The sequence below is a fragment of the Marinobacterium aestuarii genome (assembly GCF_001651805.1).
Classification (GTDB): Bacteria; Pseudomonadota; Gammaproteobacteria; order Pseudomonadales; family Balneatricaceae; genus Marinobacterium_A; species Marinobacterium_A aestuarii.
Genome location: NZ_CP015839.1, coordinates 1610335 through 1668005, shown reverse-complemented (window position 1 = coordinate 1668005; position 57671 = coordinate 1610335). Strand labels below are relative to the sequence as shown.

At 58.9% G+C, this 57671-nt stretch carries 52 protein-coding genes and 9 tRNA genes (2 of these 61 only partly in view); 22 read left to right on the top strand and 39 right to left on the bottom strand.

What is annotated here, in order from left to right:
* On the top strand, positions 1 to 989 hold the 3' portion of the coding sequence (locus A8C75_RS07455) for a BatD family protein (protein ID WP_067380170.1). The gene continues 772 nt to the left of window position 1, outside the view; 989 of the gene's 1761 nt are visible here — the last part of the coding sequence; its start codon lies off the left edge, out of view; its stop codon occupies positions 987 to 989.
* A gap of 73 nt (positions 990 to 1062) precedes the next feature.
* Here the strand turns inward: A8C75_RS07455 and A8C75_RS07450 are convergent, their stop codons facing one another.
* Positions 1063 to 1971, bottom strand: a complete 909-nt coding sequence (locus tag A8C75_RS07450; protein WP_067380167.1) for a TIGR01777 family oxidoreductase — start codon at positions 1969 to 1971, stop codon at positions 1063 to 1065.
* A gap of 80 nt (positions 1972 to 2051) precedes the next feature.
* Here A8C75_RS07450 and A8C75_RS07445 point away from each other — a divergent pair, with 80 nt between their 5' ends.
* Positions 2052 to 2666: a riboflavin synthase gene (locus A8C75_RS07445; RefSeq protein ID WP_067380164.1), complete on the top strand. Its 615-nt coding sequence runs from the start codon at positions 2052 to 2054 to the stop codon at positions 2664 to 2666.
* Positions 2667 to 2668: 2 nt separating this feature from the next.
* Here the strand turns inward: A8C75_RS07445 and A8C75_RS07440 are convergent, their stop codons facing one another.
* From A8C75_RS07440 to A8C75_RS07345, 20 genes are all read right to left on the bottom strand, one after another.
* A complete protein-coding gene (locus A8C75_RS07440) occupies positions 2669 to 3214 on the bottom strand; it encodes a hemerythrin domain-containing protein (RefSeq protein WP_067380162.1) in 546 nt (181 codons plus the stop codon).
* A 76-nt stretch (positions 3215 to 3290) separates the two neighbouring features.
* The gene (locus A8C75_RS07435; RefSeq protein WP_067380159.1) at positions 3291 to 3920 is read right to left on the bottom strand and encodes an HAD family hydrolase; all 630 of its coding nucleotides are present in this window, start codon (positions 3918 to 3920) and stop codon (positions 3291 to 3293) included.
* A gap of 1 nt (position 3921) precedes the next feature.
* Entirely contained in the window at positions 3922 to 4731 is an 810-nt protein-coding gene (locus A8C75_RS07430; protein WP_067380156.1) for an AlbA family DNA-binding domain-containing protein, read from the bottom strand.
* Positions 4732 to 4776: 45 nt separating this feature from the next.
* Positions 4777 to 5163, bottom strand: coding sequence for a hypothetical protein (locus tag A8C75_RS07425; protein ID WP_067380154.1), 387 nt, complete (start codon positions 5161 to 5163; stop codon positions 4777 to 4779).
* A gap of 84 nt (positions 5164 to 5247) precedes the next feature.
* A complete protein-coding gene (gene pepN, locus A8C75_RS07420) occupies positions 5248 to 7875 on the bottom strand; it encodes an aminopeptidase N (RefSeq protein WP_067380151.1) in 2628 nt (875 codons plus the stop codon).
* 12 nt (positions 7876 to 7887) lie between these two features.
* On the bottom strand, positions 7888 to 8718 hold the full coding sequence (locus A8C75_RS07415; protein WP_067380148.1) for a DUF2797 domain-containing protein: 831 nt from the start codon (positions 8716 to 8718) through the stop codon (positions 7888 to 7890).
* 13 nt (positions 8719 to 8731) lie between these two features.
* A complete protein-coding gene (locus A8C75_RS07410; RefSeq protein ID WP_067380145.1) occupies positions 8732 to 8992 on the bottom strand; it encodes a YeaC family protein in 261 nt (86 codons plus the stop codon).
* A 138-nt stretch (positions 8993 to 9130) separates the two neighbouring features.
* Positions 9131 to 9988 (bottom strand): rhomboid family intramembrane serine protease, encoded by an 858-nt coding sequence (locus A8C75_RS07405; RefSeq protein WP_067380142.1) that lies wholly within the window; start codon positions 9986 to 9988, stop codon positions 9131 to 9133.
* On the bottom strand, positions 9985 to 10971 hold the full coding sequence (locus A8C75_RS07400; RefSeq protein ID WP_067380139.1) for a metallophosphoesterase: 987 nt from the start codon (positions 10969 to 10971) through the stop codon (positions 9985 to 9987). Before A8C75_RS07400 ends, A8C75_RS07405 begins: the two co-directional genes overlap by 4 nt.
* A 1-nt stretch (position 10972) precedes the next feature.
* Positions 10973 to 11854, bottom strand: coding sequence for an NAD(+) kinase (locus A8C75_RS07395; RefSeq protein WP_067380137.1), 882 nt, complete (start codon positions 11852 to 11854; stop codon positions 10973 to 10975).
* 28 nt (positions 11855 to 11882) lie between these two features.
* On the bottom strand, positions 11883 to 12851 hold the full coding sequence (locus A8C75_RS07390) for a 1-aminocyclopropane-1-carboxylate deaminase/D-cysteine desulfhydrase (RefSeq protein ID WP_067380135.1): 969 nt from the start codon (positions 12849 to 12851) through the stop codon (positions 11883 to 11885).
* 163 nt (positions 12852 to 13014) lie between these two features.
* Positions 13015 to 13091, bottom strand: a tRNA-Asp gene (locus tag A8C75_RS07385).
* Positions 13092 to 13095: 4 nt separating this feature from the next.
* Positions 13096 to 13171, bottom strand: a tRNA-Val gene (locus A8C75_RS07380).
* A gap of 212 nt (positions 13172 to 13383) precedes the next feature.
* Positions 13384 to 13460, bottom strand: a tRNA-Asp gene (locus tag A8C75_RS07375).
* Positions 13461 to 13464: 4 nt separating this feature from the next.
* Positions 13465 to 13540 (bottom strand) — tRNA-Val (locus tag A8C75_RS07370).
* Positions 13541 to 13740: 200 nt separating this feature from the next.
* Positions 13741 to 13817, bottom strand: a tRNA-Asp gene (locus A8C75_RS07365).
* Between the two features lie 4 nt (positions 13818 to 13821).
* Positions 13822 to 13897: transfer RNA gene (locus A8C75_RS07360), tRNA-Val, on the bottom strand.
* An 86-nt stretch (positions 13898 to 13983) separates the two neighbouring features.
* Positions 13984 to 14060 (bottom strand) — tRNA-Asp (locus A8C75_RS07355).
* Positions 14061 to 14064: 4 nt separating this feature from the next.
* Positions 14065 to 14140: transfer RNA gene (locus A8C75_RS07350), tRNA-Val, on the bottom strand.
* Positions 14141 to 14226: 86 nt separating this feature from the next.
* A tRNA-Asp gene (locus A8C75_RS07345) sits at positions 14227 to 14303 on the bottom strand.
* A 416-nt stretch (positions 14304 to 14719) separates the two neighbouring features.
* Between A8C75_RS07345 and syd the strand changes: the two genes are divergently transcribed.
* Positions 14720 to 15295 carry a SecY-interacting protein gene (syd, locus tag A8C75_RS07340; protein ID WP_067380132.1) on the top strand — a complete coding sequence of 192 codons (576 nt, stop codon included), beginning with the start codon at positions 14720 to 14722 and terminating at the stop codon, positions 15293 to 15295.
* 3 nt (positions 15296 to 15298) lie between these two features.
* Positions 15299 to 15889, top strand: coding sequence for a YajG family lipoprotein (locus A8C75_RS07335; RefSeq protein ID WP_067380128.1), 591 nt, complete (start codon positions 15299 to 15301; stop codon positions 15887 to 15889).
* Positions 15890 to 15929: 40 nt separating this feature from the next.
* Here the strand turns inward: A8C75_RS07335 and A8C75_RS07330 are convergent, their stop codons facing one another.
* Positions 15930 to 16598, bottom strand: a complete 669-nt coding sequence (locus tag A8C75_RS07330; protein ID WP_067380125.1) for a DNA-3-methyladenine glycosylase I — start codon at positions 16596 to 16598, stop codon at positions 15930 to 15932.
* 264 nt (positions 16599 to 16862) lie between these two features.
* On the opposite strand from A8C75_RS07330, the gene A8C75_RS07325 reads away from it, so the two are divergent.
* From A8C75_RS07325 to A8C75_RS07285, 9 genes are all read left to right on the top strand, one after another.
* Positions 16863 to 18077, top strand: a complete 1215-nt coding sequence (locus tag A8C75_RS07325) for a pyridoxal phosphate-dependent aminotransferase (protein ID WP_067380122.1) — start codon at positions 16863 to 16865, stop codon at positions 18075 to 18077.
* A 115-nt stretch (positions 18078 to 18192) separates the two neighbouring features.
* Positions 18193 to 20463, top strand: a complete 2271-nt coding sequence (locus A8C75_RS07320) for a mechanosensitive ion channel family protein (RefSeq protein ID WP_067380119.1) — start codon at positions 18193 to 18195, stop codon at positions 20461 to 20463.
* A 96-nt stretch (positions 20464 to 20559) separates the two neighbouring features.
* Positions 20560 to 21738 (top strand): glycosyltransferase family protein, encoded by a 1179-nt coding sequence (locus tag A8C75_RS07315; protein ID WP_067380116.1) that lies wholly within the window; start codon positions 20560 to 20562, stop codon positions 21736 to 21738.
* Complete coding sequence (locus A8C75_RS07310; protein ID WP_067380112.1) at positions 21735 to 22901, top strand: glycosyltransferase family protein; 1167 nt, start codon at positions 21735 to 21737, stop codon at positions 22899 to 22901. The genes A8C75_RS07315 and A8C75_RS07310 overlap by 4 nt, the downstream gene beginning before the upstream one ends.
* Positions 22898 to 23641 (top strand): polysaccharide deacetylase family protein, encoded by a 744-nt coding sequence (locus tag A8C75_RS07305; protein ID WP_067380109.1) that lies wholly within the window; start codon positions 22898 to 22900, stop codon positions 23639 to 23641. The genes A8C75_RS07310 and A8C75_RS07305 overlap by 4 nt, the downstream gene beginning before the upstream one ends.
* A gap of 40 nt (positions 23642 to 23681) precedes the next feature.
* Positions 23682 to 24962, top strand: a complete 1281-nt coding sequence (locus tag A8C75_RS07300) for a glycosyltransferase (protein WP_227819856.1) — start codon at positions 23682 to 23684, stop codon at positions 24960 to 24962.
* A gap of 5 nt (positions 24963 to 24967) precedes the next feature.
* On the top strand, positions 24968 to 26110 hold the full coding sequence (locus A8C75_RS07295) for a glycosyltransferase family 4 protein (RefSeq protein ID WP_067380103.1): 1143 nt from the start codon (positions 24968 to 24970) through the stop codon (positions 26108 to 26110).
* Positions 26103 to 26717, top strand: a complete 615-nt coding sequence (locus A8C75_RS07290) for a histidine phosphatase family protein (protein WP_227819855.1) — start codon at positions 26103 to 26105, stop codon at positions 26715 to 26717. The genes A8C75_RS07295 and A8C75_RS07290 overlap by 8 nt, the downstream gene beginning before the upstream one ends.
* A 142-nt stretch (positions 26718 to 26859) precedes the next feature.
* On the top strand, positions 26860 to 27228 hold the full coding sequence (locus tag A8C75_RS07285; RefSeq protein ID WP_067380097.1) for a hypothetical protein: 369 nt from the start codon (positions 26860 to 26862) through the stop codon (positions 27226 to 27228).
* Positions 27229 to 27337: 109 nt separating this feature from the next.
* Here the strand turns inward: A8C75_RS07285 and A8C75_RS07280 are convergent, their stop codons facing one another.
* Together A8C75_RS07280 and A8C75_RS07275 are read right to left on the bottom strand one after the other, a co-directional pair.
* Positions 27338 to 27817 carry a 3'-5' exonuclease family protein gene (locus A8C75_RS07280; protein ID WP_067380094.1) on the bottom strand — a complete coding sequence of 160 codons (480 nt, stop codon included), beginning with the start codon at positions 27815 to 27817 and terminating at the stop codon, positions 27338 to 27340.
* The gene (locus tag A8C75_RS07275) at positions 27817 to 28722 is read right to left on the bottom strand and encodes a class I SAM-dependent methyltransferase (RefSeq protein ID WP_067380092.1); all 906 of its coding nucleotides are present in this window, start codon (positions 28720 to 28722) and stop codon (positions 27817 to 27819) included. Before A8C75_RS07275 ends, A8C75_RS07280 begins: the two co-directional genes overlap by 1 nt.
* A 153-nt stretch (positions 28723 to 28875) precedes the next feature.
* On the opposite strand from A8C75_RS07275, the gene htpX reads away from it, so the two are divergent.
* Positions 28876 to 29763, top strand: coding sequence for a protease HtpX (gene htpX / locus A8C75_RS07270; RefSeq protein ID WP_067380089.1), 888 nt, complete (start codon positions 28876 to 28878; stop codon positions 29761 to 29763).
* Between the two features lie 87 nt (positions 29764 to 29850).
* Here htpX and A8C75_RS07265 read toward each other — a convergent pair whose 3' ends face one another.
* From A8C75_RS07265 to pdxB, 4 genes are all read right to left on the bottom strand, one after another.
* A complete protein-coding gene (locus tag A8C75_RS07265; protein WP_157890236.1) occupies positions 29851 to 30078 on the bottom strand; it encodes a hypothetical protein in 228 nt (75 codons plus the stop codon).
* Positions 30079 to 30141: 63 nt separating this feature from the next.
* On the bottom strand, positions 30142 to 31254 hold the full coding sequence (locus tag A8C75_RS07260) for an ATP-NAD kinase family protein (RefSeq protein ID WP_067380084.1): 1113 nt from the start codon (positions 31252 to 31254) through the stop codon (positions 30142 to 30144).
* A 63-nt stretch (positions 31255 to 31317) separates the two neighbouring features.
* A complete protein-coding gene (locus A8C75_RS07255) occupies positions 31318 to 32019 on the bottom strand; it encodes a flagellar brake protein (protein ID WP_067380081.1) in 702 nt (233 codons plus the stop codon).
* A 42-nt stretch (positions 32020 to 32061) separates the two neighbouring features.
* Entirely contained in the window at positions 32062 to 33210 is a 1149-nt protein-coding gene (pdxB, locus tag A8C75_RS07250; protein WP_084783845.1) for a 4-phosphoerythronate dehydrogenase PdxB, read from the bottom strand.
* A gap of 165 nt (positions 33211 to 33375) precedes the next feature.
* Between pdxB and A8C75_RS07245 the strand changes: the two genes are divergently transcribed.
* Positions 33376 to 33624 carry a hypothetical protein gene (locus A8C75_RS07245; protein WP_067380078.1) on the top strand — a complete coding sequence of 83 codons (249 nt, stop codon included), beginning with the start codon at positions 33376 to 33378 and terminating at the stop codon, positions 33622 to 33624.
* Between the two features lie 769 nt (positions 33625 to 34393).
* Positions 34394 to 35224 carry an adenosylmethionine decarboxylase gene (gene speD, locus A8C75_RS07240; protein ID WP_067380075.1) on the top strand — a complete coding sequence of 277 codons (831 nt, stop codon included), beginning with the start codon at positions 34394 to 34396 and terminating at the stop codon, positions 35222 to 35224.
* A gap of 104 nt (positions 35225 to 35328) precedes the next feature.
* Here speD and A8C75_RS07235 read toward each other — a convergent pair whose 3' ends face one another.
* The gene (locus A8C75_RS07235; RefSeq protein WP_067380072.1) at positions 35329 to 35706 is read right to left on the bottom strand and encodes a diacylglycerol kinase; all 378 of its coding nucleotides are present in this window, start codon (positions 35704 to 35706) and stop codon (positions 35329 to 35331) included.
* On the bottom strand, positions 35706 to 37493 hold the full coding sequence (locus A8C75_RS07230; protein ID WP_067380069.1) for a phosphoethanolamine transferase: 1788 nt from the start codon (positions 37491 to 37493) through the stop codon (positions 35706 to 35708). The genes A8C75_RS07235 and A8C75_RS07230 overlap by 1 nt, the downstream gene beginning before the upstream one ends.
* A gap of 250 nt (positions 37494 to 37743) precedes the next feature.
* Here A8C75_RS07230 and dusA point away from each other — a divergent pair, with 250 nt between their 5' ends.
* Positions 37744 to 38760, top strand: a complete 1017-nt coding sequence (gene dusA / locus A8C75_RS07225; RefSeq protein WP_067380066.1) for a tRNA dihydrouridine(20/20a) synthase DusA — start codon at positions 37744 to 37746, stop codon at positions 38758 to 38760.
* Between the two features lie 26 nt (positions 38761 to 38786).
* On the top strand, positions 38787 to 39740 hold the full coding sequence (tal, locus tag A8C75_RS07220) for a transaldolase (RefSeq protein ID WP_067380062.1): 954 nt from the start codon (positions 38787 to 38789) through the stop codon (positions 39738 to 39740).
* A gap of 481 nt (positions 39741 to 40221) precedes the next feature.
* On the opposite strand, the gene A8C75_RS07215 is transcribed toward tal, so the two are convergent.
* From A8C75_RS07215 to ppnN, 9 genes are all read right to left on the bottom strand, one after another.
* Positions 40222 to 40707 (bottom strand): STAS domain-containing protein, encoded by a 486-nt coding sequence (locus tag A8C75_RS07215; protein ID WP_067380058.1) that lies wholly within the window; start codon positions 40705 to 40707, stop codon positions 40222 to 40224.
* Complete coding sequence (locus tag A8C75_RS07210; RefSeq protein WP_067380054.1) at positions 40700 to 41875, bottom strand: PP2C family protein-serine/threonine phosphatase; 1176 nt, start codon at positions 41873 to 41875, stop codon at positions 40700 to 40702. The genes A8C75_RS07215 and A8C75_RS07210 overlap by 8 nt, the downstream gene beginning before the upstream one ends.
* An 80-nt stretch (positions 41876 to 41955) precedes the next feature.
* A complete protein-coding gene (locus tag A8C75_RS07205) occupies positions 41956 to 42660 on the bottom strand; it encodes an MlaA family lipoprotein (RefSeq protein ID WP_067380051.1) in 705 nt (234 codons plus the stop codon).
* A gap of 184 nt (positions 42661 to 42844) precedes the next feature.
* The gene (locus tag A8C75_RS07200; RefSeq protein WP_067380048.1) at positions 42845 to 43831 is read right to left on the bottom strand and encodes a porin; all 987 of its coding nucleotides are present in this window, start codon (positions 43829 to 43831) and stop codon (positions 42845 to 42847) included.
* A 655-nt stretch (positions 43832 to 44486) separates the two neighbouring features.
* On the bottom strand, positions 44487 to 48404 hold the full coding sequence (hrpA, locus tag A8C75_RS07195) for an ATP-dependent RNA helicase HrpA (RefSeq protein WP_067380045.1): 3918 nt from the start codon (positions 48402 to 48404) through the stop codon (positions 44487 to 44489).
* A 134-nt stretch (positions 48405 to 48538) separates the two neighbouring features.
* Positions 48539 to 49354 carry a class II glutamine amidotransferase gene (locus A8C75_RS07190; protein ID WP_067380042.1) on the bottom strand — a complete coding sequence of 272 codons (816 nt, stop codon included), beginning with the start codon at positions 49352 to 49354 and terminating at the stop codon, positions 48539 to 48541.
* A gap of 88 nt (positions 49355 to 49442) precedes the next feature.
* Entirely contained in the window at positions 49443 to 49829 is a 387-nt protein-coding gene (locus A8C75_RS07185) for a bactofilin family protein (RefSeq protein ID WP_067380039.1), read from the bottom strand.
* The gene (locus tag A8C75_RS07180) at positions 49826 to 50785 is read right to left on the bottom strand and encodes a peptidoglycan DD-metalloendopeptidase family protein (protein WP_067387064.1); all 960 of its coding nucleotides are present in this window, start codon (positions 50783 to 50785) and stop codon (positions 49826 to 49828) included. Before A8C75_RS07180 ends, A8C75_RS07185 begins: the two co-directional genes overlap by 4 nt.
* Before the next feature lie 215 nt (positions 50786 to 51000).
* Positions 51001 to 52389: a nucleotide 5'-monophosphate nucleosidase PpnN gene (gene ppnN, locus A8C75_RS07175; RefSeq protein ID WP_067380036.1), complete on the bottom strand. Its 1389-nt coding sequence runs from the start codon at positions 52387 to 52389 to the stop codon at positions 51001 to 51003.
* 421 nt (positions 52390 to 52810) lie between these two features.
* Between ppnN and A8C75_RS07170 the strand changes: the two genes are divergently transcribed.
* From A8C75_RS07170 to A8C75_RS07155, 4 genes are all read left to right on the top strand, one after another.
* Positions 52811 to 54199, top strand: coding sequence for a PhoH family protein (locus A8C75_RS07170; protein WP_067380033.1), 1389 nt, complete (start codon positions 52811 to 52813; stop codon positions 54197 to 54199).
* Positions 54200 to 54743: 544 nt separating this feature from the next.
* Positions 54744 to 56294 (top strand): malate dehydrogenase (quinone), encoded by a 1551-nt coding sequence (mqo, locus tag A8C75_RS07165; protein ID WP_067380030.1) that lies wholly within the window; start codon positions 54744 to 54746, stop codon positions 56292 to 56294.
* A gap of 104 nt (positions 56295 to 56398) precedes the next feature.
* Entirely contained in the window at positions 56399 to 56677 is a 279-nt protein-coding gene (yidD, locus tag A8C75_RS07160) for a membrane protein insertion efficiency factor YidD (RefSeq protein WP_067380027.1), read from the top strand.
* A 150-nt stretch (positions 56678 to 56827) separates the two neighbouring features.
* On the top strand, positions 56828 to 57671 hold the 5' end (the start) of the coding sequence (locus A8C75_RS07155; RefSeq protein ID WP_067380017.1) for a sodium:solute symporter family protein. Its footprint extends 1364 nt past the window's final position; only the first 844 of its 2208 coding nucleotides appear in the window; its start codon is at positions 56828 to 56830; its stop codon lies beyond the right edge, outside the window.

Below are 57671 nucleotides of genomic sequence, written 5' to 3'. Positions count from 1 at the left end.
ATGACTGGCAAACCGGCGCGCTGCCGAACACCGCGGCTACCAGCCTTGGCGAAAACCTGAGTTACAGCATCAGTATGACGGCGACTGGATTGCCGGCGTCCCGCCTGCCTTCTCTGGCTCCGCCCGCGGGTGCCAACTTTGATATCAGTGTCGACAGCGTTGAACTGGCTGAAGATGTATCCGAACAGGGCCTGACCAGCCGACGTACCGAACATATCGTGCTGCGCCCCCACACAGCGGGCGCCCTGACACTTTCGCCCATCGATATTACCTGGTGGGATCTGAACACCGACAGCGCGCGCAATGTCGCCCTGCCCGAACATCTGCTGCAGGTGAAGCCGCGTTCGCCGGCCGCCGAGGCGGCTCTGGCCATGGCTGCTGCACTACCCCAGCCCAGAACCCAGGCCGACATCAACACCGCCGCTGATAAGTCATCACCTCATGCCGCGATCAACGCAGCGGCCGCGACTGCCGCCTCGGTTGCGCGGCTGCAACAGGCGCTGAACGAAAGTCGGCTGCTTATCGGCCTGCTCACCGTCATCAGTCTGATTTCATCCCTGGGCTGGCTGTACACCTTCAACCACCTGCGCCAGCTGCGCAGGGAAGAACAGCAACAGGCGCAGCAGGAAGAAATGCGCCGCCGCCGCAAACTGCTGATGGCCCACCAGATGGCCGAGAAGAACACCTTCCAGGCCTTGGCCATGGCCTGCCAGCAGAACAATCCGGAAGTGGCCAAGTTGCGGCTGGTCGAATGGGCGCAGAATTTCTGGCCCGATCAGCACATTTTCAACAGTGAAGATATCAGCGATGCCGCCCGCAGCCAGACGCTCGACTTCCTGATTCTGGATCTCGAACAGCACGTACATCAGGACGACAAGGCGCTCTGGCAGGGTGATCTGTTACTGGAAGCCATTGAGAAACTGCGAGACCGCCGCCCCGAAGGCTACGAAGCGGCACCGCTGCCGGAGCTGCACTTCGCATCCGGATAGCGGCAATTCCCATCGCCAGCCTAAATGTTCGTTTGCCTATTTAATTTAATCAGTTCGCATTCGCACCAACACTTCAGTGGGCTGTGGCCTTCTTGAGTGCTTCGGCAAGCGACGTGCAGCGAAATTCATAGCCCGCATCAAGCAAACGCCTTGGGTAAACCCGCTGGCCCGACAGCAGCAACTCACTGGCCTCCCCCAGCAGCAGCTCCAGTAACGGCGCCGGCATCCGCATGCGGGCCGGGCGGTGCAGCGCCGCACCCAGCGCTGTTGCGAAAGCGGCATTGGTCACCGCCTCAGGCGCGCAGGCATTGAAGGGTCCGCGCAGGGTACGCTGCTCCAGCAGAAAACGAATGATCGCCACTTCGTCCTCCAGCCCGATCCAGGACATCCACTGGCGCCCCGAACCAATGGGGCCACCCAGACCGCAGCGAAAAGCCGGCAACATCTTGCCGAGCGCCCCACCGCGCCCCAGTACTATACCGGTGCGCAGCAGACAGACACGTACGCCAAGCGCCTCAGCCTGCAGTGCACAGGCCTCCCAGTCGGCACACAGCTGATGCGAAAAGCCGGGCTTGTAGTCATCCGCAGCTTCAGTGAGGGTCATATCGGTGCTGTGGCTGCCGTAATAGCCCACCGCCGAGCCGCTCACCAGCACCTCCGGACGCGTCTCCAGCCGCCGGATCAGGTCCAGCAAGGCCTCGGTGGTATCAAGCCTGCTGGAGCGCAGCAAACGCTTGCGCGCATCACTCCAGCGCCGCCCGACAATGGGAGCCCCGGCCAGGTTGACGATAGCATCAAGGGTGTCGCTGCTGGCGATCTGATCCAGACTGCCCAGTACCTGCACCTGCGCCGATACACCGAGCCTCTGCGCACTGCGCCGCACCGAGCGCGACAGCACCAGCACTTCATCCCCCGCGGCCACCAGATCACGCACCAGCGCCGTGCCGATAAAACCACTGCCTCCGCTGATCAAAACCTTCATTCAAGCTTCCTCGGAATTTCCTAAGCGCGCCGTTTTTCAGTTAAGCTTCGGTCTCTTTAATTCAGCCACACGAGACAGCCATGTTTACCGGTATCGTTCAGGGCAAAGCCCGCGTCGTTGCACTGCAACGCCACCCTCAGTTTATGCAACTCAGTCTGGATTTGCCGCCCGCGCGCGCCAATCAGCTCGAACAGGGTGCCAGTATTGCAGTGAATGGCACCTGCCTAACGGTGACCGGCTTCGAAGGCACCCGGGTCGATTTTGATCTGATTGTCGAAACCCTGCGCGCCACTAACCTCGGCGAGTTGAACCTGGGTGACGAAGTTAATTTCGAGCGCGCGGCGCGCTTTGGCGATGAAATCGGCGGCCACCTGCTGTCGGGGCACGTCCATGCCACCGCAGAGATCGTCAGCATTGAGAGCACAGAGCACAACTGCATCATCAGCTTTGCCGTGCCGACAGCGCTGCAAAAATACATTCTTCCCAAGGGATTTGTGGCACTCAATGGCTGCAGCCTCACCATTGGCGAAGTGCAAAACGGCCAGTTCAATGTCTATCTGATTCCCGAAACCCTGGCGGTGACCCGCTTTGGCAGCGCCCGGGTGGGTGAACGCATCAATCTGGAAGTCGACCCGCACACCCAAGCCGTAGTCGATACGGTGGAGCGTTATCTTGAGGCACAATCAAAGGCCTGAGCCTACGCCATATCCTGTAGCAGATCACGGTACAGCTCGACATACTCCTCGGACTGGTGCTCGCCAAACAGTGGATCAACATTGCGCGGCAGCTGTTCTCTCAGCGCCGCCCAGTCCAGGGGCTGCGCCAGCTTTTCCAGCCGCACGAAAACCTGCTCATCTTCAAACGCCATATGGGATTTCTGCTCGCGCACATAGGTCTCCAGCTTATCGATCAGCTGCTCCATCGGCATCAGGGTATCGTTGAGGATACTGTCAATGGCGTCACTCAGATCACGGGACAAAGCCTGCACATGCTGATGCTGGGTTTCACACTGCTGTATAAGGTCATCAAGCTGCGCATCCCGGCCATGGAACCAGGCCAGCATCCGGTCTTCCCGTGAGTGATGGTACTCATCGGCGTAATCACCGATATAGCTGATCGCATCGGCCATAAGCCGGTAATTCGGCCTGGTACCGGCACGCAGCTTGGCGACCTTGGCGCTGAGAATATCCAGCAGCCGGTCTAGATTAAGATGATCGCTGTGCAGTTCCGCCACGATTGTCATATCGAACCTCCGTGCTACATTCATAGCTGTTTCCTGTCTGTACTATAGACAAGCCAGCTTCAGCAGAGTTGGATACTCAGGTGTTCAATGGCACTGTGGATGCGGCGGTGCGCTGCAGCAGAGCGTGCAACTCGCCCAGATCCTGCACCCGCAGATCGGTGAGTTCGGGCCAGTGACGATCTTCACGACTGTCGACATGCACAGTCATAAGCCCGGCATTGCGCCCAGCCTCAAGATCATAGCGATAATCCCCCACCATCAGCGCATCCTCAGGCTCAATCTCCCAGCAGGACAGCAGATGCTGCAGGCCGCCGGGGTCGGGCTTGGGCTGGGCCTCATCGCGACCGAGCACAAAGGCAGGGTCGAAATAAGCCTCCACGCCAATGGCACGCAACGACAGCAGGGCGAACTCGCGCGTGTTGCGCGTCAGAATGCCAAAGCGGCAATTGCGCTCGCTCAGCCATTCAAACAGGCCATGCAGCCCCGGCGCCGGCGCCGCCTTGAGGGCATAGTAGCGCTCAAGATCATCGAGCTGGACATAAAGCGCACTGCGCTGCGGCTCAGGCAAGTCCGCCAGCGTGGCCAGAATGTCCGCGCCAGGCGCCAGCCCGAGTTCACGGCGAATATGCTCGAAGTCATGCACCGGCCGGGTCAGGGTACCGTCCAGATCAAACACCCAGTAGCGACACTGATGCAGTAATTCCATCTTAACCATCCACCGCCGTATCGCTGGTCATATTGTCCAGCAGACCGCCGAGCTTCTCCTCGACCTCCCGCAGCATGACCTGATAGCGCTGCTGATTGCCGTTGCCCTCGCTCAACAGCCGCTCCAGATTACCGATGCTCTCCTGGCTGTCCCGCAGGGTTTGCAGCATGTTGCGTGAGCGCTTCTTGCTGCTGTCCGTCAGTTGATCGATACGACTGAAGGTGCGCCTGAGCTGATCATCCAGATCGTGGATATGCTGACTGACCTGCAACAGACCATCGTTGATCGAGTGGCTGATGCCCCCAACCTGATGCTCCAGCCGGAACACGGCATTGCGAAAGCGCGACAGGAACTGCTCACCCTCGCGATCCATGAAGATGGACAGCAGCTCTTCGGGATAGAGCGCCCGATTGCGGCCGTCGGCCCGCATGGTGTACTGGCCGCTGGGCGTGCAATAGGGCTTGGAGGGGCCGGCGGGAATTTCAACCCTAAGAAAGGGCCTGGCGCCAAGATTTTCAATGAAAATCTCGACGTCGATATTGGGATAGCAACCGGTGGCCTTGTTGATCAGACTCAGGCGAGCGCCATCATCAACGTCACAGCCCACCACCTGCCCGCGCTGCACACCGTCATCGCTGGTGTACTCGTCAATGCCGATCAGCAGCGTACCGCCGCTGGCGGCATTGGCAAAGGCGACCAGGTCGCTGGCATGAACCGCGGACGCCTCGCGCTTGAAGTCGACATTGACACCTTCCGGCATCTGCAGCAGACGACGCGTGCGCCCGGTAATGCCGCGATACTCTTTTCTCATGGACATCGTCTCATGCGAATTCCCGGAAAAAGTACAGCGGCACTATTACTTGTAAATACCGTCGTCAAACGGATCCAGCGGATGCTCAAGCATCTTGTCATCACGAAAGTACAGAATGCGGCCTTCAAACTTGAGTCCCTTGGAGGCGAACCAGCGATCCGTATCCTCACAGCCTTCATCCGCCTGGCTGGTCTTCATGCGCGCCATCAGCAGCCGGTAAAAATACAGACCAAAGAGCGCAGCCGAAGCTCCCAGAAAGAAATCAGACGCCAGCGCGAACAGCAGTGTCACGACACCGGCGACCCAAACCCGGCTTGCCTTGGCGATTTGCATGGCCCGGTTGGCGTCTTCGCGCTGGTCCCGGAACTTGAGGTAGCGACGATAGTTCTGTTGCAAATCGAACTTGTCGTGGCTTGAAAGCAATCTTTCCATCTAATGCATCCCTGAGTATTTCTTGGATATGTGCTGCTAAACAATGTCTGGCAGTATAACCAACCCTGCCATCGCGGTCTTGTGTCAGCCCAGACTCTTGCTGACCACCTCGTACACATCCCGTGACAGCTCACCGCTGTCCAGAATGCGCCGCAGTTGTGCCTGCATCAGTGCCTGCCGCGCCGCGTCATATTTGCGCCAGCGCGTCAGTGGCGTCAGCAGGCGTGAAGCCACCTGCGGATTCAGCCGATTCATCTCGATGATCCGGTCCGCCAGGAAAGCATACCCTGCCCCGCTGCCGTCATGGAAGTTCACGGCATTGATGCCACAGAAAGTCGATATCAGCGAGCGCACCTTGTTGGGGTTACGCAGGTCAAAGGCCGCGTGCTGCATCAGCGCCTTGATGCGCGTCAGGGCACCAGGCTTGGGATCGCAGGCCTGTACCGCCAGCCACTGATTCACCACCAGGGTTTCACTCTGGTAGCGCTGGTAAAAATCCTCCAGCACGGCAGCGGCATCTGTCTCAAAGCCCGAGTGGGCGATCAGGCTGAGGGCTGCCTGACGCTCGGTCATGTTGTCGCAGCTATCATACTGCGCCCGGGCGCGGGCCAGGTGCGCCGGCGCCTCCAGCGCCACAAGATAGGACAGGCACAGATTGCGCAGACTGCGCCGCGCGACCTGATCAGCATCAGGCGCGTAGACCCCGGTTGGTGCCAGCGCCTCGTAGCGACGCTGCAGCGGCGCTTCCAGCAACCGCGCAAGCTCAGTGCGGGCAAACTGGCGGGCCAGGTGAATCGCTTCAACATCGATGCAGTCGGCAAGCTCGCTCAGGTAGGCCTCGGAGGGCAGCGACAGCACCTTGGCCACCATCGCAGGGTCCAGGCTTTCATCGTCCAGCACCGCGGCATAGGCATCCACCAGCGCACCGTCCAGCTGCAGTGCCTCACCCTGGCGGTACTGCGCCATCAGCCCCTGAATCACCTCAACCGCAAGGCGCTGGCCGGCGTCCCAGCGATTGAAACCATCGCTGTCGTGACTCATCAGAAACACCAGCGCATCACGGCTATAGGGATACTGCAGTCGCACCGGCGCCGAAAAGCCACGCAGCAGTGAGGGCACAGGATGTACCGGGATCTGTTCGAAAACGAAGGTCTGACGCTGCTCGGTGAGTTCCAGCACCTGCGTCGTGGCACCCTCTGCCAGCGCCAGATCCGCTCCGCTGGCATCCAGCAGGCCCAGCGCCAGCGGAATATGCAGCGGCAGCTTTTCAACCTGATCAGGCGTTTGTGGCAGCTGCTGTTCAACATGCAGGCGATACTGCTGCGTGGCGGCATCATAGTCATCCGCCATGCGCAGCGTCGGCGTGCCGGCCTGGCTGTACCAGCGCCGGAACTGCGTCAGATCCCGCCCGGATGCAGCCTCCATGGCACAGACAAAATCATCGGTGGTCACGGCCTGGCCGTCATGGCGCTCGAAATACAGGTCAGATCCCCGGCGAAACAGCTCGGCCCCCAGCAAGGTGTGCAGCATGCGCACCACTTCGGCACCCTTCTCGTACACGGTGAGGGTATAGAAGTTGGAGATTTCAATATAGGATGCCGGGCGCACCGGGTGCGCCATGGGACCGGAATCTTCGGCAAACTGGGCGGTACGCAGCAGGGTCACATCTTCGATGCGCTTGACGGTGCGCGAGTTGATGTCAGCGGAGAACTCGGCATCACGAAATACCGTGAAGCCCTCTTTCAGGCTCAGCTGGAACCAGTCGCGACAGGTAACGCGGTTGCCCGACCAGTTATGGAAGTACTCATGGGCCACCACGCCCTCGACACGCAGGTAGGCAGCGTCGGTGGTGGTTTGCGGGCTGGCCAGCACGCAGGAGGTGTTGAAGATATTGAGGCCCTTGTTCTCCATGGCCCCCATATTGAAGAAGTCCACCGCCACGATCATGTAGATATCCAGATCGTATTCGCGGCCATAGACCTCCTCGTCCCAGCGCATGGCATTGATCAGCGAGTCCATGGCGTGATCGAGCTTGTCCAGATCCTTGGGCTCGGCAAAGATGCGCAGCGACACATCGCGCCCGGACATAGTTTTGTAGGGGCGTTCAATATGCTGAAGATCGCCGGCCACCAGCGCAAACAGGTAGGCAGGCTTGGGGAAGGGGTCTTCCCAGGTGACCCAGTGACGCCCCTCCTTTTCGCCGGACGCTACAGGGTTGCCGTTGGACAGCAGCACCGGAAAACGCGCCTGATCGGCCTCAACAGTGGTAGTAAAGACCGACATCACGTCGGGCCTGTCCATGTAGAAGGTGATGCGTCTAAAGCCTTCGGCCTCACACTGGGTGCAGTACATGCCACCGGACAGGTAGAGCCCTTCAAGCGCAGTGTTGGTCTGCGGGTGGATGCGCGTGGTGCAGCTGAGTTCGAAACGCTCAGGCACCCGGGCGAGGGTCAGCAGCTCGCCTTCGCGATGGTAATCCGCCGCGTCCAGCTCCCTGCCGTCGATGGCCAGACGGCACAGCTCCAGACTTTCATGCCCGTGCAGCTCAAGTGGTGCCTGTGCCGAAGTCGCCTCGGGATTGCGCCGCACCTTGAGCCTGGAATGCACCAGCGTCTGGTCGTCCGCCAGCTCAAAACGCAATTCAGTTGTATCTATCAGGTATGCCGGTACCTGGTAATCCTTGAGATAAATTGCCTGCGGTTGTTCTGCCATGCCTGTTTCATCCTATTCGGAACGAAATTCCACCTCGTAGGAGGTGTATTTGCGCAAGTTGATCACACCGGTGTCGAGTATCAGGTACTGCCCCTTGATACCCAGGAGCTGCCCGCTGATTTCGGGTGTTTTATCCAGATTCAGTGAGCTGACTTTAAGCGGATAGTTCAATACCGGATAGTCGATCGTCACTTCCTCCGCCTCAAGACGCTGCACGGCCTGCAGACCAAAACGTTGCTCCAGCTCCCCCATACCCGCCGCGCTGGCCTCGAACAGCCGGTCGCGCTCGGCCTTCAGGTCCAGCGGCGGGATACCGCCCTTGAGCATGGTGCGCCAGTTGGTCTTGTCCGCCACCTGATCCTTGAACAGATGCTCCATGAGCCCGGACTGCAGGCGCGAATCAACCCGCAGAATCGGCAGCGCCTGCACCGCCCCCTGGTCAATCCAGCGCGTAGGCACCTGGGTACCGCGGGTAATACCCACCTTGATGCCGGAGGAATTGGCGAGATAAACGATATGGCTCTGGAAACAGAACTGCTCGCCCCAAGACGGGTCGCGGCAGGTGCCCAGGTGAAAGTGGCACTTTTCCGGGCTCATGATGCAGCTGTCGCATTCGGGCAGCTTGGTAAAGCAGGGGTAGCAATATCCCTGACTGAAGCTTTTCTTGGTTTTCCTGCCGCAATGCAGGCAATTGATTGCACCAAGGTGCTTGAGGCTGATCTGCTGCCCCAGCCGCTCATTGAGCGCCAGGGTCTGGTCACCACAGACCAGCTGATAGTGCGCTTGACCGTCGGTCAGCCCGGTACGCATCTTGCGCAGGGCGCCCTGTGCCAGTACTTGCATGAAAAATTAAAACCTAATTGAGAATTTTAAGGGGCTGGGGCTGCAGCGGGTCACGGCCATGCTGGGCGCCATCAGGCCGGGTGCGGTCAATGAAACCGGTACGCTCGGACTCGGGCAGGCGATTTTGGTCATAGGCGATTACCGCACGCAGACAGAGGGTGCGCTGCTCTTCACTCAAACGCTCACCGTTGGGCCATTTACCGATTTCCACCGCCAGCTTGAGCGAACGGTGCATTTCAGGGGTCATGGTTTCAATCAACTGTTCGTAATTCATTCTCTAGACTCCACACTCTCTAACCGTCCAGCGGATGGACACTCAATCTGATTCGCACGCAGTGTACCAGACTGTGCCACAGGGGCTGAACCGTCTGGAGAGCACTGAGTGCAGAAAGCACGCTGCTACAGGCACTGTTCAGGCCTGGCGTTTCGCGGCAAACAGACTGCGCAGCAAGGCCCAAACCAGCCCTGCCACCAGCCCCGCCAGATGTGCCGTGTTGGCAATGGCGCCCACGCCGACATATTCCAGTACGCCGGCAAACCCCAGCACCAGCCACAGCAACATCAGCCCCATCAAGGCCGGTGGCAAGCCTATGGCCGGGCGCCCTGCGCGCCTGTCCCACAACCAGGCATAGCCCAGCAGCGCGAACACCACACCCGACATGCCACCGAACATAGGGCCACTCACCCAGAACTGGGCCAGATTGGATAGCAGCGCCGAAAATAGCACCAGACCCAGCAACGCCCAGCGACCGTGCAGATATTCAATGCCGCGCCCAGCGACCCAGACCCACAGCAGGTTGAACAGAATATGCGGCAAACTGAAATGCATAAGCGCGGGCGTGAACAGACGCCACAACTGCCCCCCGCTCAGGGTATCCACGAGCCCTGCATAAAAGATGCTATCGCCGCGCACCTGAAAATCCACCAGCGCAAAACGGCGCATCCAGTCAATATTGTCACCGAACCCCACCAGCAGCGACACCAGCACACTGGCGACAATCAGCAGCAGGCTGAGCCAGCTTTGGCGCAATGCGGTCAGATTGACCAGCTTCCCGCCGTCTGATCGCGGCGCCTTGAGCGCACTCAGATCTGCCCCTTCGCGCCAGAGCTGGTAGAGCGTCAGTACCTGCTCTGCATCCACCCGGCTGGATACCCAGAGCTCCTGCACTGCGTCCTGTTCCACCACCCGATGGGGCACCCGCTGCTGCCAGAGACATTCGGTAAAACCGCGCAAGTCCTGCGCCAGAGGCACTTCAAGTAACTTGATCACAGAACATCTCCAGACTCAGGCCTGCGCACTTCGCGGGCAACATCCACCCAGACAAACTTGGCGGGATCAATGCGCGCTTCATGATCATAGCGATAGGCCACCAGCTTGCCGAACTTCACCGCACTGTAGTCCAGGCAGGCAATATTGCTGGTAATGGGAGCCGGCTCGCCATCACGCCAGTAGTGCCCGACAAACAACAGTTTTTCGTCTTCGCCGTAATGCAACAACTGCTCACGGTCAACGGTACTAAGGGCCATGCCGGCGATTTCGTCCGGCAGCGGGTCCGGCTGAAACACGACATCACCGTAACATTCGGCCGACTCGGCCCAGAACTTGGTACGGAAATAGCGCCGCTGAAAACCGTCCTTGCTGGTGATAACCGCGCCATTGGGCAGCTTCATCTGAGTCCCACGCAGCGCACGGTCCATCAGTTCACACTCAAAGTTGGCAGGATCGACCGAGCGGTGCAGGAAGTCCTCGGTGATACGATTACCGCCGTACTCGAGGGAAAAGCGGTCCAGCAGCGCCTGGGGCCAGCAGGCGTGGATCACCCGAAAATGCTCGAATTCCAGAAAAATGGGCATCTCCCGGATCCAGGCAAGAAAATCGTGGCGCTCCTGCGGATAGGACTCAAAGGCATCCAGCGTATCTTCCAGCACCCGGTGATGGCGCGACGTATGGGAGCGCAGGTACTCCAGACCGGAGCCGGGGCGCCCCGGCGTGCAATAGCAGAGGAAATTGTACTCATGATTACCCATGACTACCTGGGCGGTACCAGCCTCCACCATGTTGCGCACCAGGTGCAGCGACTCGCGGATGCGCGGCCCCCGGTCGATGATATCACCGACAAAGAGCGCCTGGCGCCCGGGGTGACGATAGGCGCCGCGCTCCAGCCGATACCCCAGACGCTCCAGCAGCATGCCCAGACTGAAGGCGCAGCCATGCACGTCACCAATGAGATCAAAGCCTTTTACATCCGACACATCAAGCTCCCAGCCTTGTCCCCCACCCGAGCTTTTCGCGACAGGTACGGTAAAAGTCATAATTGAGAGGATGCAGCAACTTGAGCTTGTGCGGCTTTTTGTGAATGGTGATCACATCCCCCGGCGCCAGACTGAAGCTCAGCTGACCGTCACAGGACACCGTGGGATAGGTTTTGTTGTTGTCGCTGATCACCAGCTTGAGCTCGCTGTTGCCATCCACCACGATCGGACGACTCGACAGCGTATGGGGGAACATGGGCACCAGCACCAGCGCATCCAGCTTGGGCGACATGATGGGACCGCCACCGGAAAGTGAATAGGCGGTCGAGCCGGTTGGCGTGGCCACGATTAGACCATCGGAGCGCTGCGTATAGACAAACTGCCCCTCAATAAAGAGCTCAAACTGAATCATGCGCGTCGCCTTGCCGGGGTGCAGCACTATATCGTTCAGGGCCGTGCCCTCGCCTATGGGCTCACCTTCGCGCTTGACGATCAGATCCAGCAGGAAGCGGCTTTCCACCGTGTACTTGCCTTCCAGCACTTCGGCGACCTTGGCCTCGATATCGGCCGGCGATATATCAGTCAGAAATCCCAGGTTGCCGCGGTTCACGCCCAGCACCGGCACATGGGAAGGTGACAGCGCCCGGGCTGCCCCCAGCATGCTGCCATCCCCACCGACGACAATCACCAGATCGCAGATCTCGCCCATCATCTTCTGCTTGCAGGTCTGCTGACCGTGCCCGGGAATCGTATCGGAGATGCGCTCATCCAGCACAGTGTTGAGCCCGCGGTCATTGAGAAAGCGAATCAGCTGTTTCAGCGTATCAATAACCGACTTGCTGCCAAGGCGCCCGATCAATCCGACATTGCGAAAATAGTCCATCAAACCTTCCTGTTGTTAAGCTAACCGATCAAAGCGGAAGCCCACCGCGGTAAGCACTTCCTTGATCGTACAATGTTTTTTCCATTCCTCTAAGCCCCTGCAGACCACCGGTGTGGATTAGCAGCACCCTGGAGCCCGCGGCAACCTCGCCCTGCTCCACCATCTGATTGAAACGCAGCACCATCTTGCCGGTATACACAGGATCCAGGGCTACGCCTGTCTTGTGCTGAAAAACCGCCATAAATGCCGCCAGCAATGGCGATGTGCGGGCATAACCGCCGCCATGGGCATCCAGCTGCAGGGCCCAGCCGCCGGGGTCAGTTTCACCCGCCTGGTGCAGCAAAGCGGCGATATCGGCGTATAAAAATTCACCCCCCTTGAGAGCCGAGAACCCCAGCAGCCGGCTCGACGCAGGCCTGGTCGCAATCAGCCCCGCCATAGTCCCCCCGGTGCCGGCGGCGACACAGATCAAATCAAAACCAGCCACACCATCAAGACCTGCAAAAATTTCGCGACACCCCGCCAGCCCCAGTGGCCCGAAGCCACCTTCGGCAATAACACCAAAATCCCCCAGGCGAGTGCGCAACTGCTGCTCAAATGCAGAATCCTGCTTGTTTCGGTAGGTCGCCCGATCCACGAATTCGAGCTGCATGCCCCAGGCCCTGGCATCCGACAGTGTCGGATTGGCAGCATAGGCAGGCTCCCCGCGAATCACGCCAATGGTCTCGATACCCAGAGCCTTGCCTGCAAACGCCAGCGCGTGCACATGATTGGAGTAGGCTCCGCCAAAAGTGAGCACACGCCGCTCGCCCCGCTCCATCAGATTCTGCAGCGCGTATTTTAACTTGTACCACTTGTTGCCGCTGACCTGCGGATGAACCTGATCGAGCCGCAACATCCAGACCTCGACGCCAGCACGGCGATAGAACTCCAGTGGCAACGGCTGTAGAACCGGCACGGCGACAGAATCAAAAGGATTGAAATGAGGCAGAGTCATGGGCACCCAAGCTGGGTATTGAAACGCACTGGGAAGCTGCGCAAGGAAAAAAGCCACAAAAACACAAAGGACGGGACAAGATGATAGCCGCACTGACCAAGAAAGTACTGCGACTGATCAGCAAGCTGGCAAAAAAAAGGCAAAAAAAAGCCACTTCGAAAAGTGGCGGAACGGACGGGACTCGAACCCGCGACCCCCTGCGTGACAGGCAGGTATTCTAACCAACTGAACTACCGCTCCGTTATGGTGGGCGAAGAGGGGTTCGAACCCCCGACCCTCTGCTTGTAAGGCAGACGCTCTCCCAACTGAGCTATTCGCCCATAACGCTGGCTTAATACGACGTTTCAGCACTTTGAAACAAAGTCTTGCTCTCAACACTTGTCACGAGTGTCTTTTACAATTTCCACTTCGCTAGAAACGGCAGTATGGACAGGACTGAATCCCCGGCCGCACCTGTGATGAAATGACAGGCTGATATTCTAACCCGTTACCCCAACACTATCTTTCAAACTACCCACATGCTCAAAGCAAGTGGCGGAATGGACGGGACTCGAACCCGCGACCCCCTGCGTGACAGGCAGGTATTCTAACCAACTGAACTACCACTCCGTTATGGTGGGCGAAGAGGGGTTCGAACCCCCGACCCTCTGCTTGTAAGGCAGACGCTCTCCCAACTGAGCTATTCGCCCATAACGCTGGCCTTTAATACGACGCTTCAGCACTTTGAAACGAAGTCTTGCTGCTTACATTTTTCTAAAGCTTCCACTTCGAAAAGTGGCGGAATGGACGGGACTGAATCCCCGACCGCACCTGTGATGAAATGACAGGCTGCTATTCTAACCTGCTACTCCAACACTATCTTTCAAACTATCCACATGCACAAAGCAAGTGGCGGAATGGACGGGACTCGAACCCGCGACCCCCTGCGTGACAGGCAGGTATTCTAACCAACTGAACTACCACTCCGTTATGGTGGGCGAAGAGGGGTTCGAACCCCCGACCCTCTGCTTGTAAGGCAGACGCTCTCCCAACTGAGCTATTCGCCCATAACGCTGGCCCTTAATACGACGCTTCAGCACTTTGAAACGAAGTCTTGCTGCTTACATTTTTCTAAAGCTTCCACTTCGAAAAGTGGCGGAATGGACGGGACTCGAACCCGCGACCCCCTGCGTGACAGGCAGGTATTCTAACCAACTGAACTACCACTCCGTTATGGTGGGCGAAGAGGGGTTCGAACCCCCGACCCTCTGCTTGTAAGGCAGACGCTCTCCCAACTGAGCTATTCGCCCATAACGCTGGCCTTTAATACGACGCTTCAGCACTTTGAAACGAAGTCTTGCTGCTTACATTTTTCTAAAGCTTCCACTTCGAAAAGTGGCGGAATGGACGGGACTCGAACCCGCGACCCCCTGCGTGACAGGCAGGTATTCTAACCAACTGAACTACCACTCCGCATTCTTCTGACCAAGGGAGATTACACATCAACCTGCCCTTGGATCAACCGCCCTGAAGATGTTGTTGCCTCAGAACGGAGTGCGAATTCTAATGATTTTGCGTGTGCTGTCAAACGTTTAGCTGCATTTTTTTTAAGTCATGCTAAAGCTGCGCACTTTTCATACAGAAAAGTCCTTACGCGTGGCTGCAACCCGTACCTGTGCCTGCAAAGCAAAGCTTCCACCGACCGCCTCACCACAATTTAACCATCGGCCAGAGCCGTCCACTGCCCTATTCCACCGCGCTATTGCACAATCAAATCCGAAGCAGATAGAGTAAGCCGCGTTTAAAGACACATATGCAGACACGCAAACAGACATGCTGATCGACATAGCAGCGCAAGCTGTTTTCCACATCCAGACCCGAGTGACGCAATGACCCAGAGCGCCAGCACCGCCCAGGCACTTGACCGCTTTATTGATCGCGTGCTTGAACATCAGTTGCAGCAGGCCGGCAGACTGCCTCTTATCGCTTTTGACACCCAGTGGCGTTCAGACTGCTATCAGAGTGAAGCCGATGCAGGCACACCCACCCAGTGGCGCCCTGTACGCCAGGCCGACATCAGCGATCTGTTCGAGCGTATTGGTCTGGCACTGGAGCAACCCATCCACCCCGATATAGTGACCTTCTACAGCCGCTACTGGTCCGACCCGCTGCCCGCGCTGCATCAGTCCGACCGGCTAACCCTGCTGCAACTGTGGAACCCCGAAGATGGAGAGCGCCTGCGCAGCAACCTGCTCGGACACGCCCTGATGAAAACGCGTCAGAAGCAGCCACTGACACTGTTCTTCGCCACCACTGAGCCTGATGACATGTTTATCAGTCTTAACAACAACGACGGCAGCGTCTGGCTCGAAGCACCGGGCAAAAAGCCGCTGCGCAAAATTGCTGACAGCCTGACGGCGTTTCTTGACGCGCTGCAGCCCGACACCCTTCAGGATCAGGAGTAAGTCATGTCCCGTTGCACGTACCTGTTTTTCAGTCTGCTCATCACCCTCGTCACCGGCTGTACCAGCCTGAGCCCGCAGCAGATCGAGCTTCAGCCTCAGATCGATACCCAGCAACGCCTGCCCAGCGGCATTCAGGTCGAGCTGGATGCGAAGGATCTGCGCACGTCTCCGATCATTGGCCACCGCGTATCGCGCTTTGAGCAGAATGCGTTTATTACACTGGCAAGGGATGCGCGCTATACCCTGCTGAGCAGCGCCCAACAGGGTTTGCGGCAAATGGGCGCATACCAGTTTGGGAGCAACACCGGGCAGCGTAACGAACTCAAGATCACACTGCTGCTGGACGAGCTGACCTACAAGGCCAGCCAGGAAGGCTCACAGCAACAGGTGCGCCTGCAGATGACGCTGCGACTGGTGACCCAGATGAATGGCCGCTCGTTCAGTGGAGAGTACAAATCGGAGCAGCGCTATCAGTCCCCCCTGACACCGTCTGAAAGCAAGAACCAGGAACTGTTCAACCTGCTGGCCAGCGATACTCTGAGCCGCGCCTTCAACGACCCCAAACTGCTGCACTTCATTAACCAGCAGTATTAAACGCGACAGGCCGGGACCCGCCCTCGCCTGCTCCCGGCAATTACCAGCCGACAGTCATGGCCAGCAGCCGGCTGATCTGACACAGGGGCCGGCCGGATTCCAGCTGCCACTGATTGAAGGCCTGCTGCACCAGGCGCAGATCACGCTGCGCCGTCGGCCTCTTGTCCACCACGCCCTGTGCAATCAGGCCGGCAACCACATCGTCGGTCAGCACAAAGGTATCCTTGCCTACCATGCGCAGGAAGTAAGGCCCGGAATTGCCGCCCAGCTGCGAGCCCTGCTGTTTGAGCAACCGCCAGAGCCCAACTATGTTGTCCTGCGGCCAGTCCGCCAGAAAGCGCGCAAAGCTGCCGTGCCTTGACGCCATCTCCGTCACCATAAAGGCATTGGCCCGCACCGACTTGAGCTTGCCCCAGTGCCGGATCAGCTTGTCGTTCTGCATCAGGCGTTCGAGCTGCTCATCCGACATAAGCGCGACCTTGTGAGCATCAAATCCCCAAAACGCCTCCTCAAAAGCCGGCCAGCGCGCATCCACCAGCGCATGCCTGAGCCCGGCACGGAACACCCGCCGACACAGATCAGACAGCAAACGGTCATCACCCACCGCCGCCAGCTGCGCCGCATCAAGCGACTGCGGCAGCAGGGCCTCGATGTCTTCACCTGCGCGATGCTCAACCACATGTTGGTACAGCCACTGAAATGACTTCATCGCCGCTCTTTGCATCCCTGATATTGCATGCCCGTGACCATTGCGTGTGCAGCACGGCTCTATTCTGTGGCCGCATATTCTTTTGCACTGAAAAAGGACGTATGATTTATCCCTTTTCGCCAATGGACACAGGCACTTCGCCAAATATTGTCCAGCCAGTCGCAGTGCCTGGCAGCCTGTCGGACTTAACACTGATCTACGGCGGAAAAGCCCGACAGCCTGCTAAAACCAATCGCAACTGCAATGGAGTTCAGGGTTGCAACCATGCCAGTAATCAGAAAATCGAACAAGCTGATCAACGTCTGCTACGACATCCGCGGCCCTGTTCTGCAGGAAGCCAAGCGGCTTGAAGAAGAAGGCCATCGCATTCTCAAGCTGAATATCGGCAACCCGGCGCCCTGGGGCTTTGAAGCCCCGGAAGAAATCGTGCAGGACGTCATCCACAACCTGCCATCAGCCCAGGGTTACTGCGACTCCAAGGGACTGTTTTCGGCGCGCAAGGCCATTATGCAGGAATCCCAGCGCAAGGGCATTCGCAACGTCACCATCGAAGACATCTACATCGGCAACGGCGTATCCGAACTGATCGTCATGGCCATGCAGGGCCTGCTTAACGATACCGATGAAATGCTGATCCCCTCGCCCGACTACCCGCTCTGGACTGCGGCCGTGAGCCTGGCCGGCGGCAATCCGATCCATTATGTCTGTGACGAACAGGCCGACTGGTTCCCGGATATCGAGGACATGCGCAGCAAGATTACCGAGCGCACCAAGGGCATAGTGGTAATCAACCCCAACAACCCCACCGGCGCCCTCTACCCGCTGGAGCTGTTGCAGCAGATTATTGATCTGGCCCGCGAGCACGACCTGATCCTGTTTGCCGACGAAATCTACGACAAGATTCTGTACGACGGCCACGAGCACACCTCCCTCGCCTCCCTGGCGGATGATGTCTTGTGCCTTACCTTTAACGGCCTGTCCAAGACCTACCGCGCCGCCGGCTTTCGCTCCGGCTGGGTAATCGTCAGCGGTCCCAAGCACAACGCCCGCGATTACATCGAGGGGCTCGACATGCTCGCCAGCATGCGCCTGTGCGCCAATGTCCCGGCACAGCACGCCATCCAGACGGCACTGGGCGGCTACCAGAGCATCAACGAGCTGACCGTACCCGGCGGGCGCCTGTACGACCAGATGGACAGCGCCTGGCGCCTGATCAACGAAATCCCGGGGGTTTCCTGCGTCCGCCCCAAGGCCGCCATGTACCTGTTCCCGAAACTGGATCCGCAGATGTACCCGATCCACAACGACGAAAAAATGGTACTTGACCTGCTGCAGCAGCAAAAAGTGCTGGTGGTGCAAGGCAGCGGCTTCAACATGATGGATACACAGCACTTTCGCGTCGTCTTCCTGCCGCGCCAGGATGAACTCGAAGATGCCATCCAGCGTCTGGCCGACTTTCTGCGCCTGTACCGGCAATAAGACTGCAGCCTGAATGCCGGAGACTGACCCGGGCGTCATTCTCTGGCATGCTGGAAGACGCGCATGAACAATGCGCACGTGCCGATTCATCAGAATAATAAGACTGGAAGCCACCATGACCCGATTTTTCTGGCGCAACCTGTTACTGTCGTCCCTGCTGCTGATGTTCAGCCAGCTGGGACTGGCGGCGGCCGTCACTGCAGACCAGGCGCGGCAGTCCAGCACCGGCAAGGTCGCCCAGATGAGCGACGGCGAAGTGCGCCAGATGCTGCTCGACCAGCTCGAACAGCAAAGCATTGCCCGCAAGCCCAACCCCTACGACGCCCTGCAAAGCATGCCGGCGCCGACCAATGATTTCGAAGGCAGGCTCCTGCTGCTGCAACAGAGCTTCGAGCGCTGGCCGCAACAGCAACAGCATTTCTGGGATTCACTTACCGATCAGCGCGGCTGGGACGGTTTCAGCGATCTGATGATCGCCTTTGCGCTGATGCTGCTGTCGGGCCTGACGGTTGAAGGCCTGCTGGGCTGGAAACTCAGACGCATGTCGTCCGATATTTCCTGTCAGCAGTGTCAGAGCCTGTCCACCAGTGTGGGTTATCTGTTCCTGCAGGCGGCACTCAACCTGGTGCGCCTTGGCGCCTTTGTACTGGGTGCCCTCGCCCTCCCCGTGCTGGCCTATGACCCAGGCACCGGCCTGCGCCCGACCCTGATGGCGCTGCTGGTGGCCGTGAGTATCATCCGCTTGGTGAGCATCCTGTCGCGCTCACTGTTCGCCCCCCATGCCCGCGGCATACGCCCGTTTCGCATGGACTGCGAGAATGCCCAGAACATCCACCACTGGGTTATCGGCTTCGCCATCGTCTATGTCATTGTTACCCGCGGCCTGTCACTGGTGTACCACCACGGCATTGAAACCATACTGTCGGCCATTACAGTCCCGCTCGGCGGCCTGCTGCTGAACCTGATCGCCATTACCTTCGTCTGGCATCACCGCCACACCATTACCCGCCTGTTCGCCGATCCTGAAGCCGACCAGAGCTCATCCATGCGCCAGACACTGCGCCAGAACTGGCCGATGCTGGCCACCCTCTGGCTGATGCTGCTCTGGGGCATCTGGAGCTACCATGTCTTTATTGGCAATTACGAAACCGCCCGCAGCGTAGACCCGGTCTGGTGGCTGACACTGGGCTTTATCCTCATCGACCGACTGCTGCACGCCCTGTTGCAGCGCATGTGCCAGTTCTCATGGCTGCAAAGCCATACCTTCGAGCAGCGCTCACGCAGTTTCATCCGCATCATCCAGAACGGCAGCCGCCTGATTCTGCTCGGCATGACACTGTTCTTTCTCAGCGAGACTTTCGGCTTTTCGTCCATGTCGATGCTGGAGGAAACCCTGGTGCAGCGCAGCCTGGGCGTCGCCATCGACATCATGGTCATCCTGCTGCTGGCCTATACCTGCTGGCAGGTGATCCAGTCCGCCATCGAACGGCGCCTGCCTGAACCCCAGAGCGAAGACGCCATTGCCAGCCTTGAAGGCGAAGGCGGTGCCGCAGGCGCCTCCAGAGCCGAGACCCTGCTGCCACTGGTACGCAGCTTTACCTCCGTCATACTGGTGATCGTGGTCGCCTTAATGGCGCTGAGCGTGACTGGCATCGAGATAGGCCCCTTACTGGCCGGCGCCGGTGTCGTGGGCATCGCCATTGGCTTTGGTGCCCAGAAGCTGGTGCAGGACATACTGTCCGGCATCTTTTTCCTGCTGGATGATGCCTTTCGCCGCGGCGAGTACATTGAGGCCGCTGGCCTTCGCGGCACCGTGGAGCAGATCTCGCTGCGCTCCATGCGCCTGCGTCATCACCTGGGCGCCGTGCAGACCATCCCCTACAGCGAAATTGCCACCGTAAAGAACCTGTCACGGGACTGGGTCACCATGAAGCTCGAGTTCCGCCTGCCCTATGACACCGACATCGAGCAGGTGCGCAAGATCATCAAGAAAATAGGCATCGCAATGCTCGATGATCCGGAAATGGGCCCCCATATACTGCTACCGCTCAAGTCCCAGGGGGTGATGCGAGTCGAGGAATCAGCCCTAATCTTTCGCATGAAATTCACCTGCAAACCCGGCGAGCAATGGGTGATCCGCCGTGAAGCTTACCGCCAGGTGAAGGATGCACTGGAAGCCAACGGCATTCGCTTTGCCCACCGTTCGGTGCATGTCCTGCTGCCCGACAGCGCTGCTGCGACCAATACCACGGATCCTGCGGGTGCGACCGGCCTTGGTCTGGCGGGCGCAGCTGCAGCACTGGCACTGCATCCAGACCTGCTCAAGAGCAACCGTATCGACGATGACCACGGCAAAAACCTGTATGACGAAGATGGTTCGGCCTGAACCACACCCGCACCGCACCGGCCATGGCTATACAAGCCCCGAGCCGGTGCATTACTATGGCCGCCAGAAATGGACGCAGCTGCATAAGGCAATAGTTTGAAAAACCGTCGCTTGCTGATCTACAGCCATGATTCCTTCGGTCTCGGCCACCTGCGCCGCTGCCGCGCGCTGGCCCATGCCATGGTGGATGCCTACAAGGGGCTTTCGGTGCTGATCATGACCGGGTCGCCCATCATCGGCCGCTTCGACTTCAAGGCCCGGGTCGACTTCGTACGTATCCCAGGCGTCATCAAGCTGCACAATGGCGACTACACCTCGCTTGCGCTGCACATCGACCTGGCCGACACCCTGGCACTGCGTGAAAGCATTATCCTGAACACCACCAAGGCGTTTGCGCCGGATATTTTCCTGGTCGACAAGGAGCCGCTGGGTCTCAAGGGCGAAGTGCACTCGACGCTTGAAATGCTCAAGGACACGCCAACCCAGACCATACTGGGCCTGCGCGATGTCATGGATGCGCCGGACCTGCTGACCGCCGAGTGGCACAAGAAGGGTATTTTCGGCGAACTGGAACGCCTGTACGACGAGCTCTGGGTCTATGGCCCCCGCGCCATGGGCAACCCCCTGAGCAGTCTGCCGATCCATGCCGATACCATGGACAAGATGCGCTATACCGGCTACCTGCGCCGCGAAATTCCCGAGGTCGCCAATACTGTCGATTCCACCTCCCCGGAGCAGCCCTACATTCTGGTGACACCCGGCGGCGGCGGCGATGGCATCGAGATGACCGACTGGGTGCTGCGCGCTTACGAATCCGGCGCCCCACTGCCCTGGCGCGCGCTCTTTGTACTGGGCCCCTTTATGCCCCAGGCCGAACGCCAGCAGTTTTTGAACCGCGCAGAAGTACTGCCCAATGTGGACATGATCACCTTCGATGCGCAGCTTGAACGCCTTATGGCCAACGCCAGCGCCGTGGTTGCCATGGGCGGCTACAACACCTTCTGCGAGATCCTGTCGCTTGATCGCCCGGCGCTGATCCTGCCCCGCAGCTTCCCGCGCAAGGAGCAGCTGATACGGGCACAAAATGCCGCCGCGCTGAACCTGATCAGCCTGGTGGATGCCGACGGCGAACGCTCCACCGCCGAAATGGTCGATGCCCTGCAACAATTGCCGCTGCAATCACCCCCGGGTGTCGCCGACAAGGCCGAGTGGCTTGGCGGTCTTGACAGTGTTACTGAGCGCATCGGTGAGCTGTTCAACCAGGCGCCGCAATGAACCCATCAGGCACTGCCCCCGCACGAGTACTGTTTTACGTGCAGCACCTGCTGGGTGTGGGGCACCTGCGCCGCGCCGCCCTGCTGTGCGAGGCGCTGGTTGAAGCCGGCCTTGATGTGCACATGGTTCTGGGCGGAGAGCCGGTGCCCTCGATCGGTTTTGGCGGCGCTCACTGCCATTACCTTAGCGCCATCCGGGTCGAGAATGCCGACTTCTCCACCCTGGTAGACGCCACCGGCAAGTCGCTCAGCGATGCCACCCGCAATGCCCGCCGCGACCAGCTACTGGCGCTGGCGGCGCAGATCCGGCCCGAGGTCATCATTACCGAGCTGTTTCCCTTTGGCCGTCGCCAGATGCGTTTTGAGCTGCGCCCCCTGCTCGACTGGGCACAGCAGCAGAGCCCGCGTCCGCACCTTGTGTGTTCCCTGCGCGACATAGTGCAGCAGCGCAGCCCGCAGCGGGAAGACGAAACCCTGCAACTGATCAACCAACACTACAGCCGCATCTGGGCCCATGGCGATCCGCACTTCGCGCCGCTGGATGCCAGCTATGGCCTGACACCCAAGCTTGACCAGCGCCTGTATTACACCGGATATATAGCCCCCGCGGTGCCTGCGCCCCGACCACGCTGCGGCGTTGTCGTCTCGGCCGGTGGCGGTGCCGTTGGGCTGCGCCTGCTGCAGGCGGCCATCGCGGCTCACCGTGCAGGGCTGCTGCCGGGTCGCCCCTGGACCCTGATCGCAGGCCCCAACCTGCCGCAGACGGATTTCGATCAACTGCAACAGTCACTGCATTCGCCCGAACTGCAGCTGGTGCGCTTTTGCAGCGACTTTATCAGCCGCCTGGCAGGCGCTGAGCTATCCATCTCCCAGGCCGGCTATAACACTGTGATGGACCTGCTGGTCAGCCAGGTACCGGCGGTGGTCGTGCCCTATATCGGCAGCGGCGAAACCGAACAGATTAGCCGCGCCCGCCAGCTGGCAGACGCCGGGCACGTCAGCATCGCCGATGAAGCCGAGCTGTGCGCCCAGAGCCTCAGTCTGGCTGCGCAGCGGGCGCTAAAGGCAGGACCACAGGACGCCGCCTCGCCCGAGCTGCGCCTCGATGGCGCCCGCGACGCCGCCGCCGACCTGCTCAGGCTGCTAAAAGGTCCACCGGCATGACGCCCTGGCAGGCACTGCAACAGGAACTGGATCTCTGGCACACGCCCGCCACCTTCTGGTGGCGCGATGACGATGCCATTGAACCCAGCGCCGCACTCGACCGACTGCTTGCCATCACCGGTCAGCACGACATTGATCTGAGCCTGGCGGTCATTCCCGCCCTGTGCACCGAGGCCCTGGCCCGGCGTCTGGGCACCGAGCCTCGCGCCTGGGTGCTGCAGCACGGCTACGATCACCGCGCCTACGCCGCCCCCGGCGAGCGCAAGCGCGAACTCGGTGGCCCCCGGCCCCGGGATGAAATACTGCAGCAGCTGCGTACAGGCCGACAACGCCTGGCACAGCTGTTTGGCCCCCAGGCGCTGGATATACTGGTGCCGCCCTGGAACCGTATCGATGCCGACCTGTTGCCCCTGCTGCCGGGGCTGGGCTATCGACGCCTGTCGGTACTGGGCCCGCGACCGGCGGAACCTGTGGGCCCGCTGCAGATCAATGTCCATATCGATATTATCGACTGGCAGGCGCGGCGCTTCGCCGGCACCGACCTGGTGCTCAAACGTATTATTGCCAACCTGGAAGCGCGCAGGCTCGGCCGGGTGGATGCAAGCGAGCCCTGCGGCCTGATGACCCACCACCTGGATCATGATCCGGCCTGCTGGGCCTTCCTCGAGCAGCTGACCCACACACTGGCAGCGTCCCCGCAGGTTCGCTGGATTGAAGGATCTGCCCTGCCAACCGCCTGAGTGGCGGCTTTGTAAAGTATTGGCCATGAAGGAGTACCGCTTGAGCCGACAGATCACCCTCGTACTGAAAGGCTATCCACGCCTGTCGGAAACCTTTATCGCCCAGGAAATACGCGCCCTGGAGCTGCGAGGCATGAAGATTACCCTGGCCTCCCTGCGCCACCCCACCGACAAGGCCACCCATCCGATACACGACGAAATTCAGGCACAGGTGCTCTACCTGCCCGAATACCTGCACCAGGAACCCCTGCGGGTGCTCAAGGGCTGGTGGCAGGCACGCCGCATGCCAGGCTATCGCACCTGTCTGCAACGCTGGTGGCAGGACTTCAGGCGCGATAGCAGCCGCAATCGCCTGCGTCGCCTGGGCCAGGCCCTGGTACTGGCCGCAGAATTGCCGCCAGGGACCGAGCAGCTCTACGCCCACTTCCTGCACACACCCGCCTCGGTCACACGCTATTGCGCCCTGCTCACCGGTCTGCCCTGGAGCGCCTCAGCCCACGCCAAGGACATCTGGACCAGCGACACCTGGGAGCTGCGGGAAAAGCTCGCAGAACTGGCCTGGCTGGCGACCTGTACCGGCGCCAACCACGACTATCTGCAGGGACTGGCCGCCGACCCTTCAAGAGTGCATCTGGTGTACCACGGCCTGGATCTGCGCCGTTTTTCCGCCCCGCCCGGCGTGCCACAGCTGCGTGATGCCCGCCAGTCGCAGGATCCGGTACGGCTGATCTCGGTCGGCCGTGCGGTGGCCAAAAAAGGCTATGATGACCTGCTCAATGCGCTGGCGGCGCTGCCGGCCGACTGCGCCTGGCAACTGACCCATATCGGCGGCGGCCCGCTCCTGAGCCGCCTGAAACAACAGGCAGAAGCGCTTGGCATCGGCGAGCGCATCCAGTGGCTCGGCGCCCTGCCCCAGACAGAAGTACTGGAAAGCTACCGCGCCTCGGATCTGTTCGTGCTGGCCAGCAAGATCGTCGATGATGGCGATCGCGATGGCCTGCCCAATGTGCTGATGGAAGCCCAAAGCCAGGGACTCTGCTGCCTGAGCACGACCATTTCCGGCATTCCCGAGCTGATCGAACACCAGCACACCGGCTGGCTGGTGGGCCCCGCCGATAGCCCTGCGCTGTCCGATGCGCTGCAACAGCTGCTGCAAAATCCTGCGCTGCGCACCCGCCTGGGCCAGGCCGGCCAGCAACGCGTACAGCAGGTGTTTGATGTCGAGCGCGGCATTGATCAGCTGGCAGCGCTGTTCGATCTGCCGGAAGCACCGGCCGACACCAGCACCGCAGCCGCCCAACACTGCGGCTGCGACCACTGAGCCTTATGTCCGCCCCCGTCGCTTTCTACGCCCCCCTCAAGGCGCCCAGCCACGCCAACCCGTCGGGCGACCGGCTGCTGGCCCGGCTGCTCATGAGCGCACTGAAGGAAGCGGGTTTTGATGTACGCCTGGCCAGCACCCTGCGCAGCCGGGATGCCAGCGGTGACCCTGTGCGCCAACTGCACATGGCACAGCTGGGCGAAAAGTTGGCAACACGCCTGATCCGGCACTGGCAACGCCAGCAATGGCGCCCCAGGCTCTGGTTTACCTATCATCTGTACTACAAGGCGCCGGACTGGATTGGCCCCGCCGTCTGCCGGCAGCTCGGCATTCCCTACGTCTGCGCCGAAGCCTCCTGGGCCCCCAGCCGCGCCCAGGGCCCCTGGGCACTGTCGCACCAGAGCGTCGACGCTGCGCTGCATCTGGCACAACGCATCTTCACGCTCAATCCCACCGATGTCGACGGCCTCAAGGCCTGTCTTGGACCCAAGGCGCCCATTGTCAGCCTGACGCCCTTTATTGACCTCGAGGCTCAAGCTGTCGCCTGCATCGACAAAGCTGCCCTGGCCCGACGCTGGCAGCTGAACCCCCACAAGCCCTGGCTGATCAGCGTGGCCATGATGCGCGCCGGCGACAAGCTGGCGTCCTACCGCGTGCTGGCGGCAAGCCTTGCACAGCTGCACGGTGACGCCCAGCTGCTGATTGTCGGTGATGGCAGCGCCCGCAATGAGGTGCAAGCCGCCTTTGGCCCGCAGAACCCGTCGGATCAGCAGGCGCGCGTGCGCTTTCTGGGCAGGCTCTCGCCCGCTGAGCTGACGCCCCTGCTGCGGGCTGCCGATCTAATGGCCTGGCCCGCGGTCAATGAAGCCTTTGGCATGGCACTGCTGGAGGCCCAGGCGCAGGGCTTGCCGGTGATTGCCGGCAACGAAAGAGGCGTGGCGGCGGTGGTGCATCACAACCTGACCGGCCAGCTGGTTGCCCCGCGGGATCCCGGCGCCCTGGCCCGGGCCTTGGACGCGGCACTGGCACAGCCGGCGCTGCGCCAGCAATGGCGTGACGCAAGCCTGGCCAGCATTCGTCAGCAGCACTCTCTACAATCTGCCGCCACCGTGCTGCGCACCGAACTGGAGCCGCTCTTTCATGCCTAAAAAGCTAATGCCTGAAGCCGCATTCGAGCTGATCTGCCTGCGCCACGGCCCAACCGAATGGAACCGCCTGAAGCGCCTGCAGGGCCGCCATGACGAGCCCCTGATGCCGCAAAGCCGCAGCGATTTTCAGCGCCTCAAGCTACCCGCGAGCCTGGACGGGCTCGCCTGGTACAGCAGCCCGCTGCTGCGCGCCCGCGAAACCGCTCAGCTGCTCGGGCTGGATGCCCAGATTGCACCGGCACTGATCGAAATGGACTGGGGCGACTGGGAAGGACAACGCATTACCGACCTGCGACTTAAAGATCCCGCTGGCATGGCGACGATGGAAACCCGGGGGCTGGATCTGCGCCCACCCAACGGCGAGTCGCCTCGCCAGGTACAGCAGCGCCTTACGGACTGGGCAGAGTCGATGCGCATGGCAGGATGTGGCCGCGCAGGCGCACTCTGTCACAAGGGCGTTATACGGGCACTGCTCGCCGCGGCCTGTCAGTGGGACATGCGCGGCAAGGCCCCGGTAAAACTGGATTATCGCTGCCTGCAGCACTTTGCCTGGGACGGCCAGCAGTGGCATCTGCGACAGCCCAACCGGGCCCTGGAGCCGCGCTAAAGATAGAGCCCAAAGCTCGGAAAAAGCCAGAAGATTACGAAAAGACCAAATTTTTCAACAACCTGCTAAGCTGTCACACAACCTTAGTCAAATTGTCTTATAGTCATTCGCAGTCGAAAAAACACGCAGAGGTTCGTCAATCATGTTTATCAAAATCAACAAGAACAGCGGCATCTACATGGAACACAACGGACTGGAAAAACAGCGCCTGATTCCGGTGACGTCCAACTTCCTGATCAATCTGAATCACGTCACCGAGGTGTCTTTCTACAGTATCAAGGAAGCCAAAAAGCGCTACGACCTGGAAAACCATGAGTTTACCGTGCAGCCGCACACCCGGGTCATCCACTTGCAGATGAGCTACCTGCACGCCACTTACAAGGAGACCATCCACGGCAACAAGGGCAATCTGGTGGATCGCGGCTACTTCAAGCTGTACTTCATGCCCGAAGAAACCGGCCAGTACGATGCCATCCGCAGCCAGATCGATGGACTGACGCTGAACCTCTGAGGCGATACTGCGGCACCCTTCAAGCATCCTGAGCGCCACTGCAAGGCATGATTTCCTCAGCCCTCAGTGGCCGCGCCGCACCCTGAGCCTCAAGCTGCAAGCCTGGAGGTCAGGCTTTTTGATAGGCGTATTGCAAAGCACTGATCAGGTCGGCAACATCATCCAGCGCGCGGTGATTGCGATCCTGGCATTCGATGGCATCCAGAAAACGCTGACGCTGCACGGCGCTGAGCAGCACTTCCAGGCCCCTGAGCTGAAACAGCGGACGCATTTGCGCCGCATCGTACAGACGCCGCATCCAGAAGTGATCGAACTCCAGCGCATCGCAGTAAACCATCTTGCCTTCCAGCGCCCGGTTCAGCCGCCAGCAGGCCGCCGCCGCAGTGACACCCTGATCGTGCAGTTCTTCGCGGGCCAGACCATGAATGCCCTCGGCTACCTCATCCCAGTGTGTCCAGCCCGGCACTGACTGCGGGTCTATCAGAAAACTGTCCTGTTCGCCGCTGCCGGCATCGCGCCAGGCCACCTCTATCGGGTAGGAACTTGTCCCCAATCCGCTGGCCTCGAAATCCAGGCAGATAATATCCATCAGGCCTCCCGTTCGAACAGCAATACCTTGAGGGCCCGCTCCGGGTCCTGCTCGGGAAAGTCGTCGGGGTTATCCAGCCGCTCACGAAAGGCAAACTGCGGGCACTCCTGCGCCATGAGCGCGCGGATAAAACCGCTGTCATGCAAGGGGTCATTATGGCACGCCAGTATGCGGCTGCCGATCTGGGTCAGTTCGGGCAGGCGCCGCACCACCTTGCGATAATCCTGCTCGGCGATAAAGCTGCCGGGCTGAAAACTCGGCGGATCAATCAGAATCAGATCATAGGGGCCGAGCTTGCGCAGCTTGCCCCAGGATTTAAGCAGATCATGCCCCAGGTAGCGCACATCGCGCTGGTCATGCCCGTTGAGCTGGTGATTCTCGCGCCCCCGCGCCAGGGCGCCACGGCTCATGTCCAGATTCACCACCGAGGCCGCACCGCCCGCCATGGCCGCCACTGAAAAAGCACAACTGTAGGCAAACAGATTAAGCACCCGAGCACCACGGGCCTGCTCGCGTACCCAGCGCCGCCCTTCGCGCATATCCAGAAAGAGACCGCTGTTCTGATTCTGCAGCGGTGAAACCCAGTATTGCAGACCCAGCTCAGTGGCCGCCAGGCGCTCCGGCACCTGACCCCAGGCGATCTCGTTACGTGTCTCGCGGCCGCGGCCACGGGATTGCACCACCAGGGCTTCGATACCGGCTACCTGCGCCAGCGCAGCACACAGGCGCTCACACCAGCCAGGCTCGACCTCTTCATACAGCCGCACAACGGCCACCGGTGCAAACCAGTCGATCACCAGGTGCTCTAGCCCCGGATAACGGTGGCCACGACCATGAAACAGCCGGCGTGTTTCGCCCGCCGCTAACTGCAATTGCTGTGTGACTGTCTCGATCAGCGGTTCCATTTTGTACCCCGGCCGGATCGGCGGCTGCAAAAGCGCGGCATTATAGCCGCCGTGGTGGGTAGCAACCAGACGATTTTTAATGCCCAATACATTGAAACTTTATCGCCCTGCCCACATCTTATCGCCTAACACCCAACCAGGTAGACTTACACCATGATGCGGATCGTCCTGTTTCTTGCCACCAACATCGCTGTACTGATCGTCGCCAGCATTACCCTAAGCCTGCTGGGCGTCGAGCATTACCTCAGCGGTACCGGGCTCAACCTCGGCTCATTGCTGGCCTTCTGTGCGGTGTTCGGTTTCGCCGGATCCATTATTTCGCTGCTGCTGTCCAAGATGATGGCCAAGATGTCGACCGGCACCCAGATCATCACCCAGCCACGCACCGAAGCGGAACGCTGGCTACTGGACACCGTTGCAGAACTGTCGGAAAAGGCCGGTATCAAGATGCCCGAGGTCGGCATTTTCCCGGCGCAGCAGGCCAATGCTTTTGCCACCGGCTGGAACAAAAATGCCGCCCTGGTCGCCGTCAGCCAGGGCCTGCTGGATCGCTTTCGCAAGGAAGAAACCCGCGCCGTCCTGGCCCATGAAATTGGCCATGTTGCCAATGGCGACATGGTAACGCTGGCGCTAGTGCAGGGGGTGGTGAACACCTTCGTGATGTTCTTCGCCCGCATCGCCGCCTATGCCGTAGATTCCTTCCTGCGCCGTGATGGCGATGACTCACGCCCTGGCATTGGTTTCTATATCACCACCTTTGTATTTGAAATCCTGTTCGGCATTGCGGCCTCCGTTATCGTGGCCTGGTTCTCCCGTCGCCGTGAATACCGTGCCGATGAGTCCGGTGCCTCCCTGGCCAGCCCCCACGCCATGATCGGCGCACTGCAGCGCCTGAAGTCCGAATATGGTGTGCCTGACCAGTTACAGGGCCAGCTGACCGCATTTGGCATCAGCAGCCACATAAAACAGGGCTTTATGGCACTGCTGTCGTCGCATCCGCCGCTGGATGACCGTATCGCTGCACTGCAGAACCGCCGCTAGGCCACCCAAGCTATAAGACTGCAGATACAGCACTTCAGAAACAAAAGCGGGCGCCCTTGGGCGCCCGTTTTGCGTTCTGCAGCTCGCTCAGCCGCCTTCGTCCAACACACAAAAGGACAGGCAGGTACTGAAGAGCGCCACCGCTATCATCAGCGGAGGCTGCGCCAGCCATAGCATAAAGAGCCCCGACAGTATCCAGATGTTGCGCACCAGCCTCAGGCGAGAACGCACTTGCCATTCGCCCAGCCCAAGCCATCGCAGTACAAATCCGAACAGACCGGGAAACATGAGCACCTCCAGAGTCACAGAACGCATCTAGCCGCGCATCCACATACGCCAGCCAGCGTTCTTTAACGTCCTTTCAGGTTAGAAGCCCACTCAGTAATCCGCCACCCGATAGAGTACGGCGTCGTGGTAGCCGGTGGTAATGCGCATCAGACCCGCGAAGGCGGCATCCAGCTGCGGATCCCCGCTGTCGACAATAAGGGGCCGCCCTTCCAGCGCCTTGAGCTTGGTTTTGGATGCCAGCAAATGAATATTGTCGCGCCCGATACGGCGCAGCAGCGCAGGGCTCAGCTGCTGATTGCCACGCCCGATAATATGCCCCTGTCCACCGATGACCGTAATCACCAGCTGGCTGTCGCGGCTCTCGGTTAACGCCAGCAACTGCTCGGCGGTACAGTCGCTGGCGATCAGCTGACCATCCTCGACAACATCCACGCCCAGCAGCGTATTCGCCAACCCCAGTTCCTGCATTACCGCCTGCACCGTGGTGCCAGAGCCCATCACATAACGTACGCCCGGCAACATGGATTCCACCATGTCCGCGGCGATATCCGCCAGCACCAGCTCTTCAACCTCGCGGGCGCCATTTTTCACATGCTGCAGATAACGGTGCTCCTGGGGCACCAGCAGCTCGCCGTAGTACTTGGCACGCACCCTTCCCTGGCGAAAGGCCTCTTCGTCGATATCCCGCACTTCCTGATCCGCCAGCGTCACCAGCTCGCCGCGCACCAGCATGGCAACAATTTCCCCGGCCGCCCGCGGCGTAACGGCATAGACACCGGAATGGATTTTCACCCCGGCGGGCACCCCCAGTACCGGTACTCGATCCGACAGCACATTGCAGATATTGCGCGCCGTGCCATCACCGCCGGCAAACAGGATCAGATCGACCCCAGCCGCCGCCAGCGCCAGCGCCGCGCGCTCCGTGTCCTCTGGACCGGTATGACCCGATTCGATCTGGCCCAGCACCCGGGGCTCAAAACCTGCGTTAATCGCCACATCGGCCCCCATTTCCGCCGGCCAGGTCAGCACCTCGACCTCCAGCCCCTGCAGCGGCAGCAGCGCCTGCAGCGCGCGCTCGCAGGCTCTGGGCTTAGCACCGAGTTCCAGCGCAAGACGCGCGGTCTCGGCACCATCGCTGCCCTTGAGGGCCACGCTGCCGCCAATGCCTGCCAGCGGGTTAATGATCAATCCCAGTCGAAACACTCGACCTCCTGCACCTGATAATTTGAATAATTGACCACTGCCGGCCCACAGTATCCTGCTCCCTTAGAGAACCGCGTCTATATGGCCGGTTTCGAGCAGCAATTGCTGATAGACAAAGCCTGCCAGCATCACGCGGCTATCTTCCTCCAGATCGCAGAATTCCACTCCGTAGCGAAAACCGGTTGCCAACGCCTGCTGGCTCCTTATCTGCGCCGGCACCAGCAGAACCTGGTCGATACCGGCCAGCACAATGCGCAGGGTCACAAACAGCCGTTCACCTGGCTGGCCGATCAACCCCAGGGCCTCGACACAGGCGCCCTGCAGGCTGATATCCGTACAGAGCGCCGAACAGGGCAAACCCGACTGTGTTGCTGCAGCGTCATCCTCGGTATCCAGCGCTATTTTCAGGCGCACAGGCACACGGGTGCAGTTGCGGATCCGGCGGACTTCCACCTCACCGGGGTACTCAAGGTGCCAGTAGCCAAAGGGCTGTGTCTGAATCCGCAGCAACCGGCTGGTAAAGGCGCAAATGCGGTTGCCCGCCATCAGCCGCACGGTCACCGACGAGCCCGGATTGACACTGGCTGCCAGAGAGCCTGCACGGGGCGCGGCGATCAGCACACTGCCATCAACCCGATAGCCAATGAGCTCGGAAACAAAGCGGCTGCGTGGCGTGCGGCTTTCAACCCGCAGGCGCTCGCCCGGCAATGGCCGTAACTGCGCCAGATCCAGGGATTCGGCACTTTGTTCAAGTGACTTGGGCATTAAGGTTCCGGCGTGGTCATGACGCATTAAAAGCGCGACAGCTTACGACAATTCCACCCTGAAGCCGAGCGCCACAAGCTCCTCGGCCAGCGCGGGCGCCAGCCGGCCGGTAACCGTCAGGGTGTCGAACTCCCGCCGTACCGGATACTCCTTGCGCAGGCGGTCAAATGCGACCCCACGCTGCGCCTGTGGCAATCCCAGGGTTGCGCGCAGCGCACGGTCATCCCGATAGGGGTCATACAACAGACGCATCAGCTCAAGCGGAGTCAGGCCGGGGCCCGCCTCCACCCGAGGTACCGATGCCGCGGGCAGATAGTCCTGCAGAGGAGCGGCTTCCGGCAACCCAAGGTGCTGACACAGCGCCTGATACAGCATATAGGTGCCGCGAATCTTGCCGTCCAGACTGTAACCGGCAATATGGGGCGAACCCAGACGCACGAAAGGCGCCAGCGCAGTATCAATACCCGGTTCATTTTCCCAGACATCCAGCACCAGAGTCAGGTCCGGGCGCTGCCCTGCCACCTGCAGCAGCGCCGCACCGTCGATAGCCGCGCCGCGTCCGGCGTTCAGTACAATCGCCCCCGCACGCAGACGCTTCAGCTGCGCAGCACCCAGCAGATGCTGCGTGGGGTGCGGCCCGGCGGTGACCAGCGGCGTATGCAGGCACAGGATATCGGCCTCGTCCAGCAGCCTGTCCAGACTGACGAACGACTCGCCGCCCTCGGCTGCACGCGGTGGGTCGTTAAGCAGCAAATTGATGCCAAGGCGCTGCAGGCGACGCTGCAGGCGGGATCCGACATTGCCAACACCGATAATGCCAACGGTTTTGTCCCGCAGCACAAAGCCCTGCTCAGCCGCCAGGCTATAAAGCACGGTCAGCACATACTCCACCACCGCATCGGCATTGCAGCCCGGCGCACTGCTAAACGCAATGCTCTGCTCACGCAGGTACGCCTGATCAACATGATCCATGCCAATGGTTGCCGTGCCGACAAAACGCACCGGTGTGCCTTCAAGCAACGCCCGGTCGACCCGGGTAATGGAGCGCACCAGCAGCACATCGGTATCGGCCAGATCAGCCGCCGTCATGCTGCGCCCCGGCAGGGTTCGGACAGTGCCAAGAGACCCCAGCAGGGCCTGGAGCGCGGGTATGTTTTCGTCGGCAACTATATTCAGATGACTGGACTTCAATCTGTACTCCGGATCTTTACAAATGCCATGGTTTCGGGCTCAATGCGCCGTTACGCCCGCTGCACCTTGCATCGGGATCTGGCGCGGCGGGCCTGGGTCTGTCGCATAAACGGGTATGCATTCACTGCAACATTTTCCCCCCGATCGAGTTACGGTAAAAGCCCCTTGATAGTACGCTGGCAAAAAGAGCAGGAATACTTCATTGTTCGCCTGTATCAGGACCTTGTCGGTGACTGGATTCTGAGCCAGAGCTGGGGTGATCGAGCGGCGAATGAAGCGACAGTGACCCATACCGTGCTGCACTCCTACAAGGAAGCCAGACGCCTGCTCAGCAGCATCGCCCGTCAACAGCGCAAACTGGGCTACCGCCACACGGGCCGTAGCGAAGAGCAGCTAGGGTTCGATTTTAACTAAGCTTATCGCTACCTCCGGCACTTCCGATGCCCTATCGCTTTCTTGCTTAGATACGTTAGCCCTGCGAGCAACCGCACTAGTGTACTGCTTCGCTCTTAGAGGCACTTTTAGCGAGTCGCCAGGAGGTGGGCCGCACGGTGCATTTTCGAAGGCATAGTGGGCCTATGTCGAGGAAATGCAACACCGCGGACGACCTTCTGGCGGCTCGCCCGCAGGGAGCGCGCCAATTCGCGCCCAGCTGCGTTGCCGCTCTTGGCAAGAGCCCCACTATTACCGGCGGACGGCGCCTTGCCGGACACGCATTGGCGGGCTCTATAAGCACCCATTAGGGCGAAGCAGTACACTAGTACCCAGCGCTTTCTTTCAGACTCCCAACCCTGCGGCAATAAAAAAACCGGCTCCATGACAGAGCCGGCATTCACGATACGCGTGATAAGAGCCTTGAACATTAAAAATGTGACTGAGCGCATCCCGCCAAAGATGGGCCCTGTCGAACCGATAGCACACCGGCATAAACTCCGATGAATATCGGCGACTTGCGAACAAGACAGACGATAATCTAAACGATAATGATTTGCAATAACAGGCAGAAATATTATCCGAATGAGTTTCCCGTGGCCTGATTTTTGTACAGCAGGACTTTTGTCGCCCCTTGGACTTTTTCTGATCGCCCAGTTGCACTACAATCACGACACATTGCCGGGGCCAGCCCCATAGCTATTCGTCCATCGCGCCCGAGAGGCGCGTTATTTTTTTGGAGGCCTGATCGTTGACACCCAGTGGCAAGATCAAACTGCAGGGCTTTAACAACCTCACCAAAAGCCTGAGTTTCTGTATTTACGATATCTGCTACACCCGGACTCCGGAACAGAAAGCAGAATATATCGAGTACATTGATGAGCAATACAACGCTGATCGCCTGACCGAGATCCTGACCGAGGTCTGCGATATCATCGGCGCCAACGTACTGAATGTCGCCCGCCAGGACTACGAGCCCCAGGGCGCGAGCGTGACGATTCTGGTATCGGAGGAGCCGCTGAAAGACTCACTGATGGTGGATACATCGGAAAAGCCGGGCCCGCTGCAGCCGGACTCCGTCGTGGCTCACCTGGACAAGAGTCATATCTGCGTACACACCTACCCGGAGAGCCATCCGGACAACGGCATCTGCACCTTTCGTGCCGATATCGAGGTGTCTACCTGTGGCGTCATTTCGCCGCTGAAAGCGCTGAACTACCTGATTCACAAGCTCGAGTCCGACATAGTGACGATCGACTATCGTGTACGCGGCTTCACCCGCGACGTTCACGGTATCAAGCACTATATCGACCATGATATTCACTCGATTCAGAATTTCATGAGCGACGATATCCGCGATCTGTACCAGATGGTGGATGTGAACGTTTATCAGGAAAACATCTTCCATACCAAGATGATGCTGAACGACTTCGACCTCAACCAGTACCTGTTTGGCACCACCACCCAGGGCATGAGCGAAGAAGAAATCAGTACCATTACCGACAATCTGTTTCGCGAGATGCGGGAAATATTCTACGCACGCAACCTGCCGGAAATGCCGTTCAGCCAGGGCTTAGTCTAAACCCCAAGCGACGAAAAAAAGCAGGAACCGGGATGAGTCCCGCTCCTGCTTATTTTTGTTTTTGCTTTTCTTAAAAACGCGACTGCATTCAGTCAAGTCTGACATCAGACGACAGCAAGATTGTCCCACAGCACCCCGCCCCAGATCAGCATCACGATCAGCAGCGTAAAAAACACCCCCGCAGACCCCAGATCCTTGGCGCGCCCGGCCAGCTCATGCATTTCGAGCCCGGCCCGGTCCACCACCGCCTCTATGGCACTGTTAAACACCTCTGCCATCAGCACCAGCAAACAGCTGGCAATCAGCAGCCCGAGCTGGACTCCCGTCTGGGCGACCCAGAACGACAGTGGTATCAGCACCAGCGCCGCATACACCTCGTAACGAAAGGCCGGCTCATGGACAAAGGCCGCCCGAATTCCTTTCATTGAGTAGCAGGTTGCATAGTAAAAGCGTGCAGGCCCTGTCACTTTATCGTTGGGCATCATCCCTCTCCAGACATGCTAAGTCGCGGCTCGAACAAGCCACGGTACTTGGGTTCCAGCTCATCGTAACGAATCAGTGTTTCACCATCACTTAATTTCACGCTGCCGCGCTTGAAATCAATGTCATAGATGGACTGATCAGGAAACACCAGGGCGGCCCGCGGGTCATTGTGCAGCGTAATCATGTAGGCCGTCACGATGCGCATGCGCTGCGGGTCTATCGGGTGCAGCAAACTCACACCGCCGAGCTCAGTGACAGGCACAACCGCCATCAGTTCCAGCGCGCTGGGCACTATATCCGCCGCACTGACCGGCGCATCCACCGCAGCCTTCACCGCATCCAGCTGACCGATTGGGGGAAATACCAGCAGCGGGTTGCGAATCACTTCGGGAATAAAGTCGGCATGAAAGCGGCTGCCCTTGTCATCCACATGCTCGCCGTGGTCACTGGCATAAAACACCCAGGTATTGGGATCAAGGCGCCGCGCCTCCTCCACCAGCCTCGACAGGTACAGATCCGTATAGCGCACCGTATTGTCATAGGCATTCACGCTATTGGGACCCGCTTCCGGCAGGTACATCTTGTAGGCTGCCGGCACCTGGGCGCCAAACGGCGTGTGGCTGCCACTCATCTGAGTGACCAGCATAAAGGGCTCCGCCTGCTCAGTCGCGCGCTTTATGTAGGGCATAATCCCCCGCTGCAGCACCTGCAGGTCGTCAGCACCCACGGATACCGACACATTGGCGCTGAAATTCACGCCCTGCTCATAGTGATCCAGATCATCGTCGACAAACAGCTGATCCAGATTACGCCACTGAAAATCCTGCGCCGTAATAAGCGCCGTCTGGTAACCGCCGCTCTTGGCATAATTGAACAATGTGGGCACGGTATAGATGACGCCATGGGGATCCACCCCCTGCAGCCCGGTGAGCATATAGGGCACCGATGTCAGGGTCCGAGGCGAGACACCCACCGCATTTTCCATGGCCAGCATCTCGCCGCGCCTGAGCATCGCCGACAGGTGCGGCGTCGTGTCGCGCCCGTAGCCATAGAGACCCAGATGATCCCGGTTCAGCGACTCGCCAATCACCACTATGACATTAGGCGCAGCGGGACTGGCGGCATGGCGCAACAACTCAGGCTTAACCGGCCGCTCCAGCGTTTTAACCTGTACCTCAAGCGCACTGACAAGGCTGCCAAGGTAGGCCACTGGCGCCACCTGAAAGCTCGAGGCGCCATACCAGTTCAGTGTAACCAGCAGAAACAACGGCAGTGCCAGCGCAGCGCTGAACCCGCGCCGCAGTAACGACGGACGAGCATCGAGCGACATCACCAGCGCCAGAATCAGCCCAACAAACGCCGTTACCCAGATCGAATGCCACAGCGCAACGCTTTGCGCGCCCAGCTGCAGCGACAGCAGCGGATCGGCGGCAAAAAACCGAAAATCAAATGCGGTAACAAATTTGCCATAGACATTGAAGTAGGATGTCTGGGCAAAATAGGCCGCGCCCAGCAGCAGCAGCACAACAGATCCAAACCAGGGCCTGCGCCACAGCAAACCCCGCACGCAGTACAGCAGCAACCAGAAAATCAGCGCGCTGAGGGCGAAATTTACGATAAAACGCTTACCAAACAGGTTCTCAACCAGCCAGGCGCTGTCGCGTACCATAAACAGATCCAGCAGGATCAGCAGCCCCCAGGCAAGCAGCAGCGCGGAGCGTCGGAACAGTGAAGCGCACCGACAGAGCCCATGCCAGGGTGTGGCTAAAAATCGCGAAAAAAACATAACCCATTGAAACCTGAACACTTAATACTAAACGGGGTGCTCGACAGCCACCTGAAGGCGATGCCGGTGCAGACACCGAGGGCGGTTGCACAAAACGCAGGTGGCAATCATAGCGATTTAAACCTCGGGCCGCACCCCTTAGGCCCTCCCGCTATCGGCCACCTGCCACGCCAGTCGCCTGCACTTGCGTGCTTGGTGTATAATCGAGCCCGCAAATTCCATCGCCGATCACAGACCTCAGTTGTACAACATGCCCAGCAGCCTCCAGCACCAGCCAGCCACCAGCACTAACAGCCAGGCGCCCAACCGCCGCTTTTCCGTCGCGCCCATGATGGACTGGACAGATCGTCACTGTCGCTACTTTCATCGTCTGCTGAGCCGCAATGCTCTGCTGTACACCGAAATGGTCACGACCGGCGCACTGATTCACGGCGACAGCGAACGCTTTCTGCGCTATCAGAACGCGGAACACCCCATAGCGCTGCAGCTTGGCGGCAGTGATCCGGATGCGCTGGCGCTGTGCAGTCGCATGGCGCAGGACCATGGATACGACGAAGTAAACCTCAATGTTGGCTGCCCCAGCGACCGGGTGCAGAACAACATGATTGGCGCCTGCCTGATGGCTCATCCACAGTTGGTGGCCGAATGCCTTGAGCGCATGCAAAGCGCCGTATCAATACCCGTTACCGTGAAGCACCGCCTGGGCATTGACGACATGGACAGCTATGAGGAGCTGCACCACTTTGTCGACACCGTACGCACCTCGGGCTGCAGCACTTTCATTATTCATGCCCGCAAGGCGATCCTCAAAGGCCTTAGCCCTAAGGAAAATCGCCATGTACCGCCGCTGAAATACGACTGGGTCTATCGCATCAAGCAAGCCTTCCCAGAGCTTGAGATTATTATCAACGGCGGCATCAAGTCACTCGAGGAATGCGACACCCACCTTGAGCACGTTGATGGCGTGATGGTTGGGCGCGAAGCCTACCAGAACCCCTACAGCCTGCTGGCCGATGTCGACAGCCGACTATACGGTGCACCAGGTGACGCCATCAGTCGCCTCGAGGCATTGCAGCAGATGATCAGCTACAGCGAGCAGGAGCTCGGTGACAGGGTCAACCTGGGGCATATTTCACGCCATATTCTGGGTTTGTTTCATGCCCAGCGCGGCGGCAAGCAATTTCGCCGCTACCTGAGCGAGAACGCCCACAAGCCCGGTGCCGGCTCCGAGGTACTCAGGCAAGCAATGGAACGGATACCCGCCTAATCATTTCGACAAAGGACACACAGAGCATGCAAAGCCAGCTGGAACAGTTGAAAGCCATCACCAGTGTTGTGGCAGATACCGGCGATATCGAGGCGATACGCCAGTTCAGACCCGTCGACGCCACCACCAACCCCTCACTGCTGCTCAAGGCCGGCCAGAACCCGGCCTATCGCCCCCTGCTGGAACAGGCACGCAGCTGGGCCCAGAGCCTTGGCGGCGACAACCAGCAGCAGCTTGGCAACATGACCGACAAGCTGGCGGTACTCATCGGGCTGGAAATCCTTAAACTGGTGCCCGGACGTGTCTCCACCGAGGTGGATGCCCGCCTGTCCTTTAATACGGACGCCACCGTCACCCGCGCCCGCAAGCTTATGGCCATGTATCAGGAGGCCGGCATCAAGACCGACCGCATCCTGATCAAGATCGCCTCCACCTGGGAAGGCATCCGCGCCGCCGAGATACTGGAGCGCGAAGGCATCAACTGCAACCTTACCCTGCTGTTTGGTTTCGCCCAGGCCCAGGCCTGCGCTGACGCAGGCGCTTTCCTGATATCTCCCTTTGTCGGCCGCATCCTCGACTGGCACCGCGCCCAGCAACCCGACGCCGACTTTGGTGGCGACCGCGATCCTGGCGTGGTTTCAGTAACGCGCATTTACAACCACTACAAGCAGCACGACTATGGCACCGTTGTCATGGGCGCAAGCTTTCGCAATATTGGCGAAATTCAGGCCTTGGCCGGTTGCGATCGCCTGACCATCAGCCCCGCACTGATGCAGGAACTGGACGCCACCCAGGCACCACTGGAGCAACGCCTGAGCCGCGCGAGCGCCCGCCGCCAGGAACTCAACACCAGCCTGACAGAAAGCAACTACCGCTGGCAGATGAACGAAGACGCCATGGCGACGGAAAAGCTGGCAGAAGGCATTCGCAACTTTACCGCAGACCAGATCAAGCTCGAGCAACTGCTGCTGGCACTCTGACGCACGGGCACCGCCGCACTTAGCCTGCCAGGGACGGCGAGCTATACGCACTTTCGCTCAGGCAGGCAGGCAGGCAGGCAGGCAGGCAGGCAGGCAGGCAGGCAGGAAAAAGATAAAAGCCGGGCGAGCGCCAGACACTTGAAAATATCAGGCAACCGGTAAATTCGAGGCGCAAGCGAGTCTAAAAAACTGGGCAGATCAGATTATTGCAAAGCGCTTGAAGCAGAGATAAATAAAGCTGCAGATATAAAAAGCAGACATAAAAAAAGGGCTCTTTGGCATCCTGCCATCAAGCCCTCGCCCAGCATCCTTGCCGGTCACCCCTCAAATCCCTGAGAAGTGAGTAATTGAGTTCGTATCCCTTCGTCGCGCCCTATCCCTGTGACCTCAGCTTACAAAGTCAATACTAGAGCTTTTACCGGCAGATACCATAGGACAAACTCCTAAAAGCACGCCCGACTGGCTAGAATCCCGCCCTGAGTCAGAGGTGACACTCCAGCGTAGAAACCAGATCAACAAAGGCATCCCGATTAGACTCATTCAGACTCATCAGAACCTTGTGCGCTTCAATAATACGATCACGCACCGCTGCTTCCGATTCCTGCACAAACGGCAGCCGCTTGAGATCGACCAGACTGGTTGGCATGGTATCCAGCAGCAAAAAAATGCGCTCAAAACCCATGGTAAAAAGAATGCGCGTCACATCTTCATTGGTCGATACCAGGGTCGGCGCCTCCAGAGACAGACGACTCGCCCCCACCGCCAGCTTGGCAATCAACCCCAGCGACGTACTGTCAATGCTATCGGTTTCGGTCAAATCCACCAGAATATGCCGAACACCCCCAACGGCCAGTACCTGCTCCAGGTGGCGATCAAGGGTCGTACAGAGCGTGAGGCGCACTTCGCCAACAAACTTCAATACGTAACTATCACCCTCGCGGGCAAAAAAAATCGAGCCTTCACGCATCAGAAGCGTCCCGGAACAAAGTCAAAATAGCAATATCATCCGGACAGCTGGCGGTACCCAGCACAGTGTCCAGCAAATCATCAGGCTGCACTACACCCGCCGCTACCAGAGTGCGCAACCGCTCCTCACGTTTTTCCAGCGAGCCTTCCCCAACCATGACTTCCAGCACGCCGTCCGAGAACAGAGTCAGTGAAAATGTATCGGCCAGATGCAGCTCGTGCTCATCAAAAAACGGCTCGTCAAACAGCCCCACCGGCATGCCCCGACCGGACAGAAAGCGTGCCTCCCCTCCCTGACTCAGGATCGGCATGGGGTGGTGCCCCCCCACGGCGTATTTGAGGGTTGAATTACGCGCATCCAGAATCCCGGCAAAGATCGTAAAATGCTTGCCAAGGCCGGTATCAAGCAGCTCGCGGTTCAGCAAGTAGAGGGTAGAGGCAGGCGACAGCTCAGACAGGGGCGTATCACGATGGTGGGCCCGCAACACACGATTGGTCATATTCTTGAGCAACACAGTGACCAGCGCCGACGAGGCTCCATGGCCTGAAACGTCAGCCAGATAAAACAGCGTTAGATGATCATCCAGCGGCGCCACATCGACAAAGTCACCACTCAGCACCAGGGACGGCGTCAGATCATAGGCAAAACTGACGCCACCGATGGTTTGCAGCTTGGCCGGCAGCAAATTCTGCTGCACCTGCTGAGCTGCCATCTGGTCCGAACGCAGCTCATCAAGACTGCGCTCCAGACTCTCGCGGTAGAGGTTTGCAGCCTCAAGCTGCGCCGCCCGGCTCAGCAGGCGAGAGAGTGTCGCGACAAAGGCCTGGGCTTCGTACTGCAGGCAACGGTAGCTGTAGATGTCACTGGCACCGGCACGCAGCCCACTGAGCAGATAGGAAGCATCCAGCTCTGGCACCAGCGCAACAACCGGCTTGGGGTGCAAACGGATACAAAGGTCGCGCAGAGCAAGATCCGCCGGCAGCCGCTGGACATTGACCACAGCCAGCGAAAACTCATAGTGATCCAGCAGGCTTTCGAGCGCCGACGCATCAGAGGCTCTCAGTATCTGCAGACGAAAAGGCTCGACCTGCTCACTAAGTTCAAAGATTTGATCGATAAGTTGAGTATCGGACTCCACCAGCAGAATCCGGTGGCAGGGGGGACTCATAGAGTAGCCTGCGGTAGAAAAAGCCACATATTCATGAGCCTGCACACTACGCCGATTACCCTGAAGTTGCAACGCAAAGATCAGAAGTCCTGAGCATCAAAAGGCGCATTGATTTGACCGTCATTAACCTGGTATTCCCGGCGCTGCAGATAGGCATCGCGGATGAAAAGATAGCGATCACCGCTGATCAAACCTTCGGACTTCAACAGCTCCGCGCGGGTATCAATCAGGCGCGCCCCATAGAGGCTGTTACGCGTCGGCACATGCTCGACTTCGCCCACAGGGTCCAGGTAGCTGTCCGGCACCAGCGCCACGCCATCACGCAGGGTGCTGGGGCCAAACAGTGGCAACACCAGATAGTTGCCACTCGGCACGCCCCAGTAGCCCAGCGTCTGACCGAGGTCTTCATTGTGCTTTTCCAGCCCCAGCGGCGTCGCTAAATCCAGGACACCGACAAGACCAAAGGTGGTGTTAAGCGTTATGCGGGCGGCATCACTGGCGGCATCATGCAGCTTCAACTGCAGCGCGTTGTTTACCAGGGTGCGTACATCCCCCAGATTGCCAAAAAAGTTCGACACGCCACGTTCAACCAGATCCGGCGTCACATACTGATAGCCTTGGGCAACCGGTTTCAGCGCATAACGATCCAGCATATCGTTAAACTCGAACAGGGTCCGGTTAAAACCTTCCCATGGATCCGCAGATACGCTCTCGCCTTGTTCGGCCGCAACCAGCGGCGCAGCAATCAGCGCTGCGCTCAACATCGCAGCCTTGCAGGATTTCATCGTCAATGCTTCCTTTACTAAACTTAACACTGCCTAAACATCTGCTCTTTATAGCATTTCGCACCTGCGCAAACCAGATGCAGAGTAGCATCCCCGCCGCCCAGCCCACTCGGCAAGCATTGCCCCAACGAAAAAAGGGCCCCCTTGCGGGGACCCTTCTGCACAACCAATCACGCCAGGCGGATTAGAAGTTTACGTAGTAGCTCAGAGTAACGGTGTCTTCTTTATCGCCGTCATCAATGTCCAGTACGGTGTAAGCCGCTTTCAGACCGGCTTTTTTGCCCAGAGCGTATTCAGCCTGCAAGCCGTAAGCGTCTTCTTCAGACTGGTAGTTGTAGTCATTCTGTCCGTAAACAGCTTTCAGCTTGGCATTGCCAATTGCGTAAGTTGCAGCAACGGCATACATGTCGGCTTCCAAAGAACCGAACTCAGCATCTTCGTAAGTAGCGCCCAGGGTCAGGTCGCCGATGTTGTAGCCAGCACCAACAGTCAGCAGTTCGCCGTCAGGGAAACCAGAATCACCAGCGTTGCCGTCGATGTAGTTACCATCGATTTCGGTGTAACCAACAGACAGGCTCAGATCCATGATGGAGTAGTTGAAACCAGCCATCCAGGCATCAACGTCTTCTTCAACATCACTATTGCCGCCATCGACGATCAACTGAGCATAGGCTTCAAAACCAGCCATTTTTGGCGTCACGTAAGCGATGGAGTTACCCACGCGGTCGTTATTCCAGTACTTGTTGCTCGCACCCATCAGGATGTCGGTATAGCCTTCAGCAGCTTCGGTCAGACGGTTCTGACGACCTACCTGCACGATACCGAAGCCGCCAACCAGGCCGACGTTGGCTTTACGCAGGGTAACGTCGCCGTTGACATTACTGTCGTTGCCAGCACCACCAGCGATATCAAAACCTTCGATGCTGCCATCGGAACCGTTGGCATCCAGACGGAATTCGATCTGGTAAGTAGCTTTAACGCCGTCCAGGTTTTCCAGGTCGGAAGAACCTTTAACGCCGATTTCAGCTTTGTCGACGTACAGGTTGGCATCTTTGTCTTCTTTGAACTGCAGACGGGTATCGACGCTACCGTACAGAGTGGCATCAGCCTGAGCGACGATCGGAGCAGTCATGGCACCGGCGATAGCCAGAGCGATCAGTGACTTTTTCATCAACATTCCCCTTCAATGATTCAACTTACTAGTTGTGTACTCTAGTTTTTCTTAGTGCACCTAAGTGCTTCTAGGAAAGTACTATAAATCCTAAATATTTCAAACCAGTGAAAGGATTTTTTTCATTTCTTTTCCTTCTCGCCTGGCCACTTTATTTATAGCTACACACGAATTGTAACTAAAGGCTAAGTAATCCTGTACATTCTTTTGCCTTGTCTGACCCTTTCCCGCTTTAAACAAACCGGTACGGATATCTCTATTGCAACCGCCAGACAATAGCCAAACCGCAGGCATTACAGCATACCCGCCTGCGGCGCGCAAGCCCGCCCACAGCCGTCAGACCGCCTGCGATCAAACGATTTGGCGTAAGGCCTCGTCGAGGCACATAAAGACTTGCAAAAAACCATAGCCCGCTATTAAGACGCATCGCCAAACCACTGACGCCACAGCAAGAAACGCCGTAATCGCAACAACTGCTGCGACATTTTATGCTTTGCTGGCGATTCTATTATCAACCTTCCAGACACCCGAGGCCTGTCACTACTGCCATTTTCACTTGTGCCAGCTGTCGCCGGCGGAGCTGACGCCAAAACATGCAACATACAAGGCACTTATTAGAGCGCAACAGCTGCCTCTCGCCCTTTACAAGGCACAATCACGCCTGCAACTGGCGCCACTGCTGCTGCAGCCGCTTGTCCGATACTGCGACCTGGGTACCCAGCGCCTGGGCAAAAAGCGAGACGCGGTACTCTTCCAGCATCCAGCGATACTCTTCAAGCGCCGGGTCAAACAAACCCTGAGCCTTATTTTTGTCGCGTAAACCTTTATAGCGCTGCCAGTACTGTTGCAACTGGTCAGATAATAACCGCTCCCGATTAAGGTCTCGCTGGTATTTTTCCAGCCGCTTCAGAATCGCCTGCAGATAACGCGGGTAATGCTGCAACTGCGGCCAGGGGGTAGTCAGCAAATATTCAGCCTGCATCAGCTCCGAAAGCTGACTTTTTATATCATTCAGTACTGTTACTGCCTGCAGCGGGATGTTTCCGCCCAGCTGCTTGCGCACTTGGTGATAATCCCGGTGACAGTCGCGTACAAACCCGGCCAGTTGAACAACCTTTTCCCATAAAACTGCACGCGCCTGCTCAAGCCTCGCCCTGTAATCCGACTCTGAGCGCGGCAGCGACTCATCCAGCTGCATTAATTGCATCAGCGCCTGCATCAGGATGGCATCCGCCAACCGCGTCTTGTCAAACTGGGCACCGCCGTACAGTAGTGCTTCATTTAGATGAGGCATCTCGCGCCTCGCATAGCGCACCGGCGCCGCGAGCTCCAGCATGGCAAGCCGGGCAACGCCCTGGCGCGATTCCGCCTGCGCCTGATCCGCCGAGGCACAGATGTGCAGCTCGACACTTGCGCCGCAGTCCCGCAACCCAGGATAGGCCGCCACGCGGATGCCGCCGGCCTGGCGCAGCTCCACAGACTCAGGCAGCTCTCCGAAATCCCAGCGAGTCAAGCCGCTGCGACCCCAGCTATCCCCCGGCCCTTCACGCAACGCAGCTTCGGCCTGCTTGCCAAATTCACTTGAGAGCGTCTCCAGGTCCCGCCCGGCACCCAACTGCTGACCGGCCGCATCCAGCAAACGAATATTCATGCGGAAGTGCTTGTCCAGCTCGACGGCGCGCAACTTGGCCGGGTCCAGGCGCACACCGGTTTTGCGCCGCAAAAACAGGCTGAGCGCCTCGTACAGATCACCGTCGGCAAACACCACCTGATCGGTGAAGGCCCGCACATGATCCGGAATCGGCACGAAATGCTTGCGCAGCGGCTTGGGCAAGCCTTTAAGGATGGCAATGCACTTGTCTTGCAGCATGCCGGGTACCAGCCAGTCGGGGCGCCGCGGGGTTACCCCGTTCAACAGTGCCAGCGGCAGATCGAGCGTAACGCCGTCACTGGCGGTGCCGGGTTCGAACTGATAGTTAAGCGGCAGGTCGACGCCTTCCAGCCTCATGCGCTGCGGATAGTCCCGCGCTGTCACATGGGCCGCCGAGCGCTGCAATACGTCTGCCTCAGTAAAGAACAGCACCTGAGGGTTCTGCTGCTCGGCGCTCTTGCGCCAGTGCTCAAAGCCCGCACCGTTAACGATATCCGCGCCACCACTCTCGGCCAGGCGTCCGGCATAGAAGTCGTACAGACTGTCCTCATCCACCAGCAGGTCGCGGCGCCGGCTTTTGGCTTCCAGCGCCTCCACCCCGTCCAGCAGTGTGCGGTTGTGGCTGAAATACTTCGCCTGGGTCTGGTACTCCCCTTCCACCAGCGCACTGCGAATGAAGATCTCGTGGCAGGCGACTGGATCTATGGTGCCGTAATGGATCTTGCGTCGCGGTACTATGATCAGACCAAAGAGCGTGACTTGTTCGCTGGCCACGACCTGGGCGCGTTTTTTCTCCCAGTGCGGTTCAAGATAGCTGCGCTTGACCAGATGCCCGGCCAGTGGCTCGACCCACTCAGGCTTGATCGCCGCATTCATGCGGGCAAACAGGCGCGATGTCTCGACCATTTCCGCCGACATCACCCACTTGGGCGCCTTCTTGAATATTGTCGAAGCCGGAAACAGATGAAAGCGGCGGTTGCGCGCCCCCAGATATTCCCGATTCTCCTGTCGCATGCCAATCTGGCTCAGCAGCCCGGCCAGCAGCGACTTGTGAAACGGCTCATATTCCGCCGCAATCGAGTTTTCCTGCAGCTTCAACTGCCGGCAAATCAAGTGCAGCTGGCGATGCACATCGCGCCACTCGCGCATGCGCAAAAATGACAGAAAGTGCTTCTGGCAGTATTTGCGCAGCTGATTCTGACTCAGGCTCTGGCGCTGCTCTTCATACAGATTCCACAGCTTGAGCAGGGTGACAAAATCCGATTCATCGTCGGCGTATTCCCGGTGTTTCTCATCCGCCGCCTGCTGCTTGTCGAGCGGGCGCTCACGCGGATCCTGGCTGCTCAGCGCACTGGCCACCACCAGCACTTCGCGCAGTGCATTCTGCTTGGCCCCCTCCAGCACCATGCGCCCGATGCGCGGGTCCACCGGCAACTGTGCCAGCTGACGCCCGAGTGCCGTCATGCCGCGCCCCGTATCAACAGCACCGAGCTCTTCGAGCAGCTTGAAGCCGTCACTGATAAAGCGGCTGTCCGGTGGATCGATAAAGGGGAAGTCGGCGATATCACCCAGCCTCAGACTGAGCATCTGCAGGATGACCGCGGCCAGATTGGTACGCCGGATCTCGGCATCGGTAAAGCGCGGTCGGGCCTCGAAATCCTCTTGCGAATAAAGTCGAATGCAGATACCCGCGGAGATGCGACCGCAGCGCCCCATGCGCTGATTGGCGCTGGCCTGGGACACCGCTTCAATCGGCAGACGCTGTACCTTGGCTCTATAGCTGTAACGCGAAATACGGGCCTGGCCGGGATCAATGACGTAACCGATGCCCGGGACCGTGACCGAGGTTTCCGCCACGTTGGTGGCCAGCACTATGCGCCTGCCTGCACCACGATCCGCCTGAAACACCCGATTCTGCTCCGCCACGCTCAGGCGCGCATAGAGCGGCATGACTTCGGTATCACGCAACTGTGCCCGGCGCAGCACTTCGGCCGTTTCGCGGATTTCCCGCTCGCCACTGAGAAAAATCAGAATATCCCGCGCGCTGTTGCTGCGCTGACTGCGCCCCAGATCGGTGATTTCCTCCACCGCCTCCAGAATTGCCTGCTGCTGGTCTACATCGGGCTGGTCTTCACCGCGATCATTCAGCGGGCGATAGAGCACTTCAACCGGGTAGGTGCGCCCCGAAACCTCAATAATGGGTGCGTCATCAAAGTGGCGCGAGAAACGCTCCAGATCGATAGTGGCCGAGGTGATGATGACCTTAAGGTCCGGGCGCTGCGGCAGAATCCGTTTCAGGTATCCCAGCAGAAAGTCGATATTGAGACTGCGCTCATGGGCTTCATCGATAATGATGACGTCATAGCGCTCCAGCAACCGGTCGTGCTGCGTTTCCGCCAGCAGGATACCGTCGGTCATCAGCTTGATCAGGGTATGGTCAGACACCTGCTCGGTGAAGCGAACCTGATAGCCCACCTGGTCACCCAGGCTGCAATTCATCTCTTGCGCTATGCGCGTCGCCACAGTGCGCGCGGCCAGGCGCCGCGGCTGGGTGTGACCAATAAGGCCACGCACGCCCAGGCCCAGCTCCAGGCAGATCTTGGGTATCTGAGTGGTCTTGCCGGAACCTGTCTCACCGGCAATAACGACCACCTGATTGGCGGCGATCACCTTGGCGATTTCCTCGCGCCGCGCTGATACCGGCAAATCGGGGTAATTAATGCTCTGGACCCGCGCAGCGCGCGCCTTTACCTGCGCCGCTGAGTGTTCCAGTGCCTGTTCCAGCTGGATCGCGATGCGATCCGCCGGCAAGCCCTTTTCCAGGCGCTGTTCCAGCTGCTGAAACTTTCTGAGAAGACCAAGGCGATCCTTGCACTGGCAGAGCGCAAGCTGCTGACGAAGATGTTCAATATCGATAGTCACAAATAGGCTGCAGTCGTTCAGGCTGAAAGAGGAGCCACATTATAAAGGAGACACTCGGCGGATACACGGGCCCTGCAATCCAGAGCCTCGCGGCGCGCCTGAAAAACCTGCGCGCACCTTTAGTGAAGCTCGCCTTAGAGGGTGCCTACCGGCGCTTGCGATGCGACTTCTGCAGTACGCTGCGCCACCACCAGACCGTTTTCAAACACGCACAACTCGCCGGTTTTCAGCGCCTGCCAGCGCTCGTTGTCGGTCAGCGGATCGGTCGCTATCACTGTGACCACATCCAGCGGCGTGGTTTCCTGGCAGAAATCGACCGTCAGCTCATAATCCTTGAGCCTCGCCTCACCGAATGGCGCCCGGCGCGTAATCCAGGACAGCTTGGTGGTGCAATAGCAGAACAGATAGCGTGATTCCGTCAGCAGCATGTTGAACACGCCAAAGCCGCGCAGACGGTCGCAGAGCCCGGCAATAAAGTCGCTCAGCTCTGCAATGTCATCGGGCTGTTCGGGATAACGGCTGCGGACCTGTCCCAGCAACCAGCAAAAGGCATATTCGCTGTCGGTGGTGCCGATGGGACGATAGAACTCCAGCGGCAATTCGTACAACTGCGCGTCCAGCTGCCCATTATGGGCGTAGGTCCAGCTGCGCCCCCAGAGCTCGCGGGAAAACGGGTGGGTATTTTCCAGGCAGATCTGACCGACATTGGCCTGGCGGATATGGCTGATAACAATATGACTCTTGATCGGGTGACTGCGCACCAGACGCGCAATGGCGGATTCCACACTGGGTGCCGGGTCATGGAAAAAGCGCACACCCCGACCCTCGTAAAAGGCGATGCCCCAGCCGTCGCGGTGCGGCCCGGTTGCCCCGCCTCGCTGCATCAGTCCGGAGAAACTGAAACAGATATCGGTGGGTACATTGGCACTCATGCCCAAGAGTTCACACATCGGTACGGCTCCGTCTGCTCTGATCAGTGAGCGTGCAGCGCTTCTGGGCGCGCAACGCAATAAAAGCGGTCTTGCTTGTTCCCGGGCCTTACTTGTCTTCGAACTTGCCTCGGCCACGGCCCAGCACGATTCGATCCGGCAGACTGTCAATGGCCTCGACACCAAATTCATACGGCTTTTCCGCTGCGCCCTGCAACGCCAGCACCTGCTGAATCTGCTCGCGCCGCTCACCCTGAAAGCACCCCTTGGGATCGACCGACATTTGCCGACTCAGCACCCGGGCCCGCACCTTGCCACCGGCCTCGACATAGAGGATATCGCAGATCACCTCGCCTTCGAGGCGCCCGCTGACATGTACATGCTTGGCCTTTACCAGCCCTTTTACCTCGCCGGTCTTGCCAATGGAAATATCATCATTGGCGTCAATTTTGCCCTCGATAACACCGTCGACATGCACCTTGCCCTGTACCGTCATGTCTCCGGTGAATCGGTTTCCTTCTGCGATGATGGTAACTGCACCGCGGCCTGATTTAACGGATACATTTCTTTTAAGGATGCCCATTTCACGCTCGTTACGTCTGTAAAGATGGTGTCAAAATTCGCAATATTCCACTTCAGAAAAGGTGCCGGATCAATCGCCGTAAACAGGCGCCTTACCTCATAGTGCAAATGCGGCCCGGTCGAACGACCACTGTTTCCGCTGTGTGCGATCAACTGACCCTTGGCCACCAGATCACCTGCTTCGACATTCAGTTTATCCAGATGTGCGAAGTAAGTCTTGAAACCAAAACTGTGCTGCATGATGACCAGCTTGCCAAAACCACTTTGCCGGCCACTGAATTCCACCACGCCATCAGCCGTGGCATAGACCTTGGTGCCCCGGGTCGCCGCAAAATCGACGCCATTGTGCATACTGCGCTTGCGCGTCACCGGATGGGTACGCATGCCAAAACGATCGCTCATGCGGGTCCCCTGCAGCGGCACACCGTTGGGAATATTATGCAGCAGGAACAGCCGCTGCGCGGCCGTCGCTTTTAGCACTTCAGCCTGCTCCGGCGTATAGGAGTCGCTGGCTGGCATGCCCAGCATCGACTCCAGCCCGCCAAGACTTTCGTCCAGCGAGGCATTCAATTCACCGATACGGTAATTTTCCTGCTGCAGCACTTCGAGTGTACTACTGAGCTGGTTCAACTCAGACACATAGAGCTGCTGAGTCCCGAGCACGGTTTCGTACTGATCGGACAACATCTGATGATCTTCTTCCAGAATGGCCAGATCGTCACTGGTTTTTACCAGCAAGGCATTGGACACGAAGAAGCTGAGCACCGCCATCAGCAAAAAGGCTGGCACCAGCACACGAGCCACCTGGTTCAGCGTGTACTGCCGCGAACCCTTCACCGTCGTCAGGGTAACGATCAGTTTGTTTTTCAAGGCACGCCCCCGCATGAGTCGACAAGGAGGTTGAAGACAACAGTCCGTTCACAAAAGTTCAGCGGACACTTGCAGCGCAACAGCTACTCTCAGGCCACAGCGCACTGTGGCCACAAAAACCAAACGCCCACTGGGCGCGGGGTATCATAACGCAGGACGCACAGAGCGCGACAACCCTGACGGATTATCGCGCTCTGTTTTCAGGCGGCTAGACCTCAGGCAATGGCGCCGGCTACCCCGGTAAGGCGGTAGCAGGGTGTGTATTCCTGATAGTTCAATTTCATGCGCCGCTGCTGCACAAAGGAATTGAGCAGCTGATCCAGCGGATCCATCAGATCAGGCTCGCCACAGAGTTCGAAAGGCCCGAATTCCTCTATGGCCTGTACCCCCGGCTCCTTGACGTTGCCTGCCACAATGCCCGAGAGTGCACGCCGCAGGTTGGACGCCAGGTCGCAGGGTGACTGATCCTGGAACAGATTCAGCGTCGCCATGTTGTCATGGGTGGGTTCAAACGGTTGCTGGAAGGTCAGCGGAATACTGATCTGCCAGTTGAAGTGGAAGGACTCGCTGGTCGCCTTGCGATAAGCCGTGACGTCACGCAGGCCCGCCTCCATGCGCAGCGCAACCTTGACCGGATCGCCAACAATGATTTCATAGCGCTTCGCCGCCGCATCGCCCAGCGTCTTGCGCAGGAAACGATCAATGGTTTCGAAGTAGGCTTCACTGCCCTCGGGCCCGGTAAAGATCAGCGGGAACGGCAGCTCGTTATTCTTTTCGTGCAGCAGCACACCCAGGATGTAGAGGATTTCCTCCGCCGTGCCGGCGCCGCCCGGAAAGACCACGATGCCGTGTCCAAGGCGCACAAAGGCCTCCAGCCGCTTTTCGATATCCGGCATGATCAAAAGCTCATTGACGATTGGATTCGGCGACTCGGCGGCAATAATACCGGGCTCCGAAATGCCCACATAGCGCGCATCGCGGATTCGCTGCTTGGCGTGAGCGATGGCCGCCCCCTTCATGGGGCCCTTCATCGCCCCCGGGCCGCAGCCGGTACAGATATTCAACCGCCGCAGGCCGAGCTCGTAGCCCACCTTCTTGGTGTATTCGTACTCGTCATGGCCAATGGAGTGGCCGCCCCAGCACACCACCAGATTGGGTTTTACGTGCGGACGGAAAACATCGGCATGGCGCAGAATCTGAAAGACGGTGTGCGTGATAGTGCCACCCTCATCCAGACCATGGCAGTAATCATCCAGCTCGTCGCCGATATAAAGCAGATCGCGCAGCACCGAAAACAGGTGTTCGCGTATACCCTGGATGATTTCGCCATCCACAAAGGCACTGGCCGGCGCATTAATCAGATCCAGCTGCAGACCACGGTGTTTCTGGCTGATCTTGATATCAAATTTCTTGTAACGCTCAAGCACCATCTTGGTGCTATCCAGCTCACTGCCGCAGTTCAGTACCGCCAGGCAGCACTGCCGAAACAGTCGGTACAAACCACCCTGGCTTGCATCCTGCAACCTGGCAACTTCAACGGGGGAAAGTGTCGCCAGGCTCTCGCTGGGCGTCACGCTGGTGGTCACGAAGTCTTCGGTGATCATGAATATCACCTCCCTTGAGCATCGGATTCCTGAAATGTCGAGCCCGGCCACACCTTATGCGCTACCGACCCAACCGGTAAACCCTGCACCGACCCTGGCTGACAGATGTCGGTACTCTGGCGCAGTACAGTCATGAGACAGGGCCAGCACGCCAGTGGTTCACCCTCTTCAATATAGGGAATTTCCGCGGATCCCACCATAACCCTTTTAAAAACAATACGATCCAGATCATTTTTTGATCAAGCCACTTATCACGGCCCAGGCAGCAAACTTTTTTACGGCCAATTAAACGCAGCCATCATCTGAACGGTTACACGTAACATTGGGACTGCTATTGTGTAGGTGCGGCAGCTGTATTGTGCTTATGGATCCGCAGGATACAGCCGCATGCTTATCAAGCTAGCAGCTGAAGGAAAAGCCGATGACCGCATCGAAACTTTATATTCTCGATACCAACGTGTTGCTGCATGATCCCAAGTGCCTGTTCGAATTCAAGGAACAGGACATCACCATCCCCATGACCGTGCTTGAGGAACTTGATGACATCAAGGACCGCAAGAAAACAGTGGCGCAGGAAGCCCGCTTTGCGATCCGGGCGATCGACAATATTCTCAGCGCCGCGAACAGCCCCACCCAGATCACCAAGGGCGTGCGCATCATGTTGCCGGGGATCGATCGAGAAACCCCGCTGGGCAAACTGAGCATCTTCCCCGACCACGAACTGGGTGCGCGCCAGGGCTTTCTGCCCGCCGACAAGAACAAGGACAACCAGATCATCAACTGCGCCCTGCACCTGCAGGCGACCAACCCACACCGCGACATCATCCTGGTCACCAAAGACATCAACATGCGGCTCAAGGCCCTTGGGGCCGGATTGCTGAAAGTTGAAGACTACCGCACCGATCAGCTGATCTCCGATCTCGACCTGCTGCCCGCCGGGCACCAGAAGATAGAGGGCAATTTCTGGGACCGCATCGAGCAGGTTGACAGCTACCGCGATGGCGATCGCACCTATCACCGTGTCAACCGGGAAATGCTGCCCCACACCTACCCCAACGAATACGTTTACGACGACAGCAAGGACTTCGCCGCCCGCACCATTTCAATTGAGGACGACAAGGTGGTACTGCTGGACTTGGGCTACAGCCACCTGATGCAGCAGAACTGCTGGGGCATCACCCCCATCACGCTGTACCAGGCCTTTGCCATGCAGTCCCTGCTGGACCCAACGGTCGACATGTGCCTGCTCAATGGCGCAGCGGGTTCGGGCAAAACCCTGATTGCGCTGGCCTGCGCGCTGGAAATGGTGATCGAGCAGAAGCGCTTCAACAAGATTATAGTCACCCGTTCCACGCCGCCAGTGGCCGAGGATATCGGCTTCCTGCCCGGCACCGAAGAGGAGAAAATGACCCCCTGGCTCAGTTCCATTCACGACAACCTCGAGGCCATGCACGAGCATGACGAGCGCCCCCAGAGCAGCGTCAAGTACGCCATTGAAAAGGCCAATATCCAGTTCAAGTCGCTGAACTTCATTCGCGGTCGCAGCATTCAGGATGCGGTGGTCATCGTCGACGAAGCCCAGAACCTGACACCGCAGCAGCTCAAGACCATCATCACCCGCTGCGGCAAGGGCACCAAGATGATCTGTCTGGGCAACCTGGCGCAGATCGACTCCAACTACCTGACCGCCCTGACCTCGGGCCTGACCTATATCGTTGAACGCTTCAAGGGGTTCGAAGGCTCTGCCAACGTCCACTTCGAAGGCATCTTCCGCTCCCGCCTGGCACGCTACGCCGAAGAGCACCTCTGATACAGTACCGCTTTTGCGACCCAGCAATGTCCCGGCCGCCGCGCCGGGGCATTGCCCCTTCGAAAGTCCTCTTTCAGACCCGCCATACCAAAGTATAAATAGCCTCTGCAGGCCCTACCGCAGCTGCGTTACACCCTCATGAAACCGCTGTGTTATAGACACTATAAAAGATGGCCGCGTTTCCTTCCGTCGCTCCTGACTTATAATGCGTCGCAACTGCGAAAGATAATAATAAAGCCTTCAGCCAGATCAATCCGTGTTTTGAACCGACCGAACAGACCCGGATCTGACGGGCGCAAGCACCTTTTTTAAAGCTGCCAAGCGCCCTGCTGCCCAAACGCAGACAGGAATTCTCCGGCTGATGCCACGGCGACCTGATGAGCGCCGAACAAGAACATCAGCCGCTCCATAGCGAACGGGACCGAGACCGCGGAATACCCCGAAGAGGGCCGCCCAGCAGGGCGACAAGCTTCAGGAAAGGGCCAAAAGCCCATAACCGCAGCGTCTCAACTCCATGATCAACTATCTAAGAGGCGGAGTTATCATGACTGCAAAATCCGTAGACGTACTGCTCGTCGGGGCCGGCGCAATGAGCGCAACCCTGGGCACGCTACTCAAACAGCTGGATCCGAACCTCAGCATCAGCATGGTTGAGCGCCTGGACCAGGTTGCCCAGGAAAGCACCGACGGCTGGAACAACGCCGGTACCGGTCACGCAGCCTACTGCGAACTGAATTACGCTCCCCTGACGGCTGATGGCAGCATCGACACCCGCAAGGCCTTCACCATCAATAACGCCTTTGAAGTCAGCCTGCAGTTCTGGTCTTATCTGGTGGAACAGCAGCTATTGCCGGCGCCGAAAAACTTTATCAATGCCACGCCGCACCAGAGCTTCGTCTGGGGCGAGGAAAACGTCGACTTCCTGCGCAAGCGCCATGCAACCCTCAGTGCCCACCCGGCCTTTGCCGCCATGGAATACAGCGAAGACCACGCGGTTCTGCGCCAGTGGATGCCTCTGATCATGCAGAACCGCAGCCCGGATGAAAAAGTCGCAGGAACCCGCGTACGCTACGGCTCGGACGTCGACTTCGGTTCCCTGACACGCTGCATGACACAGAACCTGCAAACCCAGACCGGTTTCGAGTTGCTGCTCGCGCGTACCGTAGCCGATCTCAAGCAGCAGGCCGATGGCCAGTGGGACGTGAAGCTGAAGAACAGCCAGAGCGGCGGCACGGAACAGATTCGTGCCCGCTTCGTCTTCCTGGGCGCAGGCGGCGGTGCTCTGCCCCTGCTGCAAAAATCCGGCATTGCCGAAGGCGACGGCTACGGCGGCTTCCCGGTCAGCGGCCAGTGGCTGGTCTGCAAGAAACCCGAGATTGTCAGCCAGCACCTGGCCAAGGTCTACGGCAAGGCCCCCATTGGCGCGCCCCCCATGTCGGTACCCCATCTGGATACCCGCATTATCGACGGTGAAAAAGCGCTGCTGTTTGGCCCCTTTGCAGGCTTCACCACCAAGTTTCTCAAACGCGGATCCAACCTGGATCTGCTCAAGAGCGTGCGCCTGAACAACATCAAACCCATGCTGTCCGTGGGCATGAACAACATGGACCTGACCCGCTACCTGATCAGCGAAGTATTGCAGTCCCATGACGCCAGGATCGAGGCACTGCGCAAGTTCTACCCCCAGGCGCGCACTGAAGACTGGACCCTGTCCCACGCCGGGCAGCGAGTGCAGATCATCAAGAAAGACGCCGAGAAAGGCGGCAAGCTGGAATTCGGCACCGAAGTGATCACCTCCGCTGATGGCAGCCTGTCGGCCCTGCTGGGCGCATCCCCGGGCGCCTCCACGGCTGTCAGCGCCATGATCGGTATTATCGAGCGCTGCTTTGCCGATAAGCTGGCAACCCCGGCCTGGCAGGAAAAAATCCGCACCATGGTGCCGTCGTACCAGCAGGATCTGATGCAGAATACGCAGCTGCTGGAGCAAGTACGTAGCCGCACCCTGTCTGTGCTGCAGCTGGACGAGGGCCAGACTGCCCCAAAGTCACAGCCAGCGCCTGATGCCTTTGACGACATCCAGGCACTGGCCAGCTAACTGACAGGCTATACCGCACAGCGCGCAGGCCCCGCCTGCGCGCTTTCCTGCAGCGCTGTTTTTCCCTATGCTAGGGGGCTTCCATCACCCGGGAGTCATACACTATGCGCTGGCTGCTGATCGCCCCTATCCGCGCCTACCAACTGGTAATCAGCCCTATTATCGGGCCCCGATGCCGCTTTTACCCCAGCTGTTCCAGCTATGGCATTGAAGCCATTCAGCTCCACGGCCCCGCCAAAGGCGGCTGGCTGACACTCAAGCGCATCGCCAAGTGCCACCCGCTGCACCCCGGTGGCGTCGATCTGGTGCCCGATCGCTGTGCTACAAAATCGGCCAACCCCGAGGCCGCCCAGACACCTGCAACGCCCCTTGATCGCCCCTGATCTAACACTCAAGCCCGCCGCTACATACGCAAATTCAGCCACTTAAGTTCGATTTAAAGTGCAATAGCAGCACCACACCGATTGACCCCCTCGCCCGCAGCAGCTATTAAATAAACACTCCCATAGCGCTGACCACAGGCACCTGCATCCATGTTTTCTCCGACAACGGTCACTATCGTGGTGCTGCTCTACATGGGCATTCTGTTCAGCATTGCGCAACTGGTGGAAAAACGCGTTGAGCGCAACGGCCAGGCCAAGCGCGGCCCCTGGATCTATGCGCTGTCGCTGGCGGTCTATGCCACCTCCTGGACTTTCTATGGCAGCGTGGGCCTGGCCAGTCACTCGGGACTGCTGTTTCTGGGCATCTATGCCGGCGCACTGATCGCCATCGCGCTCTGGTGGGTCATCCTGCGCCCCATGGTGGCCGCCAAGGAAACCTTCCATATCACCAGCATTGCCGACTTTATCTCCACCCGCTACAACCGCTCCCAGACCATCGCCGCCGCCGTTACCCTGATCGCACTGATCGGCGCCCTGCCCTATATAGCCCTGCAGCTCGAAGCCATCATCAGCTCCTTCAACCTGATCACATCGGGCAACAATCCGGGTGTCGGCGGTTTTACGGGCCTGATGGTCACCCTGGTGATGATTATCTTTACCATCGTGTTCGGCGCCCGCAGGCTGGACCCCACCGAGCGCCACCCGGGCATGATCACGGTGCTGGCCGTGGAGTGCGTGGTCAAGCTGGTCGCCTTTATGGCCATAGGCGTCTTCGTCACCCTGACGGTATTTGGCGGCCTGACGCCCCTGCTGGAGCGCCTGAGCGAAGGTGACCTGCGCCACCTGACCCGGATCAGCAGCTACAAGGGCGATGGCCTCACCTGGCTGACCTTCATTATCCTGAGCTTCGCCGGCATTCAGCTGTTACCGCGCCAGTTTCATGTGGCGGTGGTGGAAAACTCGGATCAGCAGCATATCAAGACCGCCATGTGGC

Coding starts and splice junctions, on each gene's coding strand:
- A8C75_RS07450 (WP_067380167.1), bottom strand. CDS start 1,971: ATGAAGGTTTTGATCAGCGGAGGCAGTGGTTTTATCGGCACGGCGCTG.
- A8C75_RS07445 (WP_067380164.1), top strand. CDS start 2,052: ATGTTTACCGGTATCGTTCAGGGCAAAGCCCGCGTCGTTGCACTGCAA.
- A8C75_RS07440 (WP_067380162.1), bottom strand. CDS start 3,214: ATGACAATCGTGGCGGAACTGCACAGCGATCATCTTAATCTAGACCGG.
- A8C75_RS07435 (WP_067380159.1), bottom strand. CDS start 3,920: ATGGAATTACTGCATCAGTGTCGCTACTGGGTGTTTGATCTGGACGGT.
- A8C75_RS07430 (WP_067380156.1), bottom strand. CDS start 4,731: ATGAGAAAAGAGTATCGCGGCATTACCGGGCGCACGCGTCGTCTGCTG.
- A8C75_RS07425 (WP_067380154.1), bottom strand. CDS start 5,163: ATGGAAAGATTGCTTTCAAGCCACGACAAGTTCGATTTGCAACAGAAC.
- pepN (WP_067380151.1), bottom strand. CDS start 7,875: ATGGCAGAACAACCGCAGGCAATTTATCTCAAGGATTACCAGGTACCG.
- A8C75_RS07415 (WP_067380148.1), bottom strand. CDS start 8,718: ATGCAAGTACTGGCACAGGGCGCCCTGCGCAAGATGCGTACCGGGCTG.
- A8C75_RS07410 (WP_067380145.1), bottom strand. CDS start 8,992: ATGAATTACGAACAGTTGATTGAAACCATGACCCCTGAAATGCACCGT.
- A8C75_RS07395 (WP_067380137.1), bottom strand. CDS start 11,854: ATGGACTATTTTCGCAATGTCGGATTGATCGGGCGCCTTGGCAGCAAG.
- A8C75_RS07390 (WP_067380135.1), bottom strand. CDS start 12,851: ATGACTCTGCCTCATTTCAATCCTTTTGATTCTGTCGCCGTGCCGGTT.
- syd (WP_067380132.1), top strand. CDS start 14,720: ATGACCCAGAGCGCCAGCACCGCCCAGGCACTTGACCGCTTTATTGAT.
- A8C75_RS07335 (WP_067380128.1), top strand. CDS start 15,299: ATGTCCCGTTGCACGTACCTGTTTTTCAGTCTGCTCATCACCCTCGTC.
- A8C75_RS07330 (WP_067380125.1), bottom strand. CDS start 16,598: ATGAAGTCATTTCAGTGGCTGTACCAACATGTGGTTGAGCATCGCGCA.
- A8C75_RS07325 (WP_067380122.1), top strand. CDS start 16,863: ATGCCAGTAATCAGAAAATCGAACAAGCTGATCAACGTCTGCTACGAC.
- A8C75_RS07320 (WP_067380119.1), top strand. CDS start 18,193: ATGACCCGATTTTTCTGGCGCAACCTGTTACTGTCGTCCCTGCTGCTG.
- A8C75_RS07310 (WP_067380112.1), top strand. CDS start 21,735: ATGAACCCATCAGGCACTGCCCCCGCACGAGTACTGTTTTACGTGCAG.
- A8C75_RS07305 (WP_067380109.1), top strand. CDS start 22,898: ATGACGCCCTGGCAGGCACTGCAACAGGAACTGGATCTCTGGCACACG.
- A8C75_RS07295 (WP_067380103.1), top strand. CDS start 24,968: ATGTCCGCCCCCGTCGCTTTCTACGCCCCCCTCAAGGCGCCCAGCCAC.
- A8C75_RS07290 (WP_227819855.1), top strand. CDS start 26,103: ATGCCTAAAAAGCTAATGCCTGAAGCCGCATTCGAGCTGATCTGCCTG.
- A8C75_RS07285 (WP_067380097.1), top strand. CDS start 26,860: ATGTTTATCAAAATCAACAAGAACAGCGGCATCTACATGGAACACAAC.
- A8C75_RS07280 (WP_067380094.1), bottom strand. CDS start 27,817: ATGGATATTATCTGCCTGGATTTCGAGGCCAGCGGATTGGGGACAAGT.
- A8C75_RS07275 (WP_067380092.1), bottom strand. CDS start 28,722: ATGGAACCGCTGATCGAGACAGTCACACAGCAATTGCAGTTAGCGGCG.
- htpX (WP_067380089.1), top strand. CDS start 28,876: ATGATGCGGATCGTCCTGTTTCTTGCCACCAACATCGCTGTACTGATC.
- A8C75_RS07265 (WP_157890236.1), bottom strand. CDS start 30,078: ATGCGTTCTGTGACTCTGGAGGTGCTCATGTTTCCCGGTCTGTTCGGA.
- A8C75_RS07255 (WP_067380081.1), bottom strand. CDS start 32,019: ATGCCCAAGTCACTTGAACAAAGTGCCGAATCCCTGGATCTGGCGCAG.
- A8C75_RS07235 (WP_067380072.1), bottom strand. CDS start 35,706: ATGCCCAACGATAAAGTGACAGGGCCTGCACGCTTTTACTATGCAACC.
- A8C75_RS07230 (WP_067380069.1), bottom strand. CDS start 37,493: ATGTTTTTTTCGCGATTTTTAGCCACACCCTGGCATGGGCTCTGTCGG.
- dusA (WP_067380066.1), top strand. CDS start 37,744: ATGCCCAGCAGCCTCCAGCACCAGCCAGCCACCAGCACTAACAGCCAG.
- tal (WP_067380062.1), top strand. CDS start 38,787: ATGCAAAGCCAGCTGGAACAGTTGAAAGCCATCACCAGTGTTGTGGCA.
- A8C75_RS07215 (WP_067380058.1), bottom strand. CDS start 40,707: ATGCGTGAAGGCTCGATTTTTTTTGCCCGCGAGGGTGATAGTTACGTA.
- A8C75_RS07210 (WP_067380054.1), bottom strand. CDS start 41,875: ATGAGTCCCCCCTGCCACCGGATTCTGCTGGTGGAGTCCGATACTCAA.
- A8C75_RS07205 (WP_067380051.1), bottom strand. CDS start 42,660: ATGAAATCCTGCAAGGCTGCGATGTTGAGCGCAGCGCTGATTGCTGCG.
- A8C75_RS07200 (WP_067380048.1), bottom strand. CDS start 43,831: ATGAAAAAGTCACTGATCGCTCTGGCTATCGCCGGTGCCATGACTGCT.
- A8C75_RS07190 (WP_067380042.1), bottom strand. CDS start 49,354: ATGTGTGAACTCTTGGGCATGAGTGCCAATGTACCCACCGATATCTGT.
- A8C75_RS07185 (WP_067380039.1), bottom strand. CDS start 49,829: ATGACGGTACAGGGCAAGGTGCATGTCGACGGTGTTATCGAGGGCAAA.
- ppnN (WP_067380036.1), bottom strand. CDS start 52,389: ATGATCACCGAAGACTTCGTGACCACCAGCGTGACGCCCAGCGAGAGC.
- A8C75_RS07170 (WP_067380033.1), top strand. CDS start 52,811: ATGACCGCATCGAAACTTTATATTCTCGATACCAACGTGTTGCTGCAT.
- mqo (WP_067380030.1), top strand. CDS start 54,744: ATGACTGCAAAATCCGTAGACGTACTGCTCGTCGGGGCCGGCGCAATG.
- yidD (WP_067380027.1), top strand. CDS start 56,399: ATGCGCTGGCTGCTGATCGCCCCTATCCGCGCCTACCAACTGGTAATC.